This window comes from Colwellia sp. 5_MG-2023, assembly GCF_030547795.1.
In the GTDB taxonomy this organism is placed as follows: Bacteria; Pseudomonadota; Gammaproteobacteria; order Enterobacterales; family Alteromonadaceae; genus Colwellia.
In genome coordinates, this window is sequence record NZ_JAUOPW010000024.1 from 1 (window position 1) to 57,671 (window position 57,671).

Sequence of the window (57,671 nt, forward strand, 5' to 3'; positions counted from 1 at the left end):
GGCGAATAAATTCGCCCCTACGGTGATGGTAATCAATTCTTGCGTAGGACGTTTTCTGTATTTGGCGAATAAATTCGACCCTACGATGATGATAATCAATTATTTCGTAGGACGTTTTTGTAGGGGCGACTTCAGTCGCCTGTTCACAATACACCTCAATAACATAGTTATTATGTTATACCTACATTATTTGGCGAATAAATTCGCCCCTACGATGATGGTAACCGATTCTTGCATTGGGTGTTTTGTAGTAGGGGCGACTTCAGTCGCCTGTTCACAATACACCTCAATAACATAGTTATTATGTTATATCACATTATTTGGCGAATAAATTCGCCCCTACGGTGATGGTAATCAATTCTTGCGTAAGGTATTTTTGTATGGGGCGAATAAATTCGCCCCTACGGTGGTGATAATCAATTATTTCGTAGGACGTTTTTGTAGGGGCGACTTCAGTCGCCTGAACACAATACACGCCAATAACATAGGTATTATGTTATATCTCATTATTAGGCGAATAAATTCGCCCCTACGGTGATGGTAATCAATTCTTGCGTAAGGTGTTTTTGTATGGGGCGAATAAATTCGACCCTACGATGATGATGATCAATTCTTGCATTGGGTGTTTTGTAGTAGGGGCGACTTCAGTCGCCTGAACACAATACACGCCAATAACATCGGTATTATATCCCCATTATTTAAAAAATCATTGTCTTTATAAAATAATAAGCCAGGGATAAATGACTAGTTTAACCATTAAGCTTATCAAGAAGTCCGCCAAGCTTTTCTTTAGCTTTCTCTTTTATTTTATCTTTAGCTTCTTCTTTTAATATATCCGCTTGCTCTGCCTTAGCTTGCTGCCAAATAGATGATAACGCTTGTTTTACCAATTCAGCACCTAACTGACTGGCTGGCATACCAGATTCACCGCCAATATTACTTAACTGAATATCAGCTAATATTGCTTGGTGTGATTTATTACCAAGTTTTGTCAAATCAACCGTTAAAGAAACTCCCGCTAAGACAAATTTATTTACTCGAATTATTGGTTCAGCTTGCTCTGATTCTGACTCTACTGCAGTATTATCACTTGCAGTATTTTTCTTAATAGCCGCTAATAAATCTTTAATATTAGCATTACCATTTTCGGTAAACTCTACAACGGCTTCAGGCTTATCAATAATAATTTGATCAATAACAATAAGATCTGTCCCTAAACTTTTCAGGTTAATGTCTAAGGTTATCTCATTTAAAGAAAAAACTGAGGGAGCACTATAACTTGACGGATTAGCTAACACTAAGCCATTAATGGTACCAGCCCCTTTTAATAACTTCATGTCAACTCGATTAACGGTTACTGATTGTTCCGTCACGTCTGAGCCTACCTGCTCAATTTTTGTTTTAATTAACGCATTAATCGCATCACCGCTTAAAAAGATAAAAGCGCCACCCGCAATTAACACCAAAACACCTACCAATAAAATCAATTTTTTCATAACTTAAACACTCTTACATAATAATAATTAAACAAATGATAACTTATGAGATAAAGAACATTCAATCAATCTCTGTCTAACCAAGATTAATTAAATTCAGTATAAGTCATAGCTAAAGTAGAGCAAGCAGCTTAATTATCATATTTTAAACAATTGGACAGTTAAGCCATATTTTCAATATTTATACTTCTCTATACTAACTACATCAATCAACGCCAACGAGATAATAACGCTATGTCTAAATTTATAAATAAAATAGTATTAACACTTTCTTTTACTTGTTTAACTTCACTTGCAAATGCGTCATTAATTACTAATGGTAGTTTTGAGCAAACAACTTATGATGATAACTCTGTCGTGTCGGGCACTATTTTCAATACCGATTTACATACATACGATAGCGCTAATGGCATATGGGATGTCTTTTCTAGTTTACCAGGATGGACCACTTCCGGTGGCAGTGGCATAGAGTTACAAAAAGGTATCATTAGCCAATCACAAGATGGTTCAAATCACGTAGAGCTAGATTCACATGCAGGTACCTCTAATTCAGTTATGACCCAAACCATCAATGCATTAACAGTAGGTCAAAATTATCTATTAGAATTTTATTACAAGCCTAGAACCAATATTCTTAATGACAATGGTATTAATGTGTTTTGGTATGACGCCGCTAAAGACTTTAGTATAAATACGGATGCTGCTTTAGTGGTCGACAGTACAATAAATTTAACACCTGATTGGGCCCTACAATCTATATTGTTTACAGCAGAAGCTGAGTCAATGAATTTAAGTTTTGGCTCTTCTGGTATACAAAATACATTAGGTGGTTTAATCGACAATGTATCTTTAAAACAATCAACAGCTGTGCCTGAGCCATCTATGATCGCTCTTTTTTTAACAGCACTTGCTTTCTTAGTAGTACGTAAACAAAAAGCAAGTTAAAACGCGAATTTTATGACTTTCTCAGTGAATAGCACCCCCTTCTGTCTATTGACTGAGGAAGCTCATAATCTTAAATAAACACACTATAAAGAACAATCAAATACTTGTTCTTTAATATCAGCAAAACCTTTAATATTTAATAGTTCCGCCTTGTCTGACAGCTCACTAAAGTCTTCATGGCCAGTTGCAGAAAAATACAAACACGACAACATAAATAATACCAATTCATCTTGCTCACTTCGCTTTCCATTTACCTGACTAATTTTTTCTATATGGTTTAGTTGTTTAACTAAACTGACATCAATATGCCACATTGACAACATTAATGATGATGACGAGTAAATACTAATCTGCATTAACTCCCTAAGATGACAGTTAAGCGACTGTAGATCAGAAATACCACGCAAGGAATACAGCATCAATTCATGTTTATAGGCACTTTTATGCGCAAGTAAAAATACGCCTAGCAGGGCAAACGTTAATACTTGCTCTGTTAAAGGGATATCAAATTCAACTGCTGAGCTTAACGACTTACGAATAAGTTGAAAAAACTTAGGCGCAATTAAAAATATTTCGCTGTATTGCTCAATAATAATAGGATCTACATTATCTTGTAACGCGTCCTTCACCGCATAAATAATGGCAACATTAATAACGGTATTAATACCTAAATTTCGACTAATAGCTTCAGAAAGGTTATTAGGTGTTTTTCCGTATATCGCTTTACTGGCAAGGCCCATAATACGAGCAGAAAAAATAGCATCTTTACTAACAATTTCTACCGTTTTTTGAACGTCCAGCTCATCACTTTCTTTTGCATCCATCAACTCCTTACAACTACTTGACATTGGAGGGATATCTTCCGCAATCTCTATCAGTTTTTTATGACAACTACAGTCATTATCAACTAACGATACTACTCGAAATTGCGATGGCGTTACGCCAAATTTTTGCCGAAAAGCACGCTCAAAAGTAGCTCGTTCGGAATAACCCAACTTAATAGCTAAATCATCAATCTTAATTTTTTTCGTTAACAAAGTGCTTACGCAAAGTTCATTCAAAAACTTACTCTGGATAAGTTTATAGCTCGTCTCTTCTTGGGCAAGTTTACGGCGAAAAGAAGTCATACTCATTGCCAGTAATGAAGAACATTGTTCTAATGTTAGCGAGGCTGGTACTTCACTCTCATCTAATAAAGTATTAACAGCTTCTGTTAAGGGGAGCGAGTGTTCTAATTCATTCATCTCGTACGGCATCTATAATTTAACGATAAATGGTGTGTAATACACTCTACGTTGGATAGTCATAAAAAGCAAAAACCCAGTGTTTAAATAAAACACTGGGTTAAATGATACTAGTAATGCACATAGATTAATTAAGTCTAGTTATTAATCAATTCTAGTAATTAATAAGTTATAGCAATTAATAAATTATGGCAGTTATAGTTTAATGATGATTACACTTGCAACATAAGATGCTGATGTATACGTATCATAATATCGTCGCTTTCTTTTTTCCAATTAACTTCATCAGCAAAAGCTTTCACTGCGCTAATTGTTTGGTTCACAAACTTACCATAGTTATTATGCGTTTCATCACTTTTATCGGCAATGAAAACAATACGCAAGGTATCAACTAATTTATCTGCGTCCCAGTGTATACAGAAACGAGTTTCTGAATTATTGGGGTTAATACCAATAGAAATTAACTCACCTCTAATTTCTGCGACTTCACTTTCATCGTAACGTACAAAAGGAGAAACACCGTTAGCAATGAGTGCCGCTTGATTAATTTTGTTGCTATTACATGAGTTTTTAAAAGCTTGTTCAATTTTTTGATAAAGCTCAGTGAAAGGCGAGTCAGACAAATAATCAATATCTGTTCCTTTCAATAAACGACGTGCCATAGGTATACTGGCAATCGCATAAGTAATGGAGGTATGGTTGCTATCAATATTTTGATTTTGACTTTCATAGCGTTCTGCTATTTCTCTGAAGGTATGGCTAAGGGTATTACTAGCGCCTTTTTCTTTTGCAAACACGTCAAAGGTTAAATGCTGATGATCGCGTAATTTAATTTCATTTTCGGGTAAGCCAAGGGTAGTAGAAATTTCTTTCACCGCCTGATAAACAGTATTATGAAATTTACCTGCATTACTTCTTAGTTCTTCACCTGTTGCTAAAAATAATACTTTTATCTTTCTTACTCGCACTGCACCGTCGTAATAACCTTTAAAAGTGCTGTTATGCTGCGGACAATAAAAGAAATATGATTGCTGCTCGGTATGTAATACTCTCTGCTCACCACTATATCTTACGCGTACTAAGCGATTGTTTGCGACAAAGTTAACATGTGATAAATCATATTTTTCAACAACACCAAAAATTTTATGAGATAACGTTTGGTAAAAACGTTGATAGGGTTTCGCTAACGTTTCATCAATTGTGCCGCTAATTTTCTCAATTAAGCTATCTGTCAGCGGTATTTCAGCTAAGATATATTGATTATCACGTGAATCATTTGGTAAATAAACGCGCTCGCCGGCACGATGTTTTTTTAAAATAGATGAAGCTCTTCTCATTTTTCCTCCCCAACACACTAATAATAGTAAAGCACATCAAAAATCTAACGTTTTCTTGTGCTTTCCTTCCTTTACTTGTTTATTTTTCTGTCATTATCATACAATAAAAAATAATACTAATGTTACTTTTGTTGTTAAATTACTCCAAAAATATAAATAATATCGGCAGGTATAGTAAGACGTATCATTGATAATACGTCTTGATATGTTCAGTCTGATGTTCTATTGATTGCTTTATACTAATGATTACTACAAATTACTCATCAACTTCATTTGCTTCAGCTATCCGTTGTATACGATCTTGCTCTTCAAGAAACGCCGCTTTTATTTCTTCAATTACGTTATCGACATCAGCAGACACTTCACTTTCTTGAAAGAGTCCCGTTAGCTGAGTCTCAAATGTTAATTCACCGCTTTCGTATAAAGCCCACATTTCTTGTGCGTATTTGCTTAATAATAACTCAGGAGCAAATTGACCATAATAATTAGTCATGTTTTCTACATCACGTATTAACATTGCTTTAGCATTATTATTTGCCGACGCATCTACCGCTTGTGGTAAATCAATAATCACCGGACCATATTCATCAACTAAGACATTAAACTCTGATAAATCACCATGAACAATACCAGCACATAACATGCGTAAAACATAAATCATCACTAATTGATGGTCTTCTATCGCTTGCTCTTTTGACATAACCACATCATTTAATCGTGGTGCTACATCACCCGCTTCATCAGTGATAAGCTCCATCAACAAAACCCCATCAAAACAACCGAAAGGGTGTGGCACCCTAACACCAGCTTCTGCCAATGTGTAGAGTGCATCAACTTCAGCATTTTGCCATGCTTCTTCTTGTTGGTTACGACCGTACTTAGAGCCTTTTTCCATAGCTCTAGCACGTCTACTGTTCCGACTTTTCCTGCCTTCTTGGTATTGAGCTGCTTTTTTAAAACTACGTTTATTAGCTTCTTTATAAACTTTAGCACAGCGAATTTCATCGCCACAACGCACCATGAAAACAGTCGCTTCTTTACCACTCATTAACTGACTAATAACTTCGTCTACTAAGCCATCATCAACAAGTGGCTGAATACGCTTGGGAGTTTTCAAAACCTTAAGCAACCTTTTGATTATTTAACTGGTTAGCAAGATACTCGTCTAAAGAACCTTCAAAACTAACTAATTTTTTATCTTTAATATCGATAATACGTGTTGCCAAACTTGAAACAAATTCACGGTCATGGCTAACAAAAATTAACGTACCTTCAAAATCTTTTAACGCATTATTTAATGCATCAATCGCTTCAATGTCCATATGGTTAGTAGGCTCATCCATAATCAGTACATTAATATCAGCCATCATCAATTTACCAAATAACAAACGATTTTTTTCACCACCAGAACAGTTACGTGCTTTTTTATTTGCGTCATCATCAGTAAATAACATGCGACCTAACATACCACGTACACTTAAATCGTTATGACAAGGCCTACGCCACTGCGACATCCAATCCATTAATGTTAAGTCATTATCAAAAAATGAGCTACTATCTTGCGGGCAATAACCTACAGAAGCATTTTCAGACCATTTAACAACGCCTTCTTTTTGCGCTAATTCACCCATTAAACAGCGCAATAACGTAGTTTTTCCTACGCCGTTTTCACCAATAATAGCTAATTTAGCACCGGCTTCTAATAATAAATTACCGTTACTAAATAAATTTTCACCTTCAAAACCATGAGCTAACTCTTCAAGTTCTAACGCTTGACGGTGCATTTTTTTACCTGGAGCAAAAGCTATTTTAGGCGTTATACGACTTGATGACTTAACATCATCTAACTTTATTTTATCCATCTTCTTAGCACGAGAACTTGCTTGCTTCGCTTTTGACGCGTTAGCACCAAAACGGTTAACAAAGTCTTGTAATTCAGCTATTTCAGCTGCTTTTTTATCATTACCTGATAATAACTGTTCACGTAATAAGCTAGACTGCTCTAAGAAGAATTCATAATTACCTGGATAAATACGTAATTCACCATAATCAATATCAGCCATGTGCGTGCATACTGAATTAAGAAAGTGACGATCATGTGAAATAATAATCATAGTACATTTACGTTTGTTTAATTCACCTTCTAACCAGCTAATGGTATGAATATCCAAGTTGTTGGTTGGCTCATCAAGTAACAAAATATCAGGGTTTGCGAACAATGCTTGAGCAAGTAATACACGTAACTTCCAACCTGGCGCAACTTGTTGCATCGAGCCAAAATGGAAAGACTCTTCAATTCCAGCTTCTAATAAAATTTCACCCGCACGACTTTCAGCAGTGTAACCATCCATTTCGGCAAATTCACTCTCTAATTCGCCAGCGCGCATACCGTCTGCTTCGCTCATTTCAGCTTGTGCGTAAATAGCATCTCTTTCTTGTTTTACTTTCCATAAAGGAGCGTCACCCATGATTACAGTATCAATTACGTTGTTTTCTTCAAAAGCAAACTGATCTTGTCCCAAAGTGCTTACTTTGTGGCCAGTGCTCACAGACACATTACCAGAGCTTGGCGTTAACTCACCACTTAATATTTTCATAAAAGTAGATTTTCCGCAGCCATTTGCACCAATTAAACCGTAGCGGTTACCATTGCCAAATTTAGCCGATATGTTTTCAAATAAAGGCTCTGCGCCAAATTGCATTGTAATGTTAGATGTAGTGATCAAAAGAAGTTCCTAGGTAGTGCCAACAGAGATAGAATGCCGATTAAAATAACAAGCAGAGTCCAAATAATAAGGTCGCGTATTATACAGCAATATCCTTGCAGTCTATACACTATATTGAATTTAATTGGTTGTTTTTTCGCCTTTGCACTCAAAAATGACTTTATTTTCATTTTTATTGTTAAATCAAAGGCGAATCCCCTATTAAGCAAGCACGTTATTAATCGTTGCTAAAGTGGCGTGATAGTCTTGATAATTAATAGGAACCTGATATCGCGCACCACCATATTCAAGTACAAGCGAAGGAAAACCTTGATTGGTTAATGTTCTCGCAAACTGAATTTGATTGAGTAAAGTTTGCTGAGTTTGTTCTGATTGGAAATCTCGCGTAAAACGCGATAAATCAAAGGAAATTATTGACGATTTACCGTCTCTAGTGCCTCCTTTTGTGGGTAACTCTTGTAAAGATAACTCCCTTGCTAAATCTATTAAAATATCACTATCTGAAGGGTTTAAAGCTCGTAAATAATACCCTTTTTGGATCGCTTCAATCATTTGCAATTGATAGCCTTGATTATGCGCAGCAATAACCGCTCGACAAGCATTATATGTAGAGCGACGCGGCGTATTATTTCGCCAAAAATCAAAATTAAACTCAGTGCCCAATTTTTTTTCAATGGTGTGCCAATGCGCTTCAATCATCTTTTGCTGCTCAGCAGGCATTGGCGTGTTAGAGTCTGGCGCTAAGCCGCCAACAACATATTCTACTTGAATGGATTCAGGTAAATTAAGCTTCAAAGCGTTCCAAACTGGACGATATCCCCAACACCAACTACACATTGGATCGTGAATATAATATAAGATAGTGTTCATTGTTGTGCTCATAACAGCTTAATACCAAATTGATTGTGTGATTATTCACTTACAGCAAAAGCGTTATAACTAGGGTTAGTGCTGTAAGTGAAAATAGATAATTAACCAAATAACTTGTTTAGTTTATCTTTAACTTTATCTTTAACTTTGTCTTTTACCTTCTCTTTTGCTTCTGAACTAATATCAGGGCGTACTTTCACATCATGAAATGGGCCAGAAATTTTAATCGGGATTTTAATACCTGAACTTGAGTCTTGTGCCGCTTGTCCTTGAACAGAGGCCACCATTTCAGTAATAACTTGCATGCTAACTTTGGTGTTTGGTAAATCAATATCACCCGTACCTGACACGCGAATAAAAGGATTGTTTAAGGATAAACTCTCGGTCTTAGCTATCCCGTCAGTTAATATAAAATCTCCTTGTAACGCCGCAAAATCAGTTTTTTCTGCATTACTAAAATCGCTATCTAAACTGACCGCGGCTAAGTTACCTGACATAATATTTGTCGCACTTTTAGCAATCGCGGCTAAGTTAACACCTTTCACCGCACCGTCAATAAAACTAAAATTAAGTTCACCATTAAGCTGGTTAATAAAATCTCGCTGGCTAACGCCTTTAGTAGATAAATTCCAAGCTAATTGCCCTTTACCTAATAACTTATCAAAACCAATTGCATCGGTAAGTAATGGCTCTGCATTGATATTTGCTAATTCGAATTTAGTGGAGATTTGATAAGGTTTTTTATTCGCTAAAACTTCTATCACACCTGAGCCTTGTCCTTGATATCCTTGAAAGTCTATTAGGTTAATGGTCGCTTTTGCGTTATGTGTTTTAACCGATAACTTATTCTCACCTAACTTGATATCTTGTACAAAAAGTTGACGCGATTGAATCGTTATATCGCTATTAATTAAACCTAAGGCAGATAAGTCAATCTCACTGTCATCCCACACTAAGGGTTCACTCTTAACTTCGGCTGTATCATTAGTAGTCGTCGCTTGTTCAGCTAAGGCGCTTTCAGGCAAGTATGGGTTAAGGTCTAATATACCTAAATCAATAGCCCCATTAACTGTTAAGGGCTCAGATAATGTTATATCAACCAATCCGGTAAAAGCTAATTTATCAAGCTCAACCGCGATATCATTTAGCGTGAGCTTATTACTAGCAAAATGCATACTGGTCGCTAAAGAGAATTGATTAAATGCCTCTTCTTTAGCTGCCAATGGCATACCTTGCCACTGTAATAAGGCTTTAACTGAATCACCTGCAATTGATAGTTTTCCGCTAATATCCTGACCTTGTGCTTTTATTTCACCTTCATAGTTCACATTGGCAAGCTCAGATAATAACGCCAGTTTAATGGTAAATGGTTGGTTATTAATCGCTTTAGCAGGTGTGGTTATACTTGATTCAAGTTCAAATACTTTATCCATATAGCGAACACTACCTGATAAATTAAGCGGTTGTCTTAAAGAAGGTAATAATACCGCCAGATCTAGCTGATCAATTGTTTGTGTTGTATTGTTTTGATGATCTACCATAGTGAGCTTACCACCTTGAACTTCAACTTGCCCAAGGCTAATATCAAAATTGTCAGGCAATGCAACGTCTGTAGTCTGCTCTTTGCTTACACTTGGTTCACTCGCATTATTATCAGCAATATCAAATTGCCAATTAGCTTTTCCTTTCGCTGATGTTTCTAACAAAATATTAGGATTAACAATAACAAACTTATCTACATTTAGTTCCCCAGAGAATATTGATAGCCAAGGTATATGAATATTTAACTGGTCAAGTGTTGCCATATCAGGCCTTGATCCCTCAGGAGCATTAGCAAAACGTACATCATTAAGCACCAAAGATAATGACGGGAAGAAACTTAATGATTTTTCTCCATCTACTGACAAAGTACGACCCGTTGATTCTTCTACTTTTATACTCACTTGTTTAACAATATCTTCTGTCGATATTAGTTGTGTCGCAGCTACAACTAATAAAACCATAATAGCTATAATGATGGTTATTATTTTTATAAATATTCGCATAATTTATATAATTCTCGCTGAGTTAGAAATAAATTTAATCAAATTGCTACTACTATAGTAAACATGTGTATGGAAGTCAGCGATTAAAATGAAATAAAGTATTACGATTAATTTAAGCATTAATTATTAAATAGTTATCTTCTGAATCTAGTAAGCTTCTTAACAATGTATTGTAAAAACGATTACCAGTGGATAGGATCTACTTGATAATACTGCTTTAATTGTTGGTATAGTTTTGGATGCTCAGCATGGAACTGTTGCGCTTTTTCAAAAAACACTTCACTGGCCACAGCAAAAAATTCTGCGGGATTTGTTGCGCCATAATAATCAAAAAGTGAAGGCGTACCAGTGGCTACATTGCTTTTCAATTGCTCAAATTGTGCCGAAAAAACATCAGACCAACACTGGTAATTTTGACCTTTTTCTAGAATAGGAGCACCATTCGCACGGCCATTTTCTTGATCTAATTGATGTGCAAATTCATGAATCACAACGTTATGACCATCATCAGGTACTTTGGCACCATCAAGAGTATCTTGCCAAGATAGAACAACTTTACCGTAGTCCCATGACTCACCCGCTAACACTGTTTTTTGCGTAAATTGTACGCCACTCGCATCTTTACTTTGTTGATTTTTAACAAAAGCACGAGGGTAAACAAGTATTGTTTGTAGTTTAGGATAAAAATTAGTTTTTCTATTAAGTAACAACAAACAAGCTTGAGCTGCAACCGTTACTCTGATCTCATCTGTTATTTGAACGCCATTACAGCCAATAAAGTTTTTTTCAGCTAAAAACACCTGAATATGTTGCTTAAGTTGTAACTGCAAGTCAGCAGGCATCTGTCTGAAATAAGGCATTCTTTTCTGGATGATTTTTCGCCACTCTTTTTTAAATGGCATGCTAGCTATTCTACTACGTTGATAATTGCGCCAATAAGGTTTACCAACTGAGTAACCTATAAGCAAGACACCAATAAAGATTGGTAATAAATAAGACAACATAATAAAAAGTCAATGATTGGTTTTATTATGAGATTGGTACAAAAGAGCTAAATATCAAGCAGACCAGTCATTAATTAAGTTTAATAATAAAGCTGCCCCTAAGTTTCAAGTTTGAAGTGCAACAATAATAAGGACTAATAAGTCGACAGTCATTCAGTGAGCAAAATCCCCCATTCAAAAGCACTTGTTGTTATAGAATCGATTCTTTATAGTAGCTCACTTGTATGAATTAAAAGGAATAAATTATGTTTATAAAATTAGGAAAATCATTACTAAAAGCGACGTTTACACTAGTTTTAGTACAGCAAAGCGCTCTTGCCAATGTAACAGAAGCACCGCTTGTTTCAATCAAGTCTCATGATGACTATTTCACTAATATTAGCCAATATTGTGGACAAGCGTTTGAAGGAAAAGTGACTGAAGATAACTCAAACAGCGATAGTTTTGCCAATAAAAAACTCATTATGCATGTACGAAAATGTACTGATTCTCAGCTTCAAATACCATTTCATGTTGGCGACGACGCTTCAAGAACTTGGATTATCACGAAAACAGGTTCGGGTTTATCGTTAAAGCACGATCATCGTCACAAAGATGGCACTAATGATGTTTCAACCATGTATGGTGGTCATACAATAGACGCTGGTTGGGCTGAAGTGCAATCATTCCCTGCTGACCAATACTCTAAAGAGCTTTTTGTAAAGCAAGGTATTCCTCAATCAGTAGGTAATACATGGCAAATGTTTATTTATCCAAGCCAGTTTACGTATAGATTGATCAGGGATGGCAGAGAGTTTAGAGTCGATTTTGATTTAACTAAACCGGTCACTCCGCCTGCTGCACCTTGGGGCTATAAAGATTAATGATAGTTATAAAAAAAACGGGGCTAAAATAAAATTATTTTAGCCCCGTTTCTTCACGGCAATCAATTATTTATAACAAGTTAAAAATAATTGATTGCCGGTTTGATTAATTATCGCCTGAGTTAGTTAAGCAAATCTGTAATGAACGCTTGATAAGCATTAGGCTCAACAATAGCACCATGATGCTGAATCACAAATGCAGCCGACTTAGAAGCAAGCTCTATCGCTTCACTAAGGCTTAAACCATTAGCTCTTGCGCCAAGGTAAACACCATTAAATGAATCACCAGCAGACGTTGTATCAACTACGTTATCAACAGGGGTGATAAAGAACTCATAAGCAAGATCGCCTAAATAACAAATAATCCCCATTTCACCATTTTTGATGATTAACTCATCAAACTGATACGGTTTACAAAAATCATAAACCTCTTGCGATGTTGTCATACCATAAAGTTGCTCAAAATCGTCAACTCCTGGCAATAAAACATCTGCTGCACTAAAAGCTAATTCAAATTGCTCTTTCGCTTGTGCAGGTGTATCCCACATTCTAGCTCGATAATTTGGATCAAAAACAATCTTAACATCGGCAGATTTTAATTTTTCTATCATAGACCAAAAATCAGCACGTGCTTCAGGTTCAACAACCGCTAAAGAAATACCTGAAAAGAAGAACATATCCCCTTCTGATAACTGGCTTATTGCTTGATCATCGATATGCTGCATAACCTGGCGAGCCGCAGAATCATTGCGCCAATAGGTAAAACTGCGTTCACCTTTATCATCAAGTTGAATTGAATATAAGCCTGGTATTTTAGTTTCTGATTGAAAAACTAAATCCGTTCCAATTTGCTCATCTTCAAAATATTGAACCATTTTTTGGCTAAAATTATCTTTTCCAACAGCGGTTACCAAGTTTACTTTTATATCACTAAAAGTACGCTTTAAATAAACTGCTGTATTAAAAACATCACCGGCAAATGACTGTTTAATGGTACTTGATGACTTTTCTTGCGAAGCTGTCATCAGCTCAATCATACACTCACCGAATAAAAAAATGTTTTTCATTTATAAAGCCTTATTCTTATTTAAACTAAATTTATACTGATTCTCTTATTGGAATCAGTATAAATTAATTACTTAATAACTCAATTACTTATTGCTTTTAAGCGGTTCAATTTTTGGGATAAGAATCCAAACAGCAGCAATGGCAATAATCGCTAACGATGCACCAATAACAAATGCTGGGGTATAATTACCATCAGCCGTTAAAATAGGTACAAGAGCGGTTAATCCTAAAGCGCCTAACTTAGCTGCCATACCAGAGAAACCAGAAAGCGTACCAACGGCTTTTTTACCAAATAAGTCACTAGGCAGTGTTTGCACATTACCAATAGTTGTTTGGAAACCAAATAAAATTACAGCCATAATAATAACAGCCATCGTTGGTCCACCAGGATTAGCCATTGCTAACAATGCTGGTAACATAATTAGACAACCTAAAGTGATCGTCAATTTACGTGTCTTATCTGTAGTCCAGCCAGCCTTGATACGATTTTGCGCAAGAAGACCACCAAACCAAGCACCAAACATAGCACCAACGTACGGCACCCAACCATAGATACCAATAGATTTAACGTCCATGCCATAAACTTCATTCAAGTAAATAGGAATCCAAAAAACGAATAACCACCAAATAGGATCGATTGCTGCAGAAGCGATGATCACGCCCCAGCTTTCTTTACGAGAAAGTAATTCAGCTGTTGATGGGTTGTATTCGTTTTCATCACATACACCTTCAGAATCAACAGTTTTTTGACCTGTTAGAATATACTCGCGTTCTTCGTCAGTGATCCAAGGATGATTTTTTGGTGGCGCTTTCACTAATATTATCCAAGGAATAAGCCACAATAGACCGACTAAACCAATAACAACAAAAACCATCTGCCAACTAAAAAATACGGTTAAATAAGCAATTAAAGGAATAGCAATAATACCACCAATAGCGGCACCTGAATTAAAAATTCCCTGCGCTAAGGCACGTTCTTTAGTAGGAAACCAATCAGCATTACTTTTAGCTGCCCCTGGCCAGTTTCCTGCTTCAGCGACACCTAATATTGCACGGAAGATACTAAAACTAAGTACCCCTTGTGCCATAGCATGCGCGGCTGTTGCCAAAGACCAAATACCAATAGACAAGACAAAACCTAATCTTGTTCCTACCCAGTCAAATATTTTGCCAAAGATCGCTTGACCAAAAGCGTAAGATAAAATGAAAACAATAGAGATGTTTGCATAAATTTGTTTACGCTCTAAAGCCGACTCATCAGGAAATAATTCCTCAACAATATCAGGCCATAACACACTAAGTGCTGAGCGATCGATATAATTAATTACTGTGGCTAGGGCAATTAAAGTAATTACCCACCAACGTAGGTTTTTTAATTTCATACCTATTTCCCTACCGGTTTGCTGTTGGCTTTTTCAATATCTAAATTATCAAATGTGCCTTCAGGTAAAAAATCTTCACGTGGCGGACTGAATGTATCAATCAAAATACCACCTGTAGGAGACGTTGCACCGTGATCATCGTAAGGTGCCATGAAACAACTATCACCCGCTTTTAATATCTTAGTTACACCATTAATATTAAAGTGAAATTCACCTTCAACAATATAAGTAACTTGTGAATGTCTATGAGCATGGTTGTAACCAATTGCGCCTTCAGCGAACCAAATTTTAACGGCCATTAATTCATGGTTATAACCTAACATTTGACGCTTTAGTCCACCGCCAATGTCTTCAATTTCTGCTTCATTACCAAATGTAAAAACTTCACCTTTGCTCATTTTTTTCCCCTACTATTTAATTTTTAATAATTCAAAACGGCCATTAAACTCATATTTTTTGCCGTTATATGTAAATGCATTTTTATGGTCTTTCTTTACTGTTTTAGCTGAATTGAACGCTAATAAGTAATGTCTGTTACCTGAAAAACCAATTTCAACAACATCAATATTGTTGTCTTTTTTATGTGATAATCTTTGAAGCTGACTTACCGCACCTATAGTGAACTCTTTCGATGGGTTATATTCTCCATGAGGCTCTAATACATTAACAAAAGTATGGTTGTTCGCTTTAACCTTACGGTTAATAAACGCATTTTCATTACGTAAATTAAAGAATGGGTCGTTCGCACCAATTTGAGTAAACATAAATGATGCATCACCATCCATAATAGATGAATTTGTATAGAATCGCCCATTATCATTTAACCAAGTAATTTGAGCTAGACCAGCTTTAGGTTGTGCTTGAGCTTTTAACCATAAGTGTTGATAGCCATTTTCTTTACCTAATGCAGGCAAACTGGTTAACTGAGTATTTAGATCAAAGTTAGTACTAATTAAATGACCTTTGTAATGTAAAGGTAGGTCGTACTGATGTTTATTCTTTGAGTTTACATCAAATATATCTACAACCAGTGATAAATCTTGAGCTTTATCACTCGGAATATTTATCAAAGCGATAGTACGTTTTAACGAGACGCCTTCATAAGCACTATCAATCAATGCTGAGCTAATAGTTACGTTATCATTCTTAGCAAAGAACACTAGTTCAGGGTGATTAGCATTACCCACTTCTGTCACACCATTGAAGTGTGATTTTTCATCAACAACAACAGTATTATGAGCAATAGTTTGTTTAGCCCAAGTTAGGTTTTCAGGTAAGTAACGACCACCATATTTAGCTTCAACGTTTAAGAAACGAGCTGCACCATAGTCTGAAACAATCTCTTCACCTCTATCGTAAAACTGCCAAGTTAACTTATCAAAATGACCGTGACCTAACCCTTGCGCAGCAGGCTTAAATAAAACAGCTTGTTCGCCACCGACATTTTGACGCATAATAACTAACGCACCATCATTACCGTCATTACCATCACCGAAGGCAACTGAATTAAATTTATATGGTTTTTCTAATTTATTATCAAGCGCTTGAGCAACTTTCAAACCGTCACCCGTTAATAAAATTTGATCTTGTTGTTTAGCAATATCAAGTAAACTTGCATCACCTGTTAAACCGTAAGCAACCGCAACACCATTCACTAACTCAATAGTGTCTATGCCTTTACTTTTAATTGCGTCATTAATAGGAAAAAACAATTTGTTATAACTTAGCTGTATCGTTGTATCAATTGCTTTTAATACGATTCCGTCTCGGTATTCAAATATTTTACGTTCAGGTTGATTGGTTTGTATTACTTTCGCAAAAGTAACAAACGGCATTAAGGCATAACGTTGATAATAAGGACCTTCATTGTAATAACCTTGTGGTGAGAACAACTCATCTAACTGCCTTAAAAAACCACCTGTTCCTGATTTATCTAAACCATAAAGCGCTTGTTCAACCCATTCTGGCTCGTCTAAAACATAACCTGTCATACCCACGGCCGTTGTAGTCCATGTACCGTGATTATGTACTTTGTTAAATGTTTCAGGTGAATCTACCGAAAGAAACTTTACGATAGGACGAAATAGTCCAGCTTCAATTTTTGCTTTTTCATCTGTTGATAACGTAGCCAAAATCAAATCGTAAGCTTGGCTGGTATAAACCAACCAAACAGCTTCATTTAAACTTTGCCAAAACAATTTACCTGGGTTTTGTTTACCTATTTTTCTTTTTGGATGTGGTGGTAACGTAGGGTATAGCTGTGCATAACCAAGTAACATATCACGCACATAATTAGCGTATTTTTTATCTTCTGTTAATTGATACATCACACCAGCATCATACATTAACTTGTAGTTTGTTTTATGACGCTCGTGGGTATAACCACCACCACCATCTTTTGGTAACGGTATCGTTATCTCTTGCTTTATTTGTTCATCCACAGAAGATTTTTTAGCGGTAAAAGTGCGCTTAAACTGCCCTTCTTGAGTAATAGCTGTACGCATTTTTTCAACATCAGCTGTAGTTATCACTAAGTTAGGACTTGTTTTTGCAATAGCTAACGAGTTAACACTAACACTTGCTAACACAACCAATGCTACCATCCAACTCTTCGACACAGACACTACTGGTCTTACATTTAATACTTTAGAAAATATAGACATAGGTTTCTCTTATTATAATTGCTTGTTATTAACTAACACTGCAGTATGTGGGCCTTTAGCGTGTAACTCTTGTACGCTAGGTGAAGTCGTGTTGTTAAACGTATTGGTTTTAATCAACGTTTTAGGTTCGCCAACAGTATGTTCAATAATAATAGGTGCTGAGTTTTTAAAAGTATTAGTGTCGATATTTACAACTTGTACGCCATGTAAATAAAGACTTGCAGCAGACTTATTACGTTTTCCTTTACCACTATTTTCTATCTTGTTGTTTGTCATTTCTAGGTGAGGACCAAATGTACTTTCATCAGTACCGCCACGATATAAGTTAACTAAAGCCCCATCGACATTTTTAAAGGTGTTATTCTTTAAAATGGCATACTCAGTGTTATAAATACCTAGGTCTTCAATTTCTTTATTTAAGCGAAGAATATCACCAGTAACCTGTGTAAAGTTATTATCGGTTAACTCAATATAGTCTGCAAAAGCACCTTTACCTGAATCAAAGAAATGAAATGAATGGTTAGTATCAAGTGCACTAATATTACTATTACGTAAAACAAAACGGTAATTATCAACCATACCCCATTTCTGCGTACGAATTAACGTATTACCTGCAGCATCAGGGCTATTCATGCCACTAATATTTAAGCCATCGAGTGTTAAACTACCGCCATTAGAAATTTGAAATAACGTTGAGCGCTGGAAAGTTATTGTTACTTTACCTTTATTTTTTGCTTTAATCGTTAACGTTTTATTTACGTCGATCATTTTTCTTACATCATACTGACCATCGGCCAATACAAGTACATCACCTTCATTGGCAACTAATACGGCATTAAATAAAGCATCAGCTTCATCTTTAACTTGTACGATTTTTCCTGAATCAAAAGCTACTAATGCTTCATTTTTAGCATACCAGCTAGGACCTGTTGCCGACTTTAACGTTGGTGTTAGAGACTTTTTAGCTCCTTTAGCCGCAAGTGCTTTATTGACAGGATAAAGTAAACCGTTGTCAGCACGTGCTAGTGCGATTTTTTCTTGTTTAACGCCTGATGCAATTTTTTCATCCACTAGGGTATTAGCAATATTCCCTTTAAAAGCAATACCACTTACATCATCAAATAACGTAAAAGGTTGTTGACCATTCTCATTGAAAATTAAGTTATTTTGCATTGTAGAGTTAATTGGTACTGCCGTTCTTTCTGCATCACTACCTGCTGCTAATTGCAAATGATCAACATTAATAAAACTGTTATTTTCTACTAGTGCATTATTCACTTGATGGTATCGATTAATCTTAGAGTTAGGAACACCATTCATTACCGTAAAACCACTACCAAAGCGATAACCAGTTAAGCCTTCAAGGTAATTATTTCTAACAATTTGATTTTTATTAATGACACGAATACCGCCAGTATGATCAACACCATTACCAAAAAACACGTTTTCTTCAATTAAGTTACCATCACCATGACGTAGCGTTAATGTCCCTCTTGATTCAAAAAACACGTTATTACGAATCGTGTTTTGTGCTGATTTAATTGAGATAATTTCTACTTCACCATCACAGCGGTCAAAATAGTTATTTTCAACGACAGTAAATGAATTGGATAACGAATAATGGCTTGTACCGATACGTAATGTTTCACCACCATTAGAGCCAAAGATAGGGCGAGGACCAAAGTAATTGTGATCTATTTTATGATGGTTTTCTTGGCTTTCTTCGCTATCAAGACGTACAGCGACTGTTACACCTTTATTTTGTTTTCCTTCAAGGTGACTATGATCAAAACGATTGTGCTTACCGTACAAAGCTACCCAATAATCTGATTCACTTTTATCCGGATTGTTATAGTGGTCAATAACCACTTCACTTACACGTGAATGGTAGGCCAAGTTATCTTTAGTACTTCTAAATGCGATAACTGAGTTGCTTGGTGTATAACCATCTTTAAACACCAAACCTTTAACAACTAAATGCTTTCCCGCTAATCTCAAATTAGATTGACCAGTAAGAAAAACTTTACCTTTGGTTTCTGCTTTGAGCGTGATCGGTTCTTCTTTCGTTCCTTCACCTTCAAATAGAATTTCAAAATTATTCCAAGTACCATTAGACAAAATTATTTCATCACCTGGTGATAACTTATCAAGCGCACTTTTATATTCAACTTGCGATTTAACAACCCATGATTTCGCCATAATTTGTTGACAAAAAACAGTGCTTAAGATCACTAAAGTTGAAAAAATAACACGTGGGAAATGTTTAGACTTGTTCATAACTACCTCAAAAACTAGAGCTTAAAATGTAGAGTTCTCAATTACCTAACGCAAAGAGAACTCCATTTTTACTAGATATATTTATAGATTAGGCTTAAAAGCTTGCTTTTACGCCAAAGAAGAATTTACGACCAGAATAAGAATAATCAGAGACTGTTCCTGTTCCACGAGTCATAACTTGTGCTTCTTCTAACAAGTTTAGTGCTTTTAATGATACTGAGACATTGCTACTAATTTTATACTTAATAGCCGCATCTAAATAATCACTATCCTCGACCCAACGGTGACTTTTGTGAGGGAAAGGTAAATTGTTTGGTTGGAAATAGCGTGAACGATATTTATACATTAAACGCATAGATAAGTTATCACCTTCCCAGTAGATTGAGCCTGATGCAACATTTTTAGAGAACCCCATAATGTTTGCATCTGGGCTAATTCCCCAGTTTGCCGGCTCTTCCGTTCTAAAGTCAGAAATGGCATGGTTCCACGCACCTTTTATACCAATACCACTAAGAACACCTGGTAATTCAGAGAAATGCTTTTGGAAGGTTAATTCAAAGCCTTTAATTGTCGATTCATCATCTGAGACTTGGTTTACGCTATAAGGGATCGACTGTGAATATTCTACTTCATTCGTTGTACCATCAGCACTTACAGTTGTTACTGTTGGTACACGGTTTTCTATCACTAAATTAGTGCCACCAGTAAAGTTCTTCCAGTAACCGGCTAAAGTAACAGCCATATCAAGACTTGGGTACCACTCTAACGATAAATCAAAGTTATTCGCGGTAAATGGTTTCATCATGTTACCTTGAGCTGTCGCACTAACTACTTGCTCGTCATAACCACCACATTGAGCACTCTCACTCGTATCTGCAGAGTTACAATCAGTAATTGTTTGACCTGCTGACATAGCATTCAAAGCAAAACGTGACATTGAACGATACGCTGCTGTTCTTAGTAACCACTCATCATTTAAATGAAAAGTAAGGTTTAAACTTGGTAACCACTCATCATATGAATCATCTAAAAACAACTGAGCCGTTTCGAAAGAATAGCTCCATTGCTCAACACCATCTTCATTAAATGTTTGCGTTAGAATTGGTTTTTCGCCCCAAGATTTAGAATCAGTATCTGTACGTACATAACGTACACCTACATTACCAGTTACCGGTAATCCTGCAAATTCAGTGTCTAAATTTGCCATCATGTATACAGCAGCGGTTTTTTCTGTAACATCAACTAACTGACCATCAATTTGATTCGGGTTTTCACCGATATCATAAAAGCCAACATCAGGATTATTGCCTTCAGGGGTATTAAAACCTACTTGCCCTAAATACGCACCGATTATACATTGAGAATCAAAAGTTAAGAAGTTACCTGCATCGGCAGCGCCACCTTCAGAGCCAAAGAAACCTTCAAGACTATGACCATTATCACCACAAGCTTGTGCTCTAGCAGTTGCTTCAGCATGCTCTTCAGGATATAAACTATCAAAGTCGTTATTAGCGCCATCTCTATCTACATGATCATCTGAATTCCAGTTATCATCAATAGGACGACGTTCTCCGGTATCGACTTCTAACGCGGTAGCTATTTCTGAATAATCATATAAATGCTCACTTGAATAACGAACGCCCATTTCTATAGATGAAATAACTTTGTAATCATCAAAAGAATATTGAGTATCGAACTTCACAGCCCAAATATCATCTTCACGCTCATCATTTTCACGGCCATACTCTAAATAAGCACCACCATCAGAGCCAACAAAGCTCGCCATATCACTGACGTCAAATGCAGCACCAGCATAATCGGTATTACGAACTAACTCACCACCTTCAGCTTTATAGAAGAAATTAGCATTTTCAATTTGCTCATTATCACCAAGATATAATTTAGGTACAGTGCCTCTTGAATCTAATGAATAAGCTGTTGTTGATTCATGACGGAACTTGGCACGTTGGCGTAAACGATAGCGATAAGATTTTGAATAAGAAGCATCAAACGATAAAACTAAGTTGTCATTTGGTGTGAAATCAATATTAAGACCGTAACCATCGTATTTATCCACTTGATTACGATTTTCACCTTGTAGCGTTAACTTACCTTCGCCTTCTTCATAAAGTAAAGTGCCGTTATCGCCAATAATTAAGGTATCAACATTTAAATTTTTGCCACGTTCCTGGGCTAACTCCATACGATCTTCAGTATACTCTAAATGCGAGTATGCATAATCGAAGTTAATATCCCATTTATCATTAGGAACCCACTGAAAAGTACCAACGATATTACGACGTTCATCTTTATCAGTACCTGTACGCCAATATGAATCATCTGGAATAAAAAAGATTGAATCTGGATCAAATTTAGCTAAGTGATCTGCACCATTAACACCAAATCTTTCAGGATCAGCATTTGGACCTAAAGTTACCAAATCAGCTGAACGACCAGGACTTACCATAGAGTCATTATCAGGCAAGTTATTGTTACTGCTATTTAAGTCACGATCACCACAACGCTCATTATCACCATTATTAGTGGTAAGCGGTGAACCATCTGCAGCCCTAAAGCTACAAGCAGCTAATGTTGAGCTTGTACCATAGTTTTCTTCTGGGTTAGCAGAGTTACTTTCGACATAACCTAAACTAAAACCCATTGCTCCAAAAGAATCAGTTTCAAAGCTATGTACTGTTGAAATAGTGAACTTATTACCCCACGCTGACTGATTATCAGCCGCAGTATAATAGTCATTGTAATCAGCTTGTGCTTCTACCGTGGTTTTACTTTTTCCGTAATCGACTGCACGAAGAGAGCCAACATCGATAGTACCTGAAGTACCACCTTCAACTAAATTCGCTTGTTGCGATTTATAAATGGTAACTTTATCAACTAAATTAGACGGGAATTTTTTAAAATTAACAGCACGGCCAGCACCAGCATTAGTGATAGTACGACCATTGAAGGTTGAGTAGCCCCAATAAGAGCCTAAGCCACGAATTGAAATTTCATTTTGGCTACCTTTTAAACGGTGACCTGAAGCGCCTGATACATTTTCAATTACATCAGATAAAGAAAGACCAGGTAAATCACCAAAATCTGCGGCAGCAATAGCATCTACAATTGCCGAATTATGCTTTTTTTCACTAAGTGAACGCGTCATAGTTCCACGCATTCCTGTGACTTCAATCACCTCAATGTTAGCAGATTTTTTTGTGGCTTCAGCTGCGCTAGTAGCTTTATTTTGTTCTATTGCTTGAGCTTCTTCAGAAAAAGCTGGTGCACTAAGTAATGTCAGAAAAGCAGATGTAAGTAATGCGGCTTTCCCTCTGTTATTTACTATATTACTAGCTTTAAGAGCCGAGCTGATTTTATTTAATTCCACCTTTAATCTCCCCTAATGGCTTATTTGTTTCATGTGTTTTATTTTATAAGTTTTTGCTACTATTTTTTCTGATTATATTAGTTTGCAATCAATTTAAATATAACCAATTAACACCCTTTGTGTCAACCAGTTTACTTTACCAACTTAACTTACCAATTTAATTGCAAATATTAAAGCATGTAATACCAATACTATTAGTAACTTTCTCGCTTTTTTATACCAAAAATAACAAATACTGTTAAATAATTACCGATTTGCTTTTGCCAAAAGCCATATAAATCGCTATCATAACGGGACAGATAACTCTTATGAGTCATTATAATTTTTGTTAAGGAATCATTATGAGCAATCGCAGGCTGTTTTGGCGTATTGTCGAAAATATAGAAAAATCTATAGACTCGGGCACTTATTCTGCCGGAAGTCGTTTACCGCCCGAACGAGAACTCGCTCAAACTTTTGATGTTAGTAGACCAACTATCAGAGAAGCTATTATTGCGTTAGAAGTGAGAGGCCGTATTGAAGTAAAAACAGGATCCGGTGTTTATGTACTTGAGTCTGATAATATTGCTGGTGCTGCTGAAAAAGTAAATGCATTTGAGGTAACTCAAGCTCGTGCACTTATTGAAGGTGAAGTTGCTGCTATTGCCGCAACGACGATAACAGAACCTGAATTAAAACAGCTATATAAAACACTCGTTGATATGGAAAACGAGAAAAACATTGCTGCTGCTGATGAAGAATTTCACAGCATTATAGCGAAGAGTACTCGTAATGCTGCCATGATTTTATCAGTTAAAAATTTATGGGATCTACGCTCTTCTACACCTGCTATTATTGATGATTATAATAGTGTTTGTAGTCGCGATAATGAACAGACACTAGCTGAACATAAAGCTATTTATCATGCATTAGAATCAGGTAACTCAACAGAAGCACGCCAAGCAATGCATGGGCATTTCAACCGTCTTATTAATACACTATTTGATGCAGCTGAAACTAAAGCATTAGAAGAAATAAAGCGCAAAAACAGTGAGCAACGTGGCCTCTATTCGATACCTAACGCTGCCAGTATCTAAAGTATAATTTATCAGTTCTGCCGGTAATTACCTATGCCGGCAACTCTTTTCTCTCTTTATTTACCTTTGAAGTTTTAAACACGTCATTCCTTTGGTCAATTAATACGGAATCCCGTGTGTGTGGTTGAATAGTACGTAGGATAGCGAATCCATACACTACGAAGCATAACGCTTGAGATCCTGAATCAAGTTCAGAATGACGACTGAAGTCGCCCCTACATTCACCCTACATACGCCCTAAAAAAATATTGTTAGACGAAGGTGTTCGACATCACCGTAGGGGCGAATTTATTCGCCTAATAAGAACAGGCGACTGAAGTCGCCCCTACATACGCCCTACATTCACCTGCATACGTCCTATAAAAACATTGTTAGACGAAGGTGTTCGACATCACCGTAGGGGCGAATTTATTCGCCTAATGAGAACAGGCGACTGAAGTCGCCCCTACATACGCCCTACATTCACCCTACATACACCCTAAAAAAAACATTGTTAGACGAAGGTGACCGACATCACCGTAGGGGCGAATTTATTCGCCTAATGAGAACAGGCGACTGAAGTCGCCCCTACATACGCTCTACATTCACCTGCATACGTCCTATAAAAACATTGTTAGGCGAAGGTGTTCGACCTCACCGTAGGGGCGAATTTATTCGCCTAATGAGAACAGGCGACTGAAGTCGCCCCTACATACGCCCTACATTCACCTGCATACGCCCTAAAAAAACATTGTTAGGCGAAGGTGTTCGACCTCACCGTAGGGGCGAATTTATTCGTCTAATAAGAACAGGCGACTGAAGTCGCCTCTACATTCCCCCTACATTCACCCTACATACGCCCTAAAAAAACATTGTTAGGCGAAGGTGACCGACATCACCGTAGGGGAGAATTTATTCGCCTAATAAGAACAGGCGACATTCGTCGTCACTCCGTTGCCCTTCCCCTGTCATTCCGTTGGTCACTTAATACGGAATCTTCCTCGTAAAGCAGCATAACACTTGAGATCCTGAATCAAGTTCAGGATGACGGTGATCATTCAGAATGGCTTATTATTAAGGATAACTAAATATTAAGGATAACCAAGAATATTTAAAAAGTAGGTTGTTTTAGACAAAAAAAAAGCCTCTCAGATGAGAGGCTAAAAGATAGTAATACAAGCTACTATCCCATCAAAATTACTTTGCTAAATATCGCTAATTACTTCTCTAATTTAGAAAAGTAATCAAAAATTACTGGCACATCATTTTGACCAAGGCCTGCATCAACAGCTGCCTGTAGGTTTGCAGAAGTACCTTGAGCGATTAAAGACTCACTACCAAGATCAGCAACCATTTGATTAAAGTAACCAAGATCTTTATTTGCGTTTGCAACAGAGAAACCTAATTTCTCTTCACCATCTACTGCATAAAACTTACAGAACTGCATGAATGGCGAGTTAGATGGACCTGCAGACATAATGTCAAACAATTGTTGACCGTCAACACCAGCAAGTTTTGCTATAGCAAAAGCTTGTGACATCGCTGTAACAGTTGTCATACCCATAAAGTTATTAATTAACTTAGTTGTATGGCCTGCCCCTAATTTACCAAGATGGAATACATTCTCACCTTGCTCTTCTAGTAAAGGTTTAACTTTATTAAAAGTATCAATATCACCAGCTGCCATGATGTTTAACAAACCATCTTTAGCGTGTGCAGGAGTACGACCTAAAGGAGCGTCGATCATACCAATGCCTTTTTCAGCAAGGGCTGCACCAATTTTAATTGTTGATGCTGGGATAGAAGTACCGAAGTCAATCAAAGTTGAACCTTCTTTCATACCAGCTAAAACACCATCTTCACCATATACAATTTTTTCAACAACAGCTGAAGTTGTAAGACAAAATTCAACTACATCACTAGCAGCAGCTAATTCTTTAGCAGAAGTAAATTGCGTAGCATTACCACGAGCAAGTACCGCATCAACAGCAGCTTGGTTAAGATCCATAACGTTTACTTGAAAACCACGTTTTTGTAAGTTTTCAACCATGTTGCCGCCCATAAGGCCAAGGCCGATGAAACCTATAGTAGGTTTTGTCATATCTAACTCCTAAAAATATTTTTATGTTTATCTGAGTGTGAAACTCTTCACCTAAACTCAGATTACTATTTAATCTAAAACCAAATAACAACTTTGATTAGAATCTATTGTGCAAACCAAAAGTGGTATATCTGCATAACTTTGAGTCACTGAAAAGATTAATACTGTGACTATTTAATACCAACTAACTGGTTAGTTAATATGCCTAACAATCAGGAACAATTTAATACTAACCAATGACACTCAACATGTCAACCAATTTACAATAATTGGTAATAACACAAGAAGGTTTGTTTAATGAGGTTCGGATGAAATATATAATCATTTTCTCAATAAAAAACGCAGTATCTAACCTAAATCAAATACTGCGTTATTGTTAATATTTAATGATTAATAATCTACTTCTTCATTATTACGCTTTCATTAAAACTTACCAAAAATGGTTATATTGTAAATATAATTTACATGCTATATATAACCAAAACTAACATACTTTAATAAAACCTAAACTAGTTTGTAAAAGCTAATTTAGGTTTAAAATAAATTAGAAACGGTAGCTAGCACCAAAAGTAATACGACGGTCAGTGATACCTTGAGCACATAATAAAGCACCTTCATTAACACAAGATTGAGTAATATCAGATTCAGTTAAATTAACTGCTTCAACACCTAGGTTCAATTGGTCATTTACGTCATAGCTTATGCTCGCATTAAGTTGTCCTCTGTCATGTGTAACAACAGGGAAACCTAGTGTAGAGTTTAAGCTTGCGCCAGCAGCAGTATCTTCAGTACGGTACGCTTCACGCCATGTGTAACGTAGTCTTGCTGAAAGGCCATACTTTTCATAATAAACCGCAAAGTTATAAGCATTTTCAGAGAAATCAAGCAGTCCTTGATCAGATGAATAGGTTACAAATTCTTGATCATCATAAATGCCATTTATTGCATTAAAGATATCTGTACCACGGGTTGCTGAAGTATATGTTGCAGAGCCACCGCTATAATCTTGGATTGTATAGTTAGCTACAACACCAAACCCTGAAGCCCAACCTAAATCATCTTCAAAACTTGATAGATCATATTGGAAGGCCAATTCAATGCCTGATTGTGTAACAGTCGCTGAATCATTAAATTTAGATTGACGATCCACACATAAACCTTCAGAGTTAGGGTCACCTAAAAGAATAGGTTGAACTGACGGATTCCAGATACCACCACCTGAACAGGCAGGGTTTGTATCGCGTAAACCATTACCGTCAAGTGCAGCACTATCTAAAGCGGTAACAAATAAGTTATTACGATCTTTCTTAAAGTAACCGATACTTACTACAGCCGCTTCAGCAAAATACCATTCTGCTGAAATATCAAATGAAGTCACTTCCTCTGGCTCTAAGCCCGCATTACCTAATTCTAATGCTTGGTTTTCATTAGTACCAAATGAAACAGATGTATTTAGGTCGCCAAAGTTAGGGCGTAAAATATCTTTACCCCAACCTAATCGCACAACAATATCATCAGTTACGTCTGCAACTAAATTTAAACGAGGCAGAGTATAGCTGTAATCAGCCGTTGTTGTTACTGGTGTTACAACATTATTACTTACCGTGTTACCTGTTGAAGCAATATCGGTTGATACATGACGTACACCAAAATTACCGCGAATCATTTCATATTCAAAGTTTGCTTGTGCATATAATGCATGAGACTCTTCTTCAATATCAAAAGCAGCAGTATCACTAGGTGTTAAATCAGGTAAGCTCGGTGAACCACCAGTTACCGCAGCATTTTCTAGCATCGCCTGCTCTAATATTTCAATAACACCATCTGGATCATTAAATGCACGATCTGGATCGATAATTAAGAAATTACGCAGTGCTAACTCACGACCATCAGCATCACCAAAGTGACTTGGCCCCGGAACAAGTAGCTCTTGGAATAATGCACCATTTGGGCTATCAATCATTTTGCTAAAGCCACCAATTCGATCTGAAATGGTCACTGCACTGTGTTTAGTTTTGTTATAACGATAACCAAAATCAACAGAAGTGACGATGTTATCATCAATGTAATAAGTTGAATCTACACGAAATGCTGTATCAGAGTTTTCGTTAGTATTTTGCGAGATATCAACCTGATCCAAAACAACATTGTTGTAATCAAGCAAGTCATCAACACTTGGCGCGAATGGCGAGTCGAAATCAATACCAAAGGCTAAAGAATTACCGGTAAGGTCATAAGCAAACGGTACAGCATTATCATTATCAGTATCACTGGTAATATTACCATCAGCGTCTAAATCAGAAAGCGGAGTATTAGGGTTAATAAAGTTTAATTGCGAATTTAATGATGGTGTCGATGTTTCTGAACTTGCATATGAAACCTCTGCACTGATAAATAAATTATCATCTTGCCATTCACCACCAATTCTAAATACTTCAGTATCTGTTACACGCGCACCAGTATCGCTGTTAAAACGCAGGTTTGGATCAGAATCATGTACATTTAAAAATGGCTGAATTGTACCTGTAGTCGCTGCTTGAATGCTGCCTAAATTAACACCATCAAGTGAGCCAAAGTTTACTGTTTCAAAGGTATCAGGTAAGTTATAGTTAAGTACACTACCTACACCTGAAGCTTGAACACGCGTACTTTCTTGACGACGCTCTTGACTCGTAATAATGGCATCAACAAAAAACTTCATATTATCATTTGGTGCATATTCAAATGTCGTTGCTAAATTTGTTGTTTCATATTCAAAATTTTCTAATTCTTGGTTCAAAAATTGAATACCAAGAAAATCAAAGTTTTGCGCTACAGGTCTATCGGTCGCTACATTTTCTAGTTGACGATCATCGCCAAAGCCTCTATAAACATCAGCACTAGCATTTTCTACAAGACCACCATCGCGATCAACACGAGGACGAAATGAAGTTGCTTCTTGTTTTGTAAAACTACCACTGACAACAAAACCAACTTTACCACCAGAGTCAAGCTGCCAATTATCACCATAAGCGCCCGATATTCTTGGTTGAACACCATCGGTAGTAAGACTACTATCTTCACCTTGTACACGAAGTGAGCCTAACGTTTCGGTTAATTCAAGCGGACGAATAGTACGTAAGTTAATTGTACCACCAATAGAGCCTTCAGTAGTTTTAGCTTCTGGTGCTTTAGTGATTTCAACCCCAGCGATAATAGCTGCAGAAAGATCTTCAAAGTTCATGCCGTTACGTCCAGCACCTGAACCTACAGTAGAAGCTCCGTTTATTTCAACTCGGTTAGCGTTGCTACCACGAATTTGCACACCAGTACCAATACCGGCTGTTCTGGTGATTTGAATCCCGGTAACATTTTCAAGTACCTCAGCTAAGTTTTGATCTGGCAACTTACCAATATCTGTTGCCATAATAACTTCAGTTAAGTTATCTGTATCACGTTTTTGCGCAAGCGCACTAGTAAGTGAACCACGCATCCCCGTAACAGAGATAACTTCAATTTCTGCTTCTTTTTGTACGCCATTAGCTGGCTCATCAGCTGCAACTGCAGCAAATGGTAATGCCAAGCCTAAACAAGCAACAGATAAGTTATTGCGAATGCTTTTACCGGTAAACAATTGTTGAACTGTAGCAGCTAACTTTGTTTTTCTAGTAGTTATTATGTTTTTCATATTCCCCGCCTTCATATTATTGGTTTAATAATTGTTCAAATTTTATTGGGCTTTTATTTATTGAACTTTTATAATTTTAATTAGACAACAACTTAAACTAACCAATAACCAAAATATTGTCAACAATCTATTATTACCAATATTCTGTATATTCAATATAAACACTGCTTATTGGTAATGCAGCAATCATAACCAATTGAAATAAAACAAATAAAAAAAATTAATTTTTATTCATCAATTTATTTATTAGAGTAATTGCACTTATATACGAAGAATTTAATAGTGTAGAGTGAAGCTATTACCTTTGTAATAAAAATAAAAATTTCCCTTTATAATCAGTAATATAAATTAAAAAACATGGTTTTAACCTTGTTTTTATAAGACAATCAATAACTTAAAAAACAAATAGAAAATAGTAACAATAGTATTGTAAATTACAAGGTGGTTATACCAATTGGTATGAACACTTAAAGAGGGAATATACTCATATTAATGGTAAGTATAAGATTATTTATTGGGCTTGCTAGATGAGAGTACAAGTTATAATAAAAGAAGAAAATAAGGCACAGATAAGTGTAGTAAAATAGACCTAATAGAGAAAATAAAGGTTGCTGATAGATAGTAGATGATTAATTTATCCTCTATTTATTCAACAACCTTATATAAATTAATTTTTTTGAGCGTTTTTCTTTTTAAACCACGTATACCCTTTGTATACCACTAGCGCAAAAACAACCCAAAAAGTAATATGATAAAAAGTGTGCAGTGAACCATCACCTAATGCGTGGTCTGTATGTGCAAATGCTTGTGCGGTAAATAAGCTTAAAAAACTAATAAATACTGTTAAAACGTTCATAATAAATCCTTAAAGTAATGAGAATAAGTAAAAATAAATAACTGATAGCTTAACTTTAAGCTATCAGTTAGGGTTATCAAAAAACTAACTGTGTAAAAATCAGATCATCAAAAATTAAATTTTCAACATACCTTCTTTTTCAATAAATTCGATTATCTCGGTTAAACCTTGCTTGGTTTTCATATTAGAAAAAATAAACTTCTTATCGCCGCGCATTTTCTTAGTATCTCGGTCCATCACTTCAAGTGAAGCACCAACTAACTCAGCAACATCGATTTTATTAATAATCAATAAGTCCGATTTAGTAATACCAGGACCACCTTTACGAGGTATTTTATCGCCTGCAGAGACATCAATAACATAAATAGTTAAGTCAGATAACTCAGGACTAAAAGTAGCACTTAAGTTGTCACCACCACTTTCAATTAACACAAAGTCTAAATTTGAATGTAATGCTTGTAGCTCATCAATAGCGGCTAAGTTCATTGATGCATCTTCACGAATAGCAGTATGAGGACAACCACCGGTTTCTACCCCCATTATTCTATCTGCTGCTAGCGCATCATTTTTAGTTAAAAACTCAGCATCTTCACGGGTATAAATATCGTTAGTTACAACCGCCATATTATATTTGTCACGTAAGGCTAAACATAACTCGCGTAATAAAGCGGTTTTTCCTGAGCCAACAGGACCACCAACACCAATACGTAAAACTTGTTTTTTCATTCTATATTCTCTTAATGTCTTTTTAAATAAATTGTATTGTTAACCATGATTGCACTTCCAACATCATAAACTTTAAACAATGTGTTCAAATAATAAGTGTTAATTACAAACAATTACTACGAGCGAAACAGTCGTGAATATTGCGTTTCATGCCAAGCACTTGCCATCGCTAAGTGCGGTAAACTAGTACCTATATCTTCATCGGTTACCTTGTTCGACTTTTCAATAATGGTCTGTGTATTTTCAGTTAACTCAAAGAGTAAATTTTGAGCTTGGGTTTGGCCAAGTGGCACTAACTTGGTAGCAGCCGCAACTTGGTTATCAATGTATGTCCAACAGTAACCACTTTGTGCTGAAATTAAATCCAGCTTAAAAACATACGCACAAAGTGCAAAAGCGCTAACAAAGCTAATTTCTTGTATATCCATTATTACTTGGTAAGGCGTTGTATCAATACTATCAAGTTGCTTAATTAGTCGAATTAACGCTTTACCCATCGCTAAATCAGCCAATAACAACTCATGACTTTCTCGACATGCGATTAAGTGCGTGTTCCAAGAACTAAACCCAGCGATATCATCATTGTTTAATACGATAAATAATCGCTTTAAAATTGCTAAATCAGTTTGCGCAATAGATTCTGCTAAATTGATGTTTATCCAACTAGCAGTCGTTTCTGGTGACACTAACCAGCCCATTTCCACCGCATACTCTAATCCTTGAGAAAACGAAAAACCTCCCACTGGCAGATTAGCACTGCATAGCTGTAAAAGCCTATTCAGTTGAATTGGGTCAGCTTGTGGCTTGCCAAATAACTCAGCGTCTAAAGCTTTAGTGTACGTACTAGTGTGCATGAGAATGTGAGTGCCCATGACTGCCTTTGCTATAAGCACCATTTTCAGGTTCAAAAATAGTTGGCGTATGATCAATGGTTAAACCGTACTTTTCCGCAAGCTCTTCTAATACATAATCAGGTTTAAAGCGCACCCATAATTCACCAATTTGCAATGACGTATGACGATTACCTAAGTGATAGCACACTTTACAAAATGTTAACCAATCGGTTGCTGTTGCGGTTGCTACAGGTTCATTCGCGCCTTTAACTTCTATAAATAAACCACATTCAGTTTTTAATACTTCACCCACTAACAAGGGGTGACCACGTTCCATAAAAATACCAATATCTAAACCATTATCCGTTTTGCCTTTAATACGGGCTTTTTTTCGCGTGTCTTGATCTAATGTAATTGAATCGGCTATTTCACTATGAGTATGATCTAAACGTTCATATGCTTGTAACATGTATTTTCCTAACCTTGCTAATATTCTTTAATAACTAACGATTAATGCTAATGCTTTGTTCAATGAAGAACAATTAAAACAAGCAGTATAATTGTGCGAGAGGCAATGAAGTTGCTGGCTCACAGGTCAATAGCTCACCATTAGCGCGCACTTCATAAGTCTGTGCATCTACTTCAATTTTTGGTTGCCAATCATTATGAATCATATCGTCTTTACCAATATTTCTTGTGTTTTTACAAACACCAACTAAGCGTGTCATACCTATTTTTTCAGGTACACCAGCATCAATTGAAGCTTTAGACATAAAAGTCATTGATGTTTGCGCTGCCGCACTCCCGTGCGCGCCAAACATAGGACGATAATAAACCGGTTGTGGCGTAGGAATCGATGCATTGGCATCCCCCATCGGCGCTGCCGCAATCATGCCAGACTTTAAAATAGTCGCCGGTTTAATCCCAAAAAATGCCGGCTTCCATAATACCAAATCAGCTAATTTACCTACTTCAATTGAGCCAACTTCATGGCTGATACCGTGGCTAATCGCTGGATTGATGGTATATTTTGAAATATAACGCTTGGCACGAAAATTATCATTGCGTTCAGTATCAGGCGCTAAAGGTCCACGCTGCTGCTTCATTTTATGGGCAGTTTGCCAAGTACGCGTGATCATTTCACCAACACGGCCCATTGCTTGAGAATCAGACGAAATCATACTGATAGCACCTAAATCATGCATAATATCTTCAGCGGCAATACTTTCTTTACGGATACGTGAATCTGCAAAGGCAATATCTTCTGGAATTGATGGATTTAAATGGTGACAAACCATTAACATATCCAAATGCTCATCAATAGTATTAACCGTATAAGGTCTTGTTGGGTTAGTTGACGAAGGTAATACATTCGATTCACCACATGCACGGATAATATCAGGTGAATGTCCACCACCAGCGCCTTCCGTATGATAAGTATGAATAGTACGACCTTTAAATGCTGCCAAAGTATCTTCAACAAAACCCGACTCATTTAAAGTATCGGTATGGATAGCAATTTGCACATCATAACGTTCAGCTACCGATAAACAGTTATCAATTGCTGCAGGTGTTGTACCCCAATCTTCATGAAGTTTTAAACCACAAACGCCCGCCTCAATTTGCTCTTCAAGGGCAATAGGTAAACTCGCATTACCTTTACCGAGAAAACCAAAGTTCATCGGGAGATCATTAGTGGCTTGTAGCATTTTATGAATATACCAAGGGCCTGGCGTACAAGTAGTCGCTTTAGTACCTGTTGCAGGGCCTGTTCCGCCACCAATCATGGTAGTAACGCCAGACATTAAGGCTTCATCGACTTGCTGCGGGCAAATAAAGTGAATATGTGCATCAATTCCACCCGCAGTAAGTATTTGTCCTTCACCGGCAATAACTTCGGTGCCTGGGCCTACTTCAATATCAATATTGTCTTGAATATCAGGGTTACCCGCTTTACCGATAATAGCAACACGACCATCTTTAATACCAACATCGGCCTTAACGATGCCCCAATGATCAAGAATCAGGGCATTGGTAATAACCAAATCTACCGTGTCAGCACAGGATGCTTGGCTTTGTCCCATTCCATCACGAATAACTTTACCGCCTCCAAAGGTGATTTCTTCGCCGTATTCCGTAAAATCTTTTTCTACTTCTATCCATAAGTCGGTATCTGCCAAACGAACTCGATCACCAGTGGTCGGTCCGAACATATGTGCATAGGAATGTTTATCAATAGTCGCCATATTATACTTCTCCCTCTAAGCTGCCTTGAATATCACCACGAAAGCCGAATACGCGACGTTTGCCACGATAAGCGATTAAAGCCACTTCGCGTTCTTGACCAGGCTCAAAACGAACAGCAGTGCTTGAGGTAATATCTAAACGATAACCTCGTGTTAGTTCTCGGTCGAATTTAAGTGCGCTGTTTACTTCATAAAAATGATAATGTGAACCAACTTGAATCGGGCGATCACCCGAATTCGCAACGGTTATTTTTAATTGTTCACGGCCGACATTGAGCTCGCGGTTACCACTGTCAGTTTTTATTTCACCAGGGATCATAATGGCTTCTCTCATGATTAACGTTTAACTAAAATCAACTAAATAAATCAATTTTATCAATCGATTAAATAATTGGGTTGTGAACGGTAACAAGCTTAGTTCCATCAGGGAATGTTGCTTCAACTTGTACATCGGTAATTAACTCGGCAACACCTTCCATCACTTGGTCACGCGTTAATAATGTACGACCATAATCCATCATTTCAGCAACGGTTTTACCATCACGGGCACCTTCAACAATTTCCATGGAAATATAAGCCATCGCCTCAGGGTAATTTAATTTTACGCCACGCTTTAAACGTCGCTCAGCTAATAGTGCCGCAGTGAAGAGCAATAACTTGTCTTTTTCTCTTGGTAATAAATCCATACGTTTCTCTGCTTTATGTTAAATTGATAACTATTTATTTAGCGATAATATTATAAATTAAGTATGCCAAACACGTGGGATATTAGCCTCTTTACTAAGGTATAGCGGTCTTATCTTTTGCCATAACTGAATAAAAAGTGCCTTGCACTCTTCCGCATGCTGCCCCAAATAACGTATCACTAATAATTTTCGTATTTGGCTAATACTAATTTTGTGCTCTGCGCCCGCTTCAAGCATACATTCGCGTAATTGTTCTACAAGAATTTTATTATCAGCAACACTGAGCAGCTCATCAGGCGCGTAAGCCATAAAGGTCGCAAAGACACTGTGGTTATTTAAACCTGCCACATGCTGATGTATATCATTGTCAGGCTTAATCGCTATTCTATCGTGATACATTAATGTACCTTCACAATACACACGATTTAATTGTGTGTAACTACCTTGTTTAAATAAGTGACCAGCACTAGGCAAACCTAAACAAGTAATATCCCAACCTAAATAAGCGCTATCTTTTGCTAAATGTACATCAACGGTATTAAAGCCATCGGCACCTTCATAAACAATAGTTTCTAATGGAAAGTTTTCACATTTAGCCTGAGTAGCAAGTCTTAGCTCACAATACTGTACTTGTTTAGAGTCGCCAATAGAAAGATCTTCACGAGCACGATAAAAACGATTAGCCCCCGGAGTGGTCACTAAACTATGGGCTTGCTCATTAACTTGAATCTTAATTCGCAGTTCATCCCCTGACACAATGCCCGCTGGTGGATGCAATAAATAGATATGCGCACAATCCCGCCCTTCTGGGTAAAACGCTTTTTGTACGGTTAACGGGCCTTGTCGCTTAGTACGCGTAAGCTGACTACCATTAGCTGTTAAGCTGAATTCTAGAAATAAATTAGCAAGCCATGCATTTTTAGGGACATGAGCGATAGTCGCTACATTATTGATGACATTCTTTTCTGCGCTTGGATCTAAGGTATTAGATTTATCTTCAATGTTTTCTGTCATTTTTATTGTGGCTACTTTTCAACGTACTTTATAGGCGTTTTCTATTTTATGACTAAAAACGCCCAGAAGTATAGTGTATTACTCGATAAAACAGTGACTTGATTAATGCTTTACGATTAAACGGCTAAATATTTACCAACTAGTTCATCAGTTAATTCAGGCATTGAACCCGTTGCAATAACATGACCTTTCTCCATTAACACAAACTCTTCACCAACAGCACGCGCAAATGGCAATTTCTGCTCAACCAAAACAATGGTAATGCCATGTTCTTTATTTAGCTTCAATAAAACGTCACGAATTAATTGCACTATATTAGGCTGAATACCTTCATTTGGCTCATCCAGAATTAAAATATCAGGATTTAAAACTAATGCTCTAGCAATCGCAAGTTGCTGCTGCTGTCCCCCCGACAAATCACCACCACGGCGATGTAGCATTTCTTTTAATACCGGAAACAACTCATAAATATGCTCAGGAATTATTTTACTTTTTTGGCGCTTACAATTAAGGCTTATTTTTAAATTTTCTTCAACGGTTAACAACGGAAAAATATGACGCCCTTGTGGTACATAGCCAACACCTATTTCTGGACGCGATTCCACTGAGCTTTTCGCCATATCTTTGTCATTGATAACAAGGCTACCTGCACTAATCGGCAACATACCCATAATAACTTGTAACAAGGTCGTTTTACCTACCCCATTGCGCCCCATAATACAGGTACGAGAGCCCTTCTTAATGTTAAGGTTTAAGTCCCATAATATTTGTGTGCCGCCGTATTTTTGATCTACTGAGGTTAACTCAATCATTATGCTTGTGCTCCTACTTCCTGCTCAGCCACATTATTTGCAGCGGTATTATCTTGTCCATCATCTTCACCTAAGTAAACTTTGATAACGTCTGGATTAGCCTGTACTTCTGACATTGTTCCTTCAGCAAGCACTGAGCCTTGATGTAAAACCGTTACTTTTTTAGCAATAGAGCGAACAAAGGCCATATCATGCTCAACCACAATAACTGAATGCTTACCCGCTAACGACGTCAATAATTCCGCTGTACGTTCAGTTTCTTGTCCTGTCATACCGGCAACGGGTTCATCCACCAATAATACACGTGGCTCAGCTGCCAACAACATGCCTATTTCTAACCATTGTTTTTGACCGTGTGATAAACGACCCGCAGGATAATAAGCCTCTTTAACTAAACCAATGGTTTGTAGAATCTCCCCAATTCTATCTTTTTGTTCGCCGCTTAATTTATGAAATAAAGAAGTCCAAATACCTTTATCACCCGCTAAACTTAGTTCAATATTTTCAAATACAGTTAACGCTTCAAACACCGTTGGCTTTTGGAATTTACGTCCAATACCTGCCCTAGCAATTTCAGACTCATCTAATTGCAGTAAATCAATTTGCTGACCAAAATTCACCTTGCCTTTGTCAGGGCGAATTTTGCCGGTAATAACATCCATCAAGGTTGTTTTACCTGCACCATTAGCACCAATTAAACAGCGTAATTCACCGTCGTTAATATATAAATTCAAATCATTTAACGCTTTAAAGCCTTCAAAACTTACGCTGACATCTTCCACATATAAAATAACGCCGTGTCGCGTATCTGGCTTAATGTTTTCTGTTGCGGTAAGCGGACTACCTGATTTATCAACAATCATTATTTAGCCTCCACTTCTGTTGTTTTTGTCTTATTTTGATCATTTACTTCTTTTACTGCTAACGTTTCTGACTCAGCACTTTTAAACATAGATAATTTATCAAAAAGGTTTGGTAGTAAACCGGCAATCCCCTTAGGTAACAATAACGTGACTAAGACAAAAAGCCCGCCTAATGCAAATAACCATGCTTCTGGCATAATCGCCGTAAAGCGTGTTTTTGCATAACTAACCACAATCGCGCCGATAATTGCGCCGTATAAAGTACAACGCCCGCCAATCGCCACCCAGATAACCATTTCTATTGAGTTAAGCGGTGAGAATTCGCCCGGATTAATAATACCAACTTGTGGTACATATAAGGCGCCAGCGACACCCGCCAACATGGCTGAAACAACAAATATCCATACTTTATAATGTTCAGGTTTATAGCCAACAAAACGAACGCGACTTTCAGCATCACGAGTCGCCGTAACCACACGGCCCATTTTAGAGTTAACAATAAAATTACTGATCCAATAACCAATGCCTAAAGCGACAGCGGTGATCACAAATAAACTGAGCTTGGTGTGTGGATCTTGTAAGGAGAAACCCGCTATTTCTTTAAAATCGGTTAAGCCATTATTACCGCCAAACCCCATTTCATTGCGAAAGAAAGCTAGCATTAAGGCATAAGTCATTGCCTGCGTCATAATAGATAAGTAAACACCACTTACCCGTGATCGAAATGCCATTGAACCAAAGATATAAGCGAGTAAACCAGGACCAATAAAGACCATGGCGATCATCCACACAATACTGCTAGAGCCAGCCCAAAACCAAGGAAGTTCGGTCCAGCTTAAAAATACCATAAAGTCGGGTAAATCAGGATTTCCATAGACACCTCGGTCGCCAATTTGACGCATAAGGTACATCCCCATGGCATAACCACCTAAAGTGAAAAATGCACCATGTCCCAAACTTAATATGCCGCAATATCCCCAAACAAGGTCAACTGCTAACGCTAGTAAGGCATAGCATAAATACTTACCAAATAAGCTGACGGTGTAATCACTGGCATGGAAAAAAGATCCTTCTGCAAAAAATAAATTACATATTGTGACGTAGAGTGTGGCAATAAATAAAGTGCCAACAACAACATGTAAATGGCTTAAGGTTTTGAATATTTTTTGCATTGAAAATGGTTCTTTTGCGTAATTTTCAGTTAATGCGTTCGCTGAGTTAGTTGAGTTAGTTGAGTTAGTCATTAGTCTGCCGCCCTCCCTTTTTGAGGAAATAATCCTTTAGGTCGTTTTTGTATAAACAACACTAAACCAACTAGCACAATAATATTGGCTAATACTGAACCAACTACCGGCTCTAAGAACTTATTAATTGATCCCAAAGACATCGCTGCAACTAAAGTGCCCCACAAGTTACCTACGCCACCAAAAACAACAACCAAGAATGAGTCAATAATATAAGCCTGGCCTAAGTTAGGCCCTACGTTGGTTAACTGACTTAATACTACGCCAGCAATACCCGCTATACCTGATCCTAAACCAAAGGTGATCGCATCAACCCTATCACTTTTAATACTTAATGCTCTGGCCATATCTCGATTTTGTGAAACCGCTCGAACATGTAAACCTAATGACGATTTTTTCAAAATAAGTAGTAAGGTAAAAAACACCATTAATGAGAAAATAATGATATATAAACGGTTGTACGTTAATGAGAAAACGGGGTTGATCACCCAAGATCCTGTCATCCATTCAGGTGCTTGTACTTGGCGGTTAAGAGGAGAAAAAATCGTTCGAACTAATTGTTGTAAAATTAATGAAATACCAAAGGTTGCTAACAAGGTTTCTAGAGGGCGCCCTTTCAAATAACGAATAACGCCACGTTCGATAATAATACCGACAAAACCTGACACTAAAAATGCAGCCGGCACTGCCATTAATAACGAATATTCAATTAAGTTAGGAAAAGCTAGTTGAATAACATAAGTAGTATAAGCGCCTAGCATCATCATTTCGCCATGAGCCATATTAATAACGCCCATAACCCCAAAGGTGATGGTTAAACCAATAGCTGCAAGTAATAAAACAGAGCCTAAACTTAAACCAAAGAAAATATTTTCAATAATGCCGAAAAAGCTGCGTTTATCTTCAATACTACTAATGACTTTCGTTAAACTTGCAGCTAACGCTTTTTGCTCTGGGGTTTTATTGTTAGTAGGCAACGCTGCTAACATCTTAACCATAGTATTATTTACTGATGGCTCTAAGGTATCTTCAAGCTGAGTAATAGCAGCCATGACCTCGTGATGAGTACCTGTTTTTAATTGATTCAGCAATAAAGTAACATGCATTAATTCACGAACCTCATCATCTGTTTCGGTCGTAATTAACGATTGTATAGCCGCAAGGCCAGATTTTGATCGGTTATCAAGTAACTGCTTAACCGCTTGCTCACGCACCGCTTTATTTGGATCTGTTAAATCTATTTTAGCAATAAAACTACGAATATCACCACGTAATCTATTGTTAGTTTTAACCTTTCTAAGTTTAGACTTTTTAACGGGCGCTAACGCTTCTGCTGTTAAAATATTCGTAATGCTGTAAAGAGACTCTTCTTTTAATGCAAGTACAACCGTTTTATCCGTTTTTAGATAATAAAGATCTCCTTCCATCATCGCTTTTAATACACCGCGAGTTTTATCGTTACGCGTTTCTGCTATTTTTTCCAACAAAGGTGACATTTTGTTGAGTTTGGTTGTGGGTAATTGGTTCACTAATTGTGACAACGTTGAGTCTGCATGGGTACTTTCAACCGTACTCATATCTTGTGTATTGGCAAGTGCTTGCCAAGATATAATACAACTAAGTAATACAGAGAATAGTCGCTTCATTGCGTATTCCTTCTTAATTTTAAAAACAGACAATTTATACTTATACTCAAAGAATTCTGTCACTAACCTGCGCTTGGTTTAGGTTAAAAGTGCTTTGAGTATAAAATGTGCCAGCGGCTTATCGCTCTTAATAGAATAAAAAAACCCAGCTACCAAAAGAGGAGGTAGCTGAGTAAGGTTCAACGGAGCTTAGAAACTTTGTCCTGAACATTTAGCGGTTGTTACATCAAAATTCCCGCATTTTACTGGCGCTGTCCAATCTGAAATCAAGTTTTTTGAACTTGGTAAAAAGTCTGACCATGCATCACCAATAACAGTACCCGGTGTTTCTGAAACCACTTCAAACTGACCGTCTTCTTGAATTTCGCCAATAAGTACCGGCTTAGATAAATGATGGTTCGCATTCATTACCGCAATACCACCTGTTAAATTAGGTACAGCAATACCAATAAGACCTTGTTCAACAGCATCAACATCTGTAGTACCAACTTTCTCTACTGCTTTTGCCCACATTTTAAAACCGATGTAAGTCGCTTCCATCGGGTCATTAGTGACACGTTTGTCATCACCAATATATTTTTTCCAGTTAGCAATAAATTCTTCATTTTCATCAGTTTCAACACTTTGGAAGTAATTCCAAGCAGCTAAGTGACCAACAAGTGGTTTAGCATCAAAACCAGAAAGCTCTTCTTCACCAACAGAGAAAGCAACAACAGGAATATCTTCCGCAGAAATACCTTGGTTACCTAGCTCTTTATAGAAAGGAATATTTGCATCACCATTAATCGTTGAAACAACCGCTGTTTTTTTACCTTCAGAGCCAAACTTTTTAATATCTGACACAATACCTTGCCAATCAGAATGACCAAATGGTGTATAGCTGATCATAATATCTTCGTCTTTAACCCCTTTAGACTTTAAATATGCTGCTAAAATTTTATTTGTTGTACGTGGGTAAACATAATCAGTACCTGCTAACACCCAACGTGTCGCACCAATTTCATCCATTAAATACTCAACTGCAGGAATCGCTTGTTGATTCGGCGCAGCACCGGTATAGAAAACATTTTTAGATGATTCTTCACCTTCATATTGCACTGGGTAAAATAACAAACCGTTTAACTCTTCAAGTACTGGTAATGCCGACTTACGAGAAACTGACGTCCAACAACCAAAAATAACATCAACTTTGTCTTTCGCTAATAATTCACGTGATTTCTCCGCAAACAATGGCCAGTTAGAAGCAGGATCAACCACAACAGCTTCTAGTTTTTTACCTAATAAACCGCCGGCTTTGTTTTGCTCTTCAATCATCATTAAAACGGTATCTTTTAATGTTGTTTCAGAAATAGCCATAGTGCCTGAAAGTGAATGTAATACACCCACTTTGATGGTATCTGCAGCCATAGTCACTTGCGCAACTAAACTACTCGCTATAATTGAACTGGCTAAAATCAGCTTTTTAAATTTCATCTTGTTATCCTTTATTTTTGTTTTTCATTTCGAATAAGGCGTACTAAAAATATCGGTACGCATTAACGTGGAAAGTTTTCTAAAGAGCGATTACTTCGCTCTTTGTCTTAAGCATTTACTAAAAAGTAATCAGTGCTTCAACAGCGAATGAGTTCACATCAACATCGTTCACTTCATCCATACGGTATTCAAACACCATTAATAAGTTGTCATTTACTACGTAGCTTGGTGAAATAGTGATACCTGTTGCGTCTTCAAACATTGCGCCACTCTCGTCTTCAATTTCCCAGTCGTTGTAACGCAGTGTTAAGCCAACTTTCTCAGTTATGGCATAGTTAGCCATCACTAAATAACCACTTGCGTCACTGCCTTCAAATGCACTGTCTTCAGCAGTGTTATATTCCACAGCCAAAGTTAATGCGTCTTTTGAATAGCTGGCCCAGGTGTTAATTAATTCAACATCGCCATCTTTTGAATAAAAACCTTTAATGGTAATTTCATCTGTTGGCATTAACGCCAACATAGTTTCAATACCTGGATGTTCTGAATCTGTTGATTGTGGACCAGCTAAATCATTTACAACCGACACAGCTACAGCAAATTTATCGCCACTATAAAGCCCAGAAACACCTTGTTGATAATAACCATAAAAGTATTTGGCATAGCCAGTACCAGAATATTGAAATAATCCAGTAGGCTCTTCTGTTTCCCAACCTGAGTAACTTAAAAAACGACCGGCTTTAACACTAAAGTTATCGGTTAACGCGTAAGTAATAAATGCCTGCTCAAGATCGACACCTTCATCAGCATTTTGATATTCAATATCAACATTAGCGGTTAACTTGTTGCCAAAATCATAACCAACATTAATTTCTACTTGATCAAGGCCAGCATCATGCGTTGACTCGCCACCATCTGTATCAGTAGCGTAATAAGACATATCAATGAAACCACTGATGCTTAATGGATCTTTTTTCTCTTCTGCTTGCACTGATGTCGCGCCAAATGAAAGTAGTAATATCGCAGCTACGGGTGTTAATTTAGTAAATAATTTCATGCTAAGTTTCCATGTTAAAAAATGAATAAACGTGTTTTGGTTATCTTTTTAGTTGATAACTCTCAACTCATGTATATCTTGAACTGGGTTTAGTATGTCGGTTATCGTCAAGGACTAATATTCGCAAAAGCGCGCAAAGGACTACGCATAACTACGCATATTTTTTTTAGTGCATTTATGTATGATGGCGCTCGCGTATAAAACTGTAGATACGATTTTTTACGTTGATCTGTTAACCTTAAAGCTTATTTTTCACTATTTTCCTTGAGCTGCTTTAATTGGGCATAGCAAAATAAAAACGGTTTTATGTAAACCAACCATATGAGTAAGTTATTTTTATATGCAGTCGAATCAAAAAATATTACCAACGCGAAGAATCTACAATAAGCTTGTTGCTAACGAGATGATGGAAGATTTTGCTTTGCGCTTTACCGCAAGGCGAGCAAGACGATGGTCACTCAGTAGAATTGCTATCACCGCACTTGGTATTGTTTCTTTTCTGGTTTTAGAAGCTATTGGAGGCGCGATCACACTGAACTATGGTTTTACCAACTCTGTATGGGCTATTCTAGCGGTCGTATTGGTTATTTTCTTTACCGGTTTACCGATCAGCTATTATGCCGCTAAATATGGTGTCGATATTGACTTACTCAGTCGAGGTGCGGGGTTTGGTTATATTGGTTCAACCATCGCTTCCTTAATTTATGCGTCCTTTACGTTTATATTTTTTGCTCTCGAAGCCGCCGTAATGGCAATGGCACTAAAAATTTCACTTGGCATTCCCCTCAGTATTGGCTATATCATCAGTGCAGTAGTGGTCATTCCATTAGTCACACATGGCATTGCCTATATCAGTCGCTTTCAAGTATGGACTCAGCCATTATGGGTTGTTCTGCAATGCTTGCCTTTGTATTTTGTCTTCAGCCATGAAGATAGCCAACTGCAAGGCTGGTTTAACTTTAACGGGCTAGCGGGAGAGCAAGGCGGATCTTTTGATATTTTACTTTTTGGTGCCGCCTCAGCAGTATTACTTGCCTTAGTTGCGCAAATTGGTGAACAAGTCGATTTTTTACGTTTTTTGCCTGAAAAACCTAAAAAGAATGCTTGGCGCTGGTGGTGCGCACTTATTGCCGCGGGGCCTGGCTGGATTATATTTGGTGCCTTAAAATTATTACTTGGTTCATTTTTGGCTTATCTTGCTTTACAACAAGGTATTCCCGCTGATGTGGCTAGTGACCCTGCTCACATGTATCAACTAGCCTTTGGTTATGTTTTTGATAATGTAGATTTAGTTATTCTGTTTTCTTGTTCTTTTGTCATCATTTCACAATTAAAAATTAATGTCGCTAATGCTTATGCAGGCTCCTTAGCTTGGTCTAATTTTTTCTCCCGTGTTACACATAACCACCCTGGTCGTGTTGTATGGATGGTTTTTAATGTTGCTATTGCCTTATTACTGATGGAGTTAGGCATTTACCAAACCATTGAAAGTATGCTGTCAGTGTATTCAGTATTAGTCTTGGCTTGGCTCAATTCTGTGGTAGCAGACTTAGTTATTAATAAACCTTTAGGCATAAGCCCCAAACATATCGAATTTAAACGCTCACATTTATACGACATTAATCCTGTTGGCGTTGGTTCAATGTTAATAGCGTCGGTAGTTGGTTTTACTGCACATTTTGGCTGGTATGGTGAAACAGTAAAAGCACTCGCTTCGTTTATTGCTTGTGGCTTACCCTTTATCACAGTGCCATTGATAGGCTGGTTAACTAAAGGTAAGTTCTATTTAATTGATGAGAACAGAGACGAAATAACCAGTATTACCCAATGCCATATTTGTGAAAATAGTTTTGATCAAGAAGACATGACCTTTTGTCCTGCCTACGGCAAAGCCATTTGTTCTTTATGTTGCTCTTTAGATGTACGCTGTGGCGACCAATGCCGCACAGAAGCAACATTATCTAAACAGTCTTATCGTTTATTTAAGCGTTTTTTTAGTGATGCCTTATTAAGTAAACTGTCGACTCCATTAGTACACTTTATTGCCGTCACCATTGCCCTGAGTTGTATTGGCGCAGCTATTATTTTTCTTATTTATGTCCAACTGCCAATGGAAAATAATGAAATTAGAGCTGTTTTTGCCAATACCCTGATTAAAATATTTTTTGTGCTCGTTATTATTATCGGCGTAGTCAGTTGGCTATTTATATTAGCCCGTAGCAGTAATGTTTTAGCGATGCGAGAATTACGCTCGCAAACCAAAGCATTAGCTGACGAATCGAACGCCCATGAAAAAACAGCATTAGCACTGCAAGACGCCAAAGAAATAGCTGAAGCCGCCAACAATGCTAAAAGTCGTTATCTTGCTGGCTTAAGCCATGAATTAAGAACGCCATTAAATGTATTATTAGGTTATGCACAATTATTAAGTCAAGATCAAGAGCTTCCTGCAAGGCAGCGTGAAACATTAGCGATTGTAAAGCGTAATGGGGAGCATTTAGCGGATTTAATTGAAGGATTATTAGAGATATCTAAAATTGAAGCGGGTCGAGTCACTCTGCAACGAGATGAATTTAACTTGAAGGCTATTTTGCAACAATTAGTTGATATGTTTCAAATGCAAGCAAACCAAAAAGGCATCAAATTTCATTACATTACCCAAGAGTCTGTACCTGATTATGTTGCAGCAGATAAACAACGTTTTCGCCAAATTCTGATTAATTTAATTTCTAATGCCATTAAGTATACCGCCCAAGGTTCAATAATATTTGAAGTGAGTTATCGTAGCCAAGTAGCCAGTTTTAGTATCACTGACACCGGCGCAGGTATCTCTCAAGAGAACCAAGAGTTGATATTCAAGCCGTTTGAGCAGGTACGAAATTCTCATTCACAAGCCGTTGGCGGTACAGGATTAGGCTTAACCATTTCCCGCTCACTTGCGGAGTTAATGGGCGGGGAAATAACCTTAGCGAGCACTTTAGGTCAAGGCTCAACCTTCACATTTCGCTTAATGCTATCATCAATTAGTCGAAAACAAAGTGAACCTGAATATGCTAAAACCAAGGCTATTGGCTATGATGGCAGCCGACAACATATTTTAGTAGTTGATGACGATGAAAATCAACGACGTTTAATGCACGATTTACTATCTCCTTTAGGCTTTACCTTTTTTAGTGTTGCAGATGCCAATGAAGGTTTTGATATACTGGAAAAAAATCATATTGATTTAATTTTACTTGATGTGCAAATGCCAGTAATGAATGGCTGGGCAATGTTAAAACAGTTACGCGAAAGCAGGTATTTAATGCCAATTATTATGGTATCAGCTAATGCCAGGGACGCCGAGTTCAACTTACAGGCTGAAGGTTACCACAATGATTACATTGCCAAACCAGTAAACCTTGATACCTTATTAGGAAAAATAGGTACCTTTTTAGAGTTAAATTGGCAATACCAAGATATACAGCCAACTGATAAATCGACTGAAAATGTTAAATATGGCACTAAGCCTTTAGCAAAAGAGTCAGAGTATCAAGCATTAATCGCTATGGCCGAAATTGGATATTTATCAGGCTTTAAAGAAAAGCTGTTAGAATTAAAAAAACACTATTATTTACCTGCCGTGGTCGACATACAATTAAAAGAGTATATTGAGCTGTGTAATTTCCCTGCAATTATTCAATATTTAAATGAGTTAAAACATGAGTAGTAAAATTAGCGATATTGTTCTGGTAGTTGATGATTCACCTGAATCGTTAGGTATGCTAAATGCTGCCTTAAATACCCAGGGCTATACCGCGTTAGTGGCATTAAACGGTGTTCAGGCATTAGCTATTATTGATAAAGTAGAGCCCGACGTTATTCTATTAGATGCGGTAATGCCCGAAATGGATGGTTTCGAAACCTGTAAAAGGCTAAAAAAATTACTGCCTCATACACCTATTATTTTTATGACTGGCCTTACAGATATTGAAGATGTTGTTAAAGGGTTTGAAGCTGGCGGTATTGATTATGTGACTAAGCCGATATCTCCCGACGAAGTAATTGCCCGCATAAAAACACATGTACAAACAGCAAAACAAGCATTAAGCGCGCAAAACGCTTTAGATCATGCAGGTAAAAATGTTTTTTGTGTGAGTAAACAAGGTAGATTATCTTGGGCTACTCCCTATGTTCATGAGTTTATTGATCAAATATCAACTATTGATAACAGCCCGTGGGCAACATTAGCCCCTATAATTGAAGCATGGTTATCTAGTGATCATCAAAAAAACTTAGTTATCAAAGATTTTAGTGAAGCGGTAACTATTTTTTATGAACGTCAACAGGAAGATATGCACTTATTAAGTATAGTTAAAACCAAACAAGATAAGTCCCCCGTCGATTTACAACAAGCACTCCCTGTTACTAAACGTGAATCTGAAGTTTTATATTGGGTTTCTTACGGTAAAACTAGCTGGGAAATATCTCAAATTTTAACAATGAGCCCTAGGACAGTAAACAAACACCTAGAGCAAATTTATAAGAAATTAGGCGTTGAAAACCGCACATCTGCAGCAGCAATATCTATTCGTATTCTAGAAGCAGAATAAATACTCCAACGACTAACATCTTCACTAAATCGATAGTTAAATCGATAGTTAAATCGATAGCTAAATCGACAGTTAATGAACTCCGTTATCACTTAACGTTTCATGGTGATGTGTTTTTTTATTTGTACTTTGTGCGTCTTTGGCTAGATCCTCAACATGAATAATTGGTTGATTTCTAACACACATAAGAACTTCATTAAATAACTGACATGTACCTTTAAACAAGTCACCATCACCATTAGTATAAGAACATTGTTCTGTTTTGTGCATATTTTCACAGGCCTGCCAAGGTGCCGTATGAGTATGAGAGTCATGAGCATTTGCAAGCTTGCTGCTACATAACGTAATAATAAACAGGCTTAGACATAAGTTAATCAATTTGATCACAGTGCTGTCTCCCCGTTGAAACAACCAATAAATAAGTTTTCTCCAGGACCGGCAGCGTGATAATGATAACCACGAACATCATCGCTATGTCCGCGACAAGAGTCTAAATCACTCTCTTCTTCATTATTTTCATCTAACATTGTATGGATTGCGTAACCATCAAGTGCATAACCAAAAGCACCACCATGACCGTCAGCTTCAAAGGCAACCGCAGGGCAAGAGCCTTCACCATGATTAGCACCATGGTAATGGTAACCCGCAAATGGATTTACATGACCAACGCAATCGTCAAATGCAGCAATAGTATAAGCCCCCAAAATAGCTTCCGTCGGCGCAGCAGCATCCAAGGTTACGCCATTAAATGCCACACCAATGCTATCTCGACCAACTGACGCAGGACTATCTCGTGGCACAGGTGTTGTTGGAATTAAAAAGGTCGACGAAATACCTTCACCATCATCACCGCTGTAATAACTAATTTCACATTGCACACAAAAGTTATTATATTCTTCAGCGACATCTGGTCTTGCTGCCGCTTCGCATGCAATTTGTGTATCGGTAATGTTAACTTCACCGGTGGCTTCATTGTATAACTGCCAAGTACTATCACCGTAAAAGGTATCTAAATTAGTAATAAACTCGCCAGTAAGATCATATAACACACCATCATCAAACCATTTGCCAGCATCGGCTGCTTCAGTGGAAGTCGTTTTTGGACAAAATGGCCCTAGCACCGTTCTATCTGAAGGAAAGCCACTCACCGTAATAGAGTAACAAGTCGATTCCTCACCGTTTGATAACGTACAAGCGACTTCGGTTACCGATTCAGTTAACGAGGCTTCAAATCTGGTAGTATCAACTAAATAATTGCCTGACTCATTATCATCTTCAACAACAACTTGCGTTAATTCTTCAGTTTCATTTTGTGAATCACTACTACCGCAGCTAAAAAGCAATAAACTACTAACGACAGGAACACACAAGGTAACTGCTTTTTTTGCAAAAGATTGGGGGATATAAATTTTACGCATAAGGACGCTCTCATTATTTGTTTAAATAATGATATCTAATGATTGTGCAAAGAATATGCAAAACAAGAAAAATAATAAAATTAACTATTTTTTTATTAACGAACTATGCTTTGTATAGCACCACAATTGGCCTGTAGTAATATTTATGCCCGTAACATTATGCTTTTATCTTACTTATAAATCATTGACAGCACTGCAATCAAAATCCCCCTATCTGCTCACTACCTATACATTTGTTTATTGTTATAAGACTAATGTTTATTTTTACTTTATAGTATTAGCGAACAATAGTGGCAGCATTTAGAAAGTAATTACTCCTGAATTTTTAAGGTACTGCTCGCGTTAAGCTGCTACGCGATAAAGTTACTATGCTAACTGTCATAATCAGCCAGCTATCCTAATTCGTCAGCTGCCATTTTTAAAAGTCATCATGTCACAATAGGAATATTATGTTTAAAAAGAAAATATTACTAACCATAACGGCCTTACTGCTAAGTAACGCCACTTATGCAAAACAATTAACAGTTGAAGAATTACGTATTGAAAATGCAACAATTAAAATGCCCGAGGTAATGAAGACTTTTACCACTAATATTGATGATTTTAAACACGCATGGCAAGCAGCTGATAATTATCAAGATGCCAAGAATATCATAGTATTACATGCTCAACAGCTCTGGTTAGACGCGAAAAGTAAAGTACAATCAGCAACGACACTCGACGATCGTCCTTTATATTGGGCTCGACTTTTTGCCAGTAAAGTGATTCGCTCAACTTCGCCATCATTTGAGCTTTCTAAGCAGCAAACACAGGCCTTATTAACTTTGTTTGAACAAGGCTCTAGAGGCCAAATGGATCTTGAGTATACGCAAGACACCCATAAAAAAATATTATTAACCGGGTTCGACCCATTCTTACTTGATAAAAATATTAACCAAAGTAACCCTTCAGGTATTGCTGCTTTAAAACTTGATGGCCAAGTAATAACCTATCAAGGTATTACAGCTGAAATTAACACCGTTATGATCCCTGTTCGCTATAAAGATTTTGATGAAGGGCTCATCGAATCATTGCTTGCGCCCTATTACGCACTAAATAATGTAGATATGATTGTAACCGTGAGTATGGGGCGTAAAGAATTTGATTTAGAGCGTTTTCCTGGCAAACGCCGAAGTGTAACAGCACCCGATAATTTAAATATTCTTTCCGGCGGTACTAAAGAAGCCCCCATCATTTCCAAACTTCATAATAAACCATTACCTGGTGAAGAATTTGTGCTTTTTAGCCTTCCTATAAAGCAAATGCAGCTTGCTAAAGGCCCTTATAAAGTCATTGATAATCATAAAGTCACCAGTATCGATGAGTCACTCAAGCCAAAAGATATTGAGCCTCATACCCTGTCACAACTTAATGGTCATATCGCGGTTAACGGCTCAGGTGGTGGTTATTTGTCAAATGAAATTTCATATCGTAGTATAAGATTAAGAGATCAACTCAACTCCAATATCCCAACAGGTCATATACATACGCCTAGAATTCAACAATTTGAACCAGAGATTGAAGCGAAAATAGTGCAGCAAATTCGCACCATGCTCGAGCTATCATTAGAAGCGATTTAACCTTTCTGCATAAAGTTATGATGTAAAAGGCGAATAAATTCGCCCCTACGGTGAGGATTTTCAAATTGTTCATTTGTTATTTGCTGTAGAGACTTTTGTAAGGGCGTTTGTAGGGGCGACTTCAGTCGCCTATTTACAATAAACGCCAATAACACCGTATTATGTTATACCTCATTAATGGGCGAATAAATTCGCCCCTACAATGATGATATTCAAATTGTTCATATGTTATTTGCTGTAGAGACGTTTGTAAGGGCGTTTGTAGGGGCGACTTCAGTCGCCTGAACACAATACACACCAATAACATCTGCATTCTGTTATATCCCATTATTTGGCGAATAAATTCGCCCCTACGGTGATAATAATCAATCCTTTTGTAGGGGCGACTTCAGTCGCCTGAACACAATACACACCAATAACACTGTATTATGTTATACCTCATTAATAGGCGAATAAATTCGCCCCTACAATGATGATATTCAAATTGTTCATTTGTTATTTGCTGTAGAGGCGTTTGTAGGGGCGACTTCAGTCGCCTGAACACAATACACGCCGGTAACGCTGTATTATGTTATACCTCATTAATAGGCGAATAAATTCGCCCCTACAATGATAATATTCAACTTGTTCATATGTTATTTGCTGTAAGGGCTTTTGTAAGGGCGTTTGTAGGGGCGACTTCAGTCGCCTGAACACAATACACACCGATAACGCTGTATTATGTTATACCTCATTAATAGGCGAATAAATTCGCCCCTACAATGATGATTTTCAGGGCGTTTGTAGGGCACTTTCTTTATCGGGCGAATAAATTCGCCCCTACGGTGATGAAAATCAATTTATTCTTGGTGCGATATTTGAAGAAGAAAAAACCGACATAAAAGTCGGTTTTTTTATAAGCTTATTATGGGTTTTATATAAAAATATAGCGCCTCATACCATAAACCTAAAACGGCATTTTCATCCCTGGTGGTAATTGCATACCGCCAGTTAATGCGCCCATTTTTTCTTTATTTTGTTCTTCTACACGACGCACAGCATCATTTACTGCAGCAGCAAGTAGATCTTCAATAAGATCTTTGTCATCTTCCATTAAGCTATCATCAAGCTCAACTTTACGTACACTATGGCTACCAGTCATAGTCACTTTAACCATACCTGCACCAGACTCACCTACCACTTCCATTCTTGCAAGTTCTTCTTGAGCCTTTTGCATTTTTTCTTGCATTTGTTGGGCTTGCTTCATCAAATTGCCCATACCGCCTTTCATCATTACTATCTCCGATAAGTTATTTTAAAAATGGTTAAAAATATTTGTTACTCGTATTATACCAATATGGTGGCAAAGCAACATTTTAAAAGGTGTTATTAACAAAAAAATCAAATTGGCGTAATACTACCTTCATCCAAGGTCGCTTGAAAGTGTTGCACTAAGCCTTGTACCACTTCATCTTTTTTTAGTAAATCTTTTGCATAATCATAACGTTTATCATTTATATGTGATTGAATTTGATAAGGATCTGCGACTGTTTGCTCTACAATATTAATAGTCACTTGTATATCACGTGATAAAAACTGACTGATACTTTGCTGTAGTTGCTGCTGTGCAATATCAGTGTATAAATGTTTTGTCGCTTGATTTAAACATAAAATTAAATTGTTATCTGTCGAATTCTCATCAATAGTCGCATGAATTGCTAACTGCCTTAATCGGGCTGTAAGCTCCATGGAGTCAATCATATGCGCCCATTGATCAACTTGATTCGCTTTGCGAATAGTTGAAGGATCAATACTTTCCGCTTGGTAAGGTTGTGCTGGTTTCGGGAGCGCTACTTTTTCAATATCCGTTTTAATGGCTGTATTAGTTGAATCAGCACTGTCTAAGTCTGTATTATTGTCGGTATCAACTTGACGCGCTATGGCGCCATCAGACTTTTTTCCTTGCTTATCCAATTGCTTTTTGCGGCTTCGTAGCATATTACGAGTCGCTAACACTGAACTTACCGGACTATCAAATACTGGTGTATCAGCTGTTTTTTTTGGCGCAGTTGCTGTGTTCACAGGATCTACGTGCATAGGTTGTTCATTGAGAGTTTGTGCTTGAACCACGGGTTCCTGATATTGGTTTTCTTGTTCATGTACTTGCACAGGAATATGACTCTCTGGTGTTGGCACTATTCCTTCTTCAATACTTTGTGGAACAAAATTTTGCGTGGCTAAACCTTGTGACATATCATCTTGCGGAACATAGCTATTATTTTCAACAACATTAGCTACCGCAACAGGTGGTACTTCAGCTTGCATTGGTTCAGTAATCACTTCATTTGCTTGCTGCGAGAATGGTACTGTCCCAGCTTGCTGAATATCAACGGCCTGCTGCTCTATTTCATGCATTTGTTGCGCTAAAGCTTGTTCATCATTTGATGGTGTTTCCGTAAGCACGTCGTCTAAATATTTAATATCAGATAAAGGAGCAGTTTGGTTAAGCGAACTCGCTTCTATTGGCTGTAACGACGACTTTTGCATAGGTTTAAACGCAAATAAACGCAATAATGTCATATCAAACGCTGCTTGTTCATCTGATGCATAAGGCAAATCTTTACGGCCATTCACACAAATTTGATAAAAAAGTTGCACATCTTCGGCTGACATTGCCTGGCTAAACTTTTTCAGTAATTGTGCGTGCTCAGCAGGTAAATCAAAATGTTGGTCAACAATTTGTAATATCGCTATTTGATGAAAAAGCTGTATAAGCTCAGCATATAAACGGCTATAGCTAGGCGCATAACTTGCTATTTCTTGGGATAATGCCATTAAACTTACCCCGTCTTGTTTTAATAACGCGATAACAATTTTATACACCCAGTTTTGATCTAAACCACCTAACATTTCTTGAATATTAGGCAAGGTTATATTGCCCTGCCCTTGTGCTATTGCTTGATCAGTTAAACTTAAAGAATCGCGCATGCTGCCACGAGCTGCTTTAGCCAATAAGGTTAAGGTACCACTAGCATGAGTAACATTTTCATAACCTAAGATTTCGGTAAGTTTACCTTCAATTTGTTTAACGGTAAGTGCTTTTAAATGAAACTGTAAACAACGCGATAGCACTGTAACCGGTAATTTTTGCGGATCGGTAGTCGCAAGAATAAACTTGACATGCTCAGGTGGCTCTTCCAACGTTTTTAATAGCGCATTAAAGCTATTACGCGACAGCATATGCACTTCATCAATAAGGTAAACTTTATAACGGCCACGTGTTGGTGCATATTGTACGTTATCTAGAATTTCTCTAGTGTCATCTACTTTGGTTTTCGAGGCAGCATCAATTTCAAGTAAATCAACAAATCTACCTTGATCTATTTCCAAACAGGTATCACATTTTCCACATGGCGTTGCTGTAATACCCGTTTCACAGTTCAAGCTTTTAGCAAAAATTCTGGCAATTGTGGTTTTACCTACACCTCGTGTTCCCGTAAATAAATACGCATGATGTAAACGTTGTTGCAGTAAAGCATTAACAAGTACAGTCACTACATGTTCTTGCCCTACAAGCTCCTCAAAACACTTAGGACGCCATTTTCTTGCTAAAACTTGATAACTCATATAATTTTATTCACCAGCATATTGCACAAGAGATGACGTAGTAAGGCCGATTGCTGCCAATCGTTTTTCACCTCCTAAGTCAGGTAAAGAAATAACAAAACCTGCATCTTTCACTTCAGCACCAATGCGACGTATTAATTTCGTGGTCGCCTCTATAGTGCCACCGGTGGCAAGTAAGTCATCAATAATTAATACTTTATCGTCGACACTTAACGCATCACGATGAATTTCTAAGACATCTTCACCATATTCAAGTTGATAAGCTTGAGCAAAGGTTTGTCTTGGAAGCTTGCCAGGTTTACGAACAGGAATAAAACCTACACCTAGTGCTAGCGCTAAAGGCGCACCAAATAAGAACCCTCTAGCCTCAGTGCCAACAACCTTGGTAAATCCTTGGTCTTTATATTTTTCAGTGAGTAGATCTATGGTTAATGCAAAGGCTTCTGCATTTTCTAGTAAACTAGTAACGTCGCGGAATAAAACACCTTCCACAGGGTAATCAGGGATTGCTTTGATAGCAGATTTTAATTGTGCTAATTGTTGTTCAGTCATTACTGTTCTTATACCAAGTAAAAATTTAATAATGACAAAGAATAAAACAATTCAGGCAATATTTATAGTGATGATATTGTTTACACCATTATTTATCACACTATTAAAACGCTATCGCAGCTTCAATCGAGCATTATTACAATGCTATTTGGGTGCGAACGTTCCCCAGTAAACACTTTACCGTTGAGATAAATTTAGTTTCATTTAAAGGTTTAGTAATAACATCATTAAATAAAGTAAACTCAGGTAGGCTTTCCACACTTTGCTTATTTTGTGTGGTCATAAACAAAACAGGTGTTGATGCACAAAAAGGTGTTTGCTTAAGATTTTTAGTTAAGTTAGCCCCATTCATTAATGGCATAAGGTGATCAATAATATAAAGATGAAATGATTCTTTTTGCGCTTTTTCAAAGCCATCTAGACCGTTAACTGCGGTAGTAATAGTGTACCCAACTGATGTTAATAGTTTACTAATATTTTCTCGTACACTTTTGTTGTCATCGACTACTAAAATATTCATAAAAAACTTCACGCCTATATATCAATTAGTCATTATTTCGGACTACGCTACAAAGATATAGCTTCCTTTCACAAAGCGTATTTTACCTTAAATAAAGATAATAACAAAGCCTAGTATTATGACAGTTTTATTCTAGTGTAACTATTCGGTTACAAGATGTTGTTTTATTTATTTTGGGTTATATTAAACGTTATGTTGGTTTAATTAGAGCCATGTTTACTCGGCTCTATAGCCCTCTTACTGGTTTACAAAGAGCAAGCTACTTATCGTGTTTATTTATTTTTATCTAGAAAAAGTGTGATTAACTTAAGACTTGATGATGACATACTATTATCTATGCCCTCCTCTACGTTCTCAACTTCAACTCCACCTCCCATGTAAGTGAGTACCCGCTTACTTAATTGTTTTCCTAATTCAACACCCCATTGGTCATAAGAATTCACTTGCCATAACATCCCTTGTACAAAAATTTTATGCTCATACAAAGCGAGTATCGCACCAAAACATTTTGGGGTTAATGACTTCATTAACAAAGTACTACTCGGTGTATTTCCTTTCATGGTTTTATGTGGTGCTAAAGCAGTAATTTCTGCTTCATTCATACCATTATTAGCTAACTCAGCTTTTACTTGCTCGATATTTTTACCTTGCATTAATGCTTCGCTTTGTGCAAAACAGTTAGCAACGAGCACTTTATGATGTTCCTCTAACAAACTTGTGCCTTGTAAAGCAACAATAAAGTCTGTCGGGATAATTTCATCACTTTGATGCATCAATTGCATAAACGCATGTTGCCCATTAGTCCCTTCCTGTCCAAAAACTATAGGTGCCGTTTTCCAAGTCAGCTTTTCTCCTTGGTTAGAAACTGATTTACCGTTACTTTCCATATCAGTCTGTTGCAAATATCCAGGTAAGGCTCTTAACGCATGATCATAGGGTAAAACCGCTAAACTTGGATAATCCAAGCCATTACGATTCCATAAACCCAGTAATGCCATTAGTACCGGCATATTTTCACAGAAGTCACTTTCTTGAAAATGCTTATCCATTTGATAAGCTCCTTCTTTAAAGGCATTAAAGTGCTCAATACCAATAGCTAACGCTAAAGGTAAGCCAACCGCAGACCAAACAGAGAATCGTCCACCAACCCAATCCCACATAGGCAGTACATGGCTAGACTCTAAACCAAACGCTTGGGCTTTTTCAACATTACTACTTATTGCAAACCATTGTTTTGCAATTGCACTATCATCACCTAGTTGCGTTAGCATCCAGGTTTTAATCGCTTTCGCATTTAACAAGGTTTCTTGTGTGGTAAAGGTTTTAGAAATAATAACAACGAGCGTTGTCGCAGCATTGAGAGAGCTAAGTTTTTCAGTAACAGCACTGCCATCAACATTAGCGATAACATGAACCTTTAAACCAGTACAGTGATAAGGCTGCAAAGCACTTAAACCAACTTTAATACCATAATAAGAGCCACCAATACCAATAGCTAATACATCAGTGAACTTTTCTCCACTAGCACTTAAGCGTTGTCCGTTTTCTACTTCATCAACAATCTCAGCCATACGCTGCTCAGTCGCTTCTACCTGCTTAGCTGCTTCACCTAAAACTTGCTTCTTTTCCTGTTCAGGTGCGCGCAATGCGGTATGTAAAACAGCTCGTTGCTCAGTATTATTTATTTTTTCGCCACTGAACATTAATTGCATTTTCTGTCTTAACCCTTGGGCTTCAGCCCAGGAAATCAACTGCTCTAACTCTGCTTTAGTAATGT

The 57,671-nt window shown here is 37.2% G+C and carries 43 protein-coding genes (1 of these 43 running past the window's edge); 6 read left to right on the forward strand and 37 right to left on the reverse strand.

Features of this window, described 5'->3' with window-relative positions; translation table 11 throughout:
- Nucleotides 1–749 precede the first annotated feature (749 nt).
- Complete coding sequence (locus Q4496_RS14195) at nucleotides 750–1,496, reverse strand: AsmA family protein (protein WP_215972513.1); 747 nt, start codon at nucleotides 1,494–1,496, stop codon at nucleotides 750–752.
- A gap of 234 nt (nucleotides 1,497–1,730) precedes the next feature.
- Between Q4496_RS14195 and Q4496_RS14200 the strand changes: the two genes are divergently transcribed.
- On the forward strand, nucleotides 1,731–2,441 hold the full coding sequence (locus Q4496_RS14200; RefSeq protein WP_303610694.1) for a DUF642 domain-containing protein: 711 nt from the start codon (nucleotides 1,731–1,733) through the stop codon (nucleotides 2,439–2,441).
- An 83-nt stretch (nucleotides 2,442–2,524) separates the two neighbouring features.
- Here Q4496_RS14200 and Q4496_RS14205 read toward each other — a convergent pair whose 3' ends face one another.
- The 7 genes from Q4496_RS14205 to Q4496_RS14235 all read right to left on the reverse strand — a co-directional run bounded on the left by Q4496_RS14205 (nucleotide 2,525) and on the right by Q4496_RS14235 (nucleotide 11,667).
- Nucleotides 2,525–3,685, reverse strand: a complete 1,161-nt coding sequence (locus tag Q4496_RS14205; RefSeq protein WP_303610695.1) for an AraC family transcriptional regulator — start codon at nucleotides 3,683–3,685, stop codon at nucleotides 2,525–2,527.
- A 212-nt stretch (nucleotides 3,686–3,897) separates the two neighbouring features.
- The gene (locus tag Q4496_RS14210) at nucleotides 3,898–5,022 is read right to left on the reverse strand and encodes a DUF3083 family protein (protein WP_215972515.1); all 1,125 of its coding nucleotides are present in this window, start codon (nucleotides 5,020–5,022) and stop codon (nucleotides 3,898–3,900) included.
- 256 nt (nucleotides 5,023–5,278) lie between these two features.
- A complete protein-coding gene (locus Q4496_RS14215) occupies nucleotides 5,279–6,139 on the reverse strand; it encodes a PA4780 family RIO1-like protein kinase (RefSeq protein ID WP_303603100.1) in 861 nt (286 codons plus the stop codon).
- A 4-nt stretch (nucleotides 6,140–6,143) separates the two neighbouring features.
- Nucleotides 6,144–7,748, reverse strand: a complete 1,605-nt coding sequence (locus tag Q4496_RS14220) for an ABC-F family ATPase (RefSeq protein ID WP_215972517.1) — start codon at nucleotides 7,746–7,748, stop codon at nucleotides 6,144–6,146.
- Nucleotides 7,749–7,949: 201 nt separating this feature from the next.
- A complete protein-coding gene (locus Q4496_RS14225) occupies nucleotides 7,950–8,618 on the reverse strand; it encodes a DsbA family protein (RefSeq protein ID WP_303610696.1) in 669 nt (222 codons plus the stop codon).
- A 101-nt stretch (nucleotides 8,619–8,719) separates the two neighbouring features.
- Nucleotides 8,720–10,663: an AsmA family protein gene (locus Q4496_RS14230; RefSeq protein ID WP_303610697.1), complete on the reverse strand. Its 1,944-nt coding sequence runs from the start codon at nucleotides 10,661–10,663 to the stop codon at nucleotides 8,720–8,722.
- A gap of 182 nt (nucleotides 10,664–10,845) precedes the next feature.
- Entirely contained in the window at nucleotides 10,846–11,667 is an 822-nt protein-coding gene (locus Q4496_RS14235) for a zinc-dependent peptidase (RefSeq protein WP_303603098.1), read from the reverse strand.
- Between the two features lie 245 nt (nucleotides 11,668–11,912).
- On the opposite strand from Q4496_RS14235, the gene Q4496_RS14240 reads away from it, so the two are divergent.
- On the forward strand, nucleotides 11,913–12,530 hold the full coding sequence (locus tag Q4496_RS14240; RefSeq protein WP_215972521.1) for a hypothetical protein: 618 nt from the start codon (nucleotides 11,913–11,915) through the stop codon (nucleotides 12,528–12,530).
- 122 nt (nucleotides 12,531–12,652) lie between these two features.
- Here Q4496_RS14240 and Q4496_RS14245 read toward each other — a convergent pair whose 3' ends face one another.
- The 6 genes from Q4496_RS14245 to Q4496_RS14270 form a co-directional block, all read right to left on the reverse strand.
- The gene (locus tag Q4496_RS14245; protein WP_303603097.1) at nucleotides 12,653–13,597 is read right to left on the reverse strand and encodes a sugar kinase; all 945 of its coding nucleotides are present in this window, start codon (nucleotides 13,595–13,597) and stop codon (nucleotides 12,653–12,655) included.
- A gap of 84 nt (nucleotides 13,598–13,681) precedes the next feature.
- The gene (locus Q4496_RS14250) at nucleotides 13,682–14,980 is read right to left on the reverse strand and encodes an MFS transporter (RefSeq protein WP_303610698.1); all 1,299 of its coding nucleotides are present in this window, start codon (nucleotides 14,978–14,980) and stop codon (nucleotides 13,682–13,684) included.
- Nucleotides 14,981–14,982: 2 nt separating this feature from the next.
- Entirely contained in the window at nucleotides 14,983–15,378 is a 396-nt protein-coding gene (locus Q4496_RS14255; RefSeq protein WP_159821326.1) for a cupin domain-containing protein, read from the reverse strand.
- A 12-nt stretch (nucleotides 15,379–15,390) separates the two neighbouring features.
- Complete coding sequence (locus Q4496_RS14260) at nucleotides 15,391–17,583, reverse strand: heparinase II/III family protein (protein WP_303603105.1); 2,193 nt, start codon at nucleotides 17,581–17,583, stop codon at nucleotides 15,391–15,393.
- Between the two features lie 72 nt (nucleotides 17,584–17,655).
- Nucleotides 17,656–19,920 carry a polysaccharide lyase 6 family protein gene (locus Q4496_RS14265; RefSeq protein WP_252727429.1) on the reverse strand — a complete coding sequence of 755 codons (2,265 nt, stop codon included), beginning with the start codon at nucleotides 19,918–19,920 and terminating at the stop codon, nucleotides 17,656–17,658.
- 94 nt (nucleotides 19,921–20,014) lie between these two features.
- Complete coding sequence (locus tag Q4496_RS14270) at nucleotides 20,015–23,308, reverse strand: TonB-dependent receptor (RefSeq protein ID WP_215972525.1); 3,294 nt, start codon at nucleotides 23,306–23,308, stop codon at nucleotides 20,015–20,017.
- Nucleotides 23,309–23,649: 341 nt separating this feature from the next.
- Between Q4496_RS14270 and Q4496_RS14275 the strand changes: the two genes are divergently transcribed.
- Nucleotides 23,650–24,384 (forward strand): FadR/GntR family transcriptional regulator, encoded by a 735-nt coding sequence (locus Q4496_RS14275; protein WP_215972526.1) that lies wholly within the window; start codon nucleotides 23,650–23,652, stop codon nucleotides 24,382–24,384.
- A 1,198-nt stretch (nucleotides 24,385–25,582) separates the two neighbouring features.
- Here Q4496_RS14275 and Q4496_RS14280 read toward each other — a convergent pair.
- From Q4496_RS14280 to Q4496_RS14355, 16 genes are all read right to left on the reverse strand, one after another.
- Nucleotides 25,583–26,464, reverse strand: a complete 882-nt coding sequence (locus Q4496_RS14280; protein WP_215972527.1) for an NAD(P)-dependent oxidoreductase — start codon at nucleotides 26,462–26,464, stop codon at nucleotides 25,583–25,585.
- Nucleotides 26,465–27,008: 544 nt separating this feature from the next.
- On the reverse strand, nucleotides 27,009–30,131 hold the full coding sequence (locus Q4496_RS14285; RefSeq protein WP_303610699.1) for a TonB-dependent receptor: 3,123 nt from the start codon (nucleotides 30,129–30,131) through the stop codon (nucleotides 27,009–27,011).
- Between the two features lie 667 nt (nucleotides 30,132–30,798).
- The gene (locus tag Q4496_RS14290) at nucleotides 30,799–30,987 is read right to left on the reverse strand and encodes a hypothetical protein (protein ID WP_215972529.1); all 189 of its coding nucleotides are present in this window, start codon (nucleotides 30,985–30,987) and stop codon (nucleotides 30,799–30,801) included.
- Between the two features lie 114 nt (nucleotides 30,988–31,101).
- Entirely contained in the window at nucleotides 31,102–31,713 is a 612-nt protein-coding gene (ureG, locus tag Q4496_RS14295; protein WP_215972530.1) for an urease accessory protein UreG, read from the reverse strand.
- Nucleotides 31,714–31,829: 116 nt separating this feature from the next.
- Nucleotides 31,830–32,567 (reverse strand): urease accessory protein UreF, encoded by a 738-nt coding sequence (locus Q4496_RS14300; RefSeq protein ID WP_303610700.1) that lies wholly within the window; start codon nucleotides 32,565–32,567, stop codon nucleotides 31,830–31,832.
- Complete coding sequence (locus Q4496_RS14305; protein ID WP_215972532.1) at nucleotides 32,557–33,015, reverse strand: urease accessory protein UreE; 459 nt, start codon at nucleotides 33,013–33,015, stop codon at nucleotides 32,557–32,559. The genes Q4496_RS14300 and Q4496_RS14305 overlap by 11 nt, the downstream gene beginning before the upstream one ends.
- Before the next feature lie 73 nt (nucleotides 33,016–33,088).
- A complete protein-coding gene (ureC, locus tag Q4496_RS14310) occupies nucleotides 33,089–34,792 on the reverse strand; it encodes an urease subunit alpha (protein ID WP_215972533.1) in 1,704 nt (567 codons plus the stop codon).
- A 1-nt stretch (nucleotide 34,793) separates the two neighbouring features.
- A complete protein-coding gene (locus Q4496_RS14315) occupies nucleotides 34,794–35,111 on the reverse strand; it encodes an urease subunit beta (protein WP_303610712.1) in 318 nt (105 codons plus the stop codon).
- 64 nt (nucleotides 35,112–35,175) lie between these two features.
- Nucleotides 35,176–35,478: an urease subunit gamma gene (gene ureA, locus Q4496_RS14320; RefSeq protein ID WP_215972534.1), complete on the reverse strand. Its 303-nt coding sequence runs from the start codon at nucleotides 35,476–35,478 to the stop codon at nucleotides 35,176–35,178.
- A gap of 57 nt (nucleotides 35,479–35,535) precedes the next feature.
- Nucleotides 35,536–36,492: an urease accessory protein UreD gene (locus tag Q4496_RS14325; protein WP_303603052.1), complete on the reverse strand. Its 957-nt coding sequence runs from the start codon at nucleotides 36,490–36,492 to the stop codon at nucleotides 35,536–35,538.
- A 116-nt stretch (nucleotides 36,493–36,608) separates the two neighbouring features.
- Entirely contained in the window at nucleotides 36,609–37,304 is a 696-nt protein-coding gene (urtE, locus tag Q4496_RS14330) for an urea ABC transporter ATP-binding subunit UrtE (RefSeq protein ID WP_303610701.1), read from the reverse strand.
- A complete protein-coding gene (gene urtD, locus Q4496_RS14335) occupies nucleotides 37,304–38,167 on the reverse strand; it encodes an urea ABC transporter ATP-binding protein UrtD (RefSeq protein WP_303610702.1) in 864 nt (287 codons plus the stop codon). Before urtD ends, urtE begins: the two co-directional genes overlap by 1 nt.
- Nucleotides 38,167–39,339: an urea ABC transporter permease subunit UrtC gene (gene urtC / locus Q4496_RS14340; RefSeq protein WP_303610713.1), complete on the reverse strand. Its 1,173-nt coding sequence runs from the start codon at nucleotides 39,337–39,339 to the stop codon at nucleotides 38,167–38,169. Before urtC ends, urtD begins: the two co-directional genes overlap by 1 nt.
- Before the next feature lie 71 nt (nucleotides 39,340–39,410).
- On the reverse strand, nucleotides 39,411–41,057 hold the full coding sequence (gene urtB, locus Q4496_RS14345; RefSeq protein ID WP_303610703.1) for an urea ABC transporter permease subunit UrtB: 1,647 nt from the start codon (nucleotides 41,055–41,057) through the stop codon (nucleotides 39,411–39,413).
- A 189-nt stretch (nucleotides 41,058–41,246) separates the two neighbouring features.
- Entirely contained in the window at nucleotides 41,247–42,530 is a 1,284-nt protein-coding gene (gene urtA / locus Q4496_RS14350; protein ID WP_215972538.1) for an urea ABC transporter substrate-binding protein, read from the reverse strand.
- A 118-nt stretch (nucleotides 42,531–42,648) separates the two neighbouring features.
- Nucleotides 42,649–43,587, reverse strand: a complete 939-nt coding sequence (locus Q4496_RS14355) for a porin (RefSeq protein ID WP_303610704.1) — start codon at nucleotides 43,585–43,587, stop codon at nucleotides 42,649–42,651.
- A 340-nt stretch (nucleotides 43,588–43,927) separates the two neighbouring features.
- Between Q4496_RS14355 and Q4496_RS14360 the strand changes: the two genes are divergently transcribed.
- Nucleotides 43,928–47,296 carry an ATP-binding protein gene (locus Q4496_RS14360; protein ID WP_303610705.1) on the forward strand — a complete coding sequence of 1,123 codons (3,369 nt, stop codon included), beginning with the start codon at nucleotides 43,928–43,930 and terminating at the stop codon, nucleotides 47,294–47,296.
- Entirely contained in the window at nucleotides 47,289–48,179 is an 891-nt protein-coding gene (locus Q4496_RS14365; protein ID WP_303610706.1) for a DNA-binding response regulator, read from the forward strand. The genes Q4496_RS14360 and Q4496_RS14365 overlap by 8 nt, the downstream gene beginning before the upstream one ends.
- Nucleotides 48,180–48,251: 72 nt before the next feature.
- On the opposite strand, the gene Q4496_RS14370 is transcribed toward Q4496_RS14365, so the two are convergent.
- A complete protein-coding gene (locus tag Q4496_RS14370; RefSeq protein ID WP_303610707.1) occupies nucleotides 48,252–48,566 on the reverse strand; it encodes a hypothetical protein in 315 nt (104 codons plus the stop codon).
- Complete coding sequence (locus tag Q4496_RS14375; RefSeq protein WP_303610708.1) at nucleotides 48,563–49,597, reverse strand: YHYH protein; 1,035 nt, start codon at nucleotides 49,595–49,597, stop codon at nucleotides 48,563–48,565. The genes Q4496_RS14370 and Q4496_RS14375 overlap by 4 nt, the downstream gene beginning before the upstream one ends.
- A 449-nt stretch (nucleotides 49,598–50,046) precedes the next feature.
- Between Q4496_RS14375 and Q4496_RS14380 the strand changes: the two genes are divergently transcribed.
- On the forward strand, nucleotides 50,047–51,216 hold the full coding sequence (locus Q4496_RS14380) for a hypothetical protein (protein ID WP_303610709.1): 1,170 nt from the start codon (nucleotides 50,047–50,049) through the stop codon (nucleotides 51,214–51,216).
- 946 nt (nucleotides 51,217–52,162) lie between these two features.
- On the opposite strand, the gene Q4496_RS14385 is transcribed toward Q4496_RS14380, so the two are convergent.
- From Q4496_RS14385 to pgi, 5 genes are all read right to left on the reverse strand, one after another.
- Complete coding sequence (locus Q4496_RS14385) at nucleotides 52,163–52,489, reverse strand: YbaB/EbfC family nucleoid-associated protein (RefSeq protein WP_215972545.1); 327 nt, start codon at nucleotides 52,487–52,489, stop codon at nucleotides 52,163–52,165.
- A gap of 107 nt (nucleotides 52,490–52,596) precedes the next feature.
- Nucleotides 52,597–54,822 carry a DNA polymerase III subunit gamma/tau gene (dnaX, locus tag Q4496_RS14390; protein ID WP_303610710.1) on the reverse strand — a complete coding sequence of 742 codons (2,226 nt, stop codon included), beginning with the start codon at nucleotides 54,820–54,822 and terminating at the stop codon, nucleotides 52,597–52,599.
- A gap of 6 nt (nucleotides 54,823–54,828) precedes the next feature.
- Nucleotides 54,829–55,374 carry an adenine phosphoribosyltransferase gene (gene apt, locus Q4496_RS14395; RefSeq protein ID WP_215972547.1) on the reverse strand — a complete coding sequence of 182 codons (546 nt, stop codon included), beginning with the start codon at nucleotides 55,372–55,374 and terminating at the stop codon, nucleotides 54,829–54,831.
- Nucleotides 55,375–55,510: 136 nt separating this feature from the next.
- The gene (locus Q4496_RS14400; protein WP_215972548.1) at nucleotides 55,511–55,894 is read right to left on the reverse strand and encodes a response regulator; all 384 of its coding nucleotides are present in this window, start codon (nucleotides 55,892–55,894) and stop codon (nucleotides 55,511–55,513) included.
- 272 nt (nucleotides 55,895–56,166) lie between these two features.
- On the reverse strand, nucleotides 56,167–57,671 hold the 3' portion of the coding sequence (gene pgi / locus Q4496_RS14405) for a glucose-6-phosphate isomerase (RefSeq protein ID WP_303610711.1). 178 nt of this gene lie beyond the right edge of the window; 1,505 of the gene's 1,683 nt are visible here — the last part of the coding sequence; the start codon falls outside the window, past its right edge; it ends in the stop codon at nucleotides 56,167–56,169.

Coding starts and splice junctions, on each gene's coding strand:
- Q4496_RS14195 (WP_215972513.1), bottom strand. CDS start 1,496: ATGAAAAAATTGATTTTATTGGTAGGTGTTTTGGTGTTAATTGCGGGT.
- Q4496_RS14200 (WP_303610694.1), top strand. CDS start 1,731: ATGTCTAAATTTATAAATAAAATAGTATTAACACTTTCTTTTACTTGT.
- Q4496_RS14205 (WP_303610695.1), bottom strand. CDS start 3,685: ATGAATGAATTAGAACACTCGCTCCCCTTAACAGAAGCTGTTAATACT.
- Q4496_RS14210 (WP_215972515.1), bottom strand. CDS start 5,022: ATGAGAAGAGCTTCATCTATTTTAAAAAAACATCGTGCCGGCGAGCGC.
- Q4496_RS14225 (WP_303610696.1), bottom strand. CDS start 8,618: ATGAACACTATCTTATATTATATTCACGATCCAATGTGTAGTTGGTGT.
- Q4496_RS14230 (WP_303610697.1), bottom strand. CDS start 10,663: ATGCGAATATTTATAAAAATAATAACCATCATTATAGCTATTATGGTT.
- Q4496_RS14235 (WP_303603098.1), bottom strand. CDS start 11,667: ATGTTGTCTTATTTATTACCAATCTTTATTGGTGTCTTGCTTATAGGT.
- Q4496_RS14240 (WP_215972521.1), top strand. CDS start 11,913: ATGTTTATAAAATTAGGAAAATCATTACTAAAAGCGACGTTTACACTA.
- Q4496_RS14245 (WP_303603097.1), bottom strand. CDS start 13,597: ATGAAAAACATTTTTTTATTCGGTGAGTGTATGATTGAGCTGATGACA.
- Q4496_RS14250 (WP_303610698.1), bottom strand. CDS start 14,980: ATGAAATTAAAAAACCTACGTTGGTGGGTAATTACTTTAATTGCCCTA.
- Q4496_RS14255 (WP_159821326.1), bottom strand. CDS start 15,378: ATGAGCAAAGGTGAAGTTTTTACATTTGGTAATGAAGCAGAAATTGAA.
- Q4496_RS14260 (WP_303603105.1), bottom strand. CDS start 17,583: ATGGTAGCATTGGTTGTGTTAGCAAGTGTTAGTGTTAACTCGTTAGCT.
- Q4496_RS14265 (WP_252727429.1), bottom strand. CDS start 19,920: ATGAACAAGTCTAAACATTTCCCACGTGTTATTTTTTCAACTTTAGTG.
- Q4496_RS14275 (WP_215972526.1), top strand. CDS start 23,650: ATGAGCAATCGCAGGCTGTTTTGGCGTATTGTCGAAAATATAGAAAAA.
- Q4496_RS14280 (WP_215972527.1), bottom strand. CDS start 26,464: ATGACAAAACCTACTATAGGTTTCATCGGCCTTGGCCTTATGGGCGGC.
- Q4496_RS14285 (WP_303610699.1), bottom strand. CDS start 30,131: ATGAAAAACATAATAACTACTAGAAAAACAAAGTTAGCTGCTACAGTT.
- Q4496_RS14290 (WP_215972529.1), bottom strand. CDS start 30,987: ATGAACGTTTTAACAGTATTTATTAGTTTTTTAAGCTTATTTACCGCA.
- ureG (WP_215972530.1), bottom strand. CDS start 31,713: ATGAAAAAACAAGTTTTACGTATTGGTGTTGGTGGTCCTGTTGGCTCA.
- Q4496_RS14300 (WP_303610700.1), bottom strand. CDS start 32,567: ATGCACACTAGTACGTACACTAAAGCTTTAGACGCTGAGTTATTTGGC.
- Q4496_RS14305 (WP_215972532.1), bottom strand. CDS start 33,015: ATGTTACAAGCATATGAACGTTTAGATCATACTCATAGTGAAATAGCC.
- ureC (WP_215972533.1), bottom strand. CDS start 34,792: ATGGCGACTATTGATAAACATTCCTATGCACATATGTTCGGACCGACC.
- Q4496_RS14315 (WP_303610712.1), bottom strand. CDS start 35,111: ATGATCCCTGGTGAAATAAAAACTGACAGTGGTAACCGCGAGCTCAAT.
- ureA (WP_215972534.1), bottom strand. CDS start 35,478: ATGGATTTATTACCAAGAGAAAAAGACAAGTTATTGCTCTTCACTGCG.
- Q4496_RS14325 (WP_303603052.1), bottom strand. CDS start 36,492: ATGACAGAAAACATTGAAGATAAATCTAATACCTTAGATCCAAGCGCA.
- urtE (WP_303610701.1), bottom strand. CDS start 37,304: ATGATTGAGTTAACCTCAGTAGATCAAAAATACGGCGGCACACAAATA.
- urtD (WP_303610702.1), bottom strand. CDS start 38,167: ATGATTGTTGATAAATCAGGTAGTCCGCTTACCGCAACAGAAAACATT.
- urtC (WP_303610713.1), bottom strand. CDS start 39,339: ATGCAAAAAATATTCAAAACCTTAAGCCATTTACATGTTGTTGTTGGC.
- urtB (WP_303610703.1), bottom strand. CDS start 41,057: ATGAAGCGACTATTCTCTGTATTACTTAGTTGTATTATATCTTGGCAA.
- urtA (WP_215972538.1), bottom strand. CDS start 42,530: ATGAAATTTAAAAAGCTGATTTTAGCCAGTTCAATTATAGCGAGTAGT.
- Q4496_RS14355 (WP_303610704.1), bottom strand. CDS start 43,587: ATGAAATTATTTACTAAATTAACACCCGTAGCTGCGATATTACTACTT.
- Q4496_RS14360 (WP_303610705.1), top strand. CDS start 43,928: ATGCAGTCGAATCAAAAAATATTACCAACGCGAAGAATCTACAATAAG.
- Q4496_RS14365 (WP_303610706.1), top strand. CDS start 47,289: ATGAGTAGTAAAATTAGCGATATTGTTCTGGTAGTTGATGATTCACCT.
- Q4496_RS14375 (WP_303610708.1), bottom strand. CDS start 49,597: ATGCGTAAAATTTATATCCCCCAATCTTTTGCAAAAAAAGCAGTTACC.
- Q4496_RS14380 (WP_303610709.1), top strand. CDS start 50,047: ATGTTTAAAAAGAAAATATTACTAACCATAACGGCCTTACTGCTAAGT.
- Q4496_RS14385 (WP_215972545.1), bottom strand. CDS start 52,489: ATGATGAAAGGCGGTATGGGCAATTTGATGAAGCAAGCCCAACAAATG.
- dnaX (WP_303610710.1), bottom strand. CDS start 54,822: ATGAGTTATCAAGTTTTAGCAAGAAAATGGCGTCCTAAGTGTTTTGAG.
- apt (WP_215972547.1), bottom strand. CDS start 55,374: ATGACTGAACAACAATTAGCACAATTAAAATCTGCTATCAAAGCAATC.
- Q4496_RS14400 (WP_215972548.1), bottom strand. CDS start 55,894: ATGAATATTTTAGTAGTCGATGACAACAAAAGTGTACGAGAAAATATT.